We start from the raw sequence: 55512 nt of genomic DNA, 5'->3' as shown, positions 1-55512 counted from the left end.
TCCGCGAACAGCTCCTCGACCGCTCGGCGCATCGTCAGGTTCCACTCGATCGTGTCCGACCCAGGCGTGCGGTAGACGTCCATGTACGGGTTATGGGCCTGGTACGTCTGGAACCGCGGGAACGTCGTGGTCACCGACACCAGCCGCTTCAGGTTCTCCACGGCCTCCTCGATCGGGTCCAGGCCCACGATGTAGGTGAAGTCCGTGGTGATGCCCCGCTCCTTCGCAGCCCCGAGCGTCTCGACCATCTGGTCCACCGTCAGCGCGGCCTTGGACTGCTTGAGGATGTTCGCCCGGTTGGTGAAGCACTCCACCGTCAGTGTCAGGTGGAACGGGCCGAGCTCGGCGGCCCGGTCCAGGCCCTCCTCACTGGTGAGGACCGACGACAGGAAGTGCAGGGTCCCCTCGCAGCCGGTGCTGCGCATCGCGGCGCGCACGCCCTCCAAGTGCTCCAGGGCCAGGTGCTCGTAGAGGAAGCAGCCGGTGCACACCGTGACGGTCTCGACCCCCGACAGATCCGCCATGCCGGAGTTCGCCGCGAGGGTGGCGAAGTAGCCGGGCAGGTCGAGTTCGCGGATCGCCGGGTCCGAGGCGCCCTCCAGCGTGTTCGGGCAGAAGGTGCACCCGGTGCACTGGGAGCGCTGGTTCGAGTTGAGGGTGAGCATCTTGGTGCCGTTGCGCCAGTAGCCCAGGACGGCGTCGTCGTCCTCGATGCCGGCGACCGTGCCGACCCGCTCGCCGTGCAGGCGCAGCTCGTGCTCGTCGATCTCGAAGGGCGAGTCCTCGCGGCCCAGGGAGAGGATCAGGTACGACGGGTCGGCCGGCCGCGAGTCCAGTTCCAGCCGAAACCGCATCCGCGGCTTGTCCAGCGGCGAGCGCGCCCCGCAGCTGTTCAGCGCGAGAAGCAGGACGTCCTCGCGGTTGATCTTCCACTCACGGGCCACCTCTTCCAGGTGGCTGACGGATTCGAGCATCGGCTTCCCTCTCTGATGTCTGGTGTCTTGTGCTGCGGGCCCACCCGCAGTGACGGGCGTCATGCCACGACCTCCGGCGTCACCGCATGCCGCAGCTGACCGCGGAGGAAGATCTGCAGGAGGAGGCGGCGCTCGTCCTCGGGTACGTCCTCCTGGCCGCCGCCGAGGGCCTCGCGGCCGTGGCAGCACAGGTGCTGGTTGGCGATGAGCAGGTCGCCTCGCCCGAGCAGGAACCGGCGCTGCCCGACAATCAGTTCGCGCTCCAGCGCCCGAGCCGCCTTGACGTACGGGTCGACGGGATCGGCGTCCGCGAGCATCGTGGTCGTGAACCGGACGAAGCCCTCCGACGGCGGCAGGCCGTCGAGGATCGGGAAAGGCTGCCACTCCTCCCCCACGCCCGCGAGCTCGAAGAACGACCCGTCGACGTACCGCGGGTGGGCCAGCAGCTCGGCGTCGGCGTAGCCGAGCCGGTCCACGGCGCGGCGGATCTGCGAGACCAGGCTGTGGCCCTGGCCTCGGGGGTCGGGGTGGACGCACAGCTGGGCGATGTAGTCCGGCGGGAGCGTGGAGTTCACGACGTCGATATGCATCGGGTCGACGGCGAGGTTGGTGCTCAGCGGCTGCCACAGCGGCCCGCGGTCGAAGGCCCGCAGCGGCGTCGCGATCAAGGAGAGCAGCGCGGTCACTGCCCGCAGGCCCGCCTCCTCGGAGTCGGCCGCGTCGAGCAGCCCGGCCAGCTCGACGACCGCAAAGCCCTCGCCCGCGGGGGCGCCGAGCAGCTGGTGGCAGGTCGTGGTGAACTCGGCGAGGCGGGGCATGCCGGCCAGCACTCCGTGGTATCGCGCGGCAGTCTCGGGCGAGAGCATGCCGTCGTTGCCGAGCCGCCACTCGGGGAGGCCGGCGGCCTGCCGGGCGAGGTCGGCGACAAGCTCCTTCGGCAGGGTCACCCGGTACTCGGGCACGGAACGGGAAGTCATGAAGCACTCCTCGTGGGAATCAGCGGATGGGATACGGATACGGGAGGTCGGCGCGGGCGACGGTGACCCAGATGATCAGCAGGACCGGTATGAGAAGGACCGCGAACTGGAACCAGCCGAAGCCGTAGCGCCGAAGCAGCCGGACGGGGTGGCGGAGGGCCCAGCGCGACCGGGCGAACCGACGCCGGGGGATCGTGGCTCTGGGCGCCGAGGTCATCGGGGCCTGCGCTTCGATCCCGCCGCGGGCTGAGGGCCGGCCACCGTTTCTTCGGGAGCCGTCGTGCTTTCGGGTGAGGAACCGTCCGAGCGGTGCCGTCGCAGATCGGCGAGGGAGCCGGGCGTCGAGACGAACGCGCCGGTCCTCTCCAGCCAGCCCATGAACGAGTCGTGTTCCTCCGGGTAGAACCAGAGCGTCACCATCGACGGTGCGACGATCCCGTCGGCCTGTCCGTCCTCGATCGTGGCGAGTGCCTTCGGCCACTCGGGGCGGTCCGCCCGGCTGGAAAGCACGGCGGCCCGGTCGACGTAGGTCGCCGCCACGGTCCAGCCGCGCGTCTTCACGTACCGGAGCACGTGCCGTAGCGCCCGCTGGGGCTGTGCCTTCGGGGCGGCGGCTCCAGGGGAGAGACACGCGTACACGACGACCGGGGCGCCGGGCGGGACTCGCCACGGCGGGGCCTTGACCGCCTGGCTCATGCCGCCCGGCCCCGGTTCGTCGGAGAGGGCTCCCGCATGACCGGGAAAACGCACCACGCGACCGTGCCGTCGTCGGTGAAACCCCAGCTGCCGCCGAGCTCCGTCACGAGCGCGTCCACCAGCCACAGGCCGCGCCCCTGCTCCGCCTCGGCCCCGGCCCGCCTGGGTCTCGGTACCTCGGACGGCGAACCGTCGTCGACCTCCAGGCGGACCTCGTCGCCCACGCGCCGCATGCGCAGGCCCACGGAATCGCTCGTCCCGTGGACGATCGCGTTGCCGACGAGCTCCGAGATCACCACCTCGGCGGAGTCGACCCGCACCTCGTGCACCCGGCACGCGTTGCGCAGCCAGGCCGTCCCGATCCGCCGCGCCTGAGAGACCCGCGAGGCGTCGCGGACGAAGGAAACGTCTACGGGTGACGGCCCGATACGCCCGCCAGTCGCGACGACGGCGCGGAAGCCCGCGGTTCTCGAGGGATCGGGAGCAGGAACGGGAACGGTCGGGATCGGAATCGAGGACACCATGGCCCAGTCCTTCCGGAGGCAGGTGAGGAGGCCCGACGGCGCTGATGTGCGCTCTCTCGTGACTCAACAACCGTGCCGCGTGAAAGAGTTGCTTCGCAACGAAAGCTCTGTAGAAATTTCTCCGCGAACGAAACTGGCACATGACACCGCAAACACATGGCCTGTTGCGGCGCGCACATCGCATGTCAGACTGCGCGCATCGCGGATTCGACGAACGCATGCGATGGAGAGGCGAGCACATGGCTGCCAAGCCCAGGCCGACGGTGCGACGTATCGAACTCGGCTACGAACTCCGCCAGTTGCGTGAGCGGGCCGGGATGACACTGGAGGACGTAGCGGGAAGCGGCACCGTCAACGGGCTGTACGTGACCAAGCTGCACCGTGTCGAGAAGGGCCTCCAGGACCTTCGCAGCGCCGGAGACCTGCGCGCGCTGCTGGAGCTGTACGGGGTGACCGACGACCGCGATGTGGACCAGCTGCTGGGCATCCAGCGGGACGGCGCGAGCCAGGACTGGTGGACTCCGTTCCGGTCCACCATGCCCTCGGGTATGCCCCGCTTCGTCGGCATCGAGACCGCGGCACGCGAGACCTGGGCCTTCCACCCGGCCCTCGTCCTCGGACTGCTGCAGACGGAGGCGTACGCACGCGCCCTGTACGAGCTCGCGAAGCCGATCGAGGAGACCACGAGCGAGTTCATCGACAAGAACGTCCAGGTCCGCATCAGGCGCAAGGACTCCCTCACCAGGGACGAGGAGCCGCTGCGGCTGCGGGCTGTGCTGTACGAGCCGGCCCTGCGCTACGCCGTCGGGGGCCCGGACGTGATGCGGGAGCAGTACGACGAGATCGCCCGGCTGGCCTCCCTCCCCAACGTGAGCGTTCAGGTACTCCCCCAGACCCTGAAGGGGTACCTGTCCGTGCACGACTTCACCGTCCTGCACCTGGACGACGGCATGCCGACCTCGGTGCAGGTGGACAACGCGTGGAGCGCCACGTCGGTCTCCGACAAGCCACGCGAGGTCGGACGGTTCACCCGGAAGTTCAACGCCCTCACGGCATCGGCGCTGCCGCCGGAGGACACGCCCGCGTTCCTGCAAGAACTCACGCGAGAGATCATCAAATGACCCAGACCCGTACCCCTATGGCACCCGAACTCACCGACGCCGGCGCGCACTGGTTCAAGTCGTCGTACTCGGACGGCGCCGGCAACAACTGCGTCGAGGTCGCCGACCTTACCGCCACGGCCTACGCCGGGATCGCGATCCGCGACAGCAAGGACCCGCAGGGGGCGGCGCTGCTCATCGCGCCGAGCTCGTTCGCGGCGATCGTCGAGGGCGTGCGCAGTGGACGACTCGGCTCGTGAGACGGCGCATACCATTTACGTAGGACCAGGTCTGAGCAGCTCATGACGCACGTGGCTCTCCTCCCATCCGGAGAGCCACGTGCGTCGTTCCCTCGTACTCCGCACACGGCGGCCGATACCGACCCCCGGTGTCGGGCACCGGGACGTCAGGCCGCGTCGCGAGCCACGACTTCGAAACCGAGGTCGCCCAACAGCTTGGCGGCGTGGTTCTTGCCGCCGGAGAACTCGTCACTCCCCAAAGGCTCGAGGCCGGGGAGGTAGCCGTGCGCCGCCCCCACGATGGCCTTGGAGTCGTACTCCTTGCCATCGATCAAGAGCACGTAGCTGCGAGCGGGGCCGAATCGGTACTTCTCCAGGAACGCATCCCGGCCCCGCTGGTCGTACTCCTCGACAGCCTGCAGAACCGCGGATCGGGTGATGTCATTCAGCGCCATGTCGCGAAATCTAGACGAAGCCTCTGACAGTCGCCAGACACCGCCGCCCGGCGCCCTCAGCGGGGATGTCGCGGGTCGTGCGTCTGGTGATCACGGCGAGCTCGGCCTCGTAGTGCAGGGCGCACGCAGGTGCGCCCAGGCTTGGTCGGCTACGAGACCCCTCAGGCGGGGCATCCCTTCCGTTCTCCCGCAGACCCGGCCAGATGACACTACGATTCGAGGGGTTGCGAGCACTGTGATCCGATCTGGAGAAGTTCGATGGTCCTTCCGCTAGTTCCGCTTGTCTTGATCGGCGTCGGGGTTGTCAGCGGCGCGAGCGGTGCGGCCCTCGGGCTTAAGGGCGGCTATGACATCAAGCAGGCCAACGGCCGTATCCGGAAGGCTGGAGAGCGCTACGACGAGGAACGTCGCAAGCTTGAGGCGCACGAGCTGGTCACGAACGAGAAGCTGAAGGCACTCGGCACCCGCCAGGAGCAGGCTATTCACCTGGTCGTTGAGCGTATGGCTGACTTCCTGCGACGCCACGAGAAGCAGGTGTCCGAGAGCGAGAAGCTCTTGGTGGATGGACTTGACTCGACGACTGGACAGGTCAAGCTCGATCGGAGTCTTGGGCAGGACACCGTCTCCTGGATGCGCGGGATCGTAGGGGCGGCGGTGACGGGGGTCGGGATCAACACCGGGATCACCACCGCGGTCACCACGCTCGCCACCGCGAGTACCGGTACCGCCATCTCGACTCTGTCCGGAGCGGCCATGACGAACGCGACTCTGGCCGCACTCGGTGGTGGCAGCCTTGCGTCGGGTGGCGGCGGAATGGCAGTCGGAGCCGCTGCCCTCAACTTCGTCACGGTAGGGCCCGCGATCCTCGTGAGCGGCCTCGTGGTCGCCGGGCAGGGTGAGAAGGCGAAGACCAAAGCTCGCGAGAACGAGGCCGAGGTCAATGTCGCGATCGCCAAGATGCAGGCGAAAAAGGTGAAGTTCGACGCGATCATCGCACGGGCTGAGGAACTGGAGACGGTGCTTGACCAGCTTGTCGTGCGAGCGACATCCGCCCTCGACCTGCTCGAGTCCAAGCCGTTCGACCCCGCGAACCACGCCGCTCCGTTCCGGCAGGCGCTGACGCTGACAATGGCAGTTCGCGACGTTGCGTCGACCCAAGTCGTCGACGAATCCGGAGAACTGAACCAGGAGACGGCCGGCTTCAAGATGAGGTACCGAACCCTGATCAAGGAGACTGCGGATGTCTGACACGGTACACATCGGCAAGGTCCTGCGATCGAAGTCCTCACCGATTCCCACCGCTGATGCGTTCGCCGCCCTCAACGAGATTGTGGCGGCTGCCCGCGAGTACGGCAGGATTCGGCAGCAGGAGCAGACGAAGCGCGCTGCCATCGCAGCGGCGGAGCATGTCCAGGTCGATCGCATCCACGCGGCCGAGAAGAGCCTGAAGCTCTACTTCGAGCGGGTCTTCGCGGAGCGCGCGCACACCAGTGATGAGATGTTCGTCCGCCTTGACCAGGCGATGGACTCAGGGGACCCGCAGATGGTTCACGCCGTTGTCCGGGGCATCGTCGATCTCGCCCAGTCTTCGCCGCTCGCCGGCCTTGACGATTTTGGCAAGTTCTGGGCCGAACTCGGTACAGACGACAGCCCGGTTGAACTCTGACGCCTTGGGAGAGGCATCTCGCTGCGGCAGGTTGCCTGAGAGGGATCCGAGTAGGAGTTCCACCCTGATGACGAGCACCGGTCCGTCCGCAGTCGACCCGGCGCCCAGGCCGAAGCGCCGCACGTTCAGCCCCGAGTGCAAGCTGCAGATCGTCGCCGAGTACGAGGGCGAGAAGGGTGCGATCCTGCGCCGTGAGCGATGCCGCTGCCACTCCCACGTCACCGAGTGGCGGGCCTGTCAACGGCCCTGAAGCTCGGTACTGATCCAGCCACCGTGGAGCGATGACGAGGTCGTCGTGGCCGCCGAGGCTGTGATCTTCTCGGCCAGGAGCTCGACCGGACAGGCGGCCTGCCCCGGGGTGCGTGTAGGCCCGCATTCGGAATGTCCTGTTCCGGCGCGGCGACCTGGGCTCTTCCGGATTTCTCATTCGAGGGACACGGCACTTCTGTCTCACGATCTTGTCCCGTGGCGCTCGGTCGGGGCCGCCTGTCCTCACGTTGCTGATCCCGTGTGGATCGGCCCAGTCGTCTTACAGTAGCTCGGACACGAGGGAGCAAGTAACCCGCTGGTACTGGTCAGGGTCGTAGCGCTCCGCACCTACGATCGACCTCACCCGGAAGGTGAGGAGAAGACGAATGAGCCCGATCGCGCGGAGCCCGTTTGGTCCTGCGGCTCAGCAGCACTGCAACATCAAGGCCCATGCCGAGCTGCTGTTGCTCGACGAGAATGCCAGGAAGCTGTCCAAGACGCTCGTGGAGGAATACAAGAAGGAGTCCGCGAAGTATCAGCAACTTGCGGAGGTGGAAAGGGACGCGCGCCGCGAGGCCGAGGCACGGGTAAGGTCCTACGCTAAATTGATCAGCCAGCATGGTGATCTCGAGTCGAAACTCGAATCAATGATCCCTGACCTGGTGCAGGAAGTGCAGAAGCTTCCCAAGGAACCCGCGGTAGCTGAGCTGGAAGCCCGGTTCGAGGCGGCGGAGAGGGAGCGGGGCAGCCTCGCCGAGTTGCTTCGAGCTGCCGAGGAGGAGCGAGACGCAGCCCTGCGCGCCCGTGACGCTGCGATCGCACGCCTGCAACCCCGGCAAGACGACGGGATTGTCGTGGGAGACGCGGAAGCTCTCCAGGTGAGGCTCGATGCCCCTACGCTTCGCGGCGTCCTCGAACAAGCGAAGCTGTATTGCTCGCTACTCGTCATCACCGCTGACCCCGACGAAGCCGAACGGCTTGAGCACCATCAAAAGGCATCGCTCTGGAGAGAGCGCCTTGCAGGCACCCTCGCAATGATCCAGACGTACGCCGAGAACAAGAACCTGACCAGGGCGCACGGCCGCGGAGCGGGCCCTGACCTCGCCAACCTGAAGGCGTACTGCGGCAGCAGTTCATCCGCCTTGCTCTCGCCGGCCAAGGTGATTCTGAGTGAGGGGAAGTTCGCCAGCAGCAGCCCTCGCGGCAAGGCTGACAGGACGCTCCCGGTCCCCAAGGACATCGACCCGTCGGGATACGCGGTGATGCTGCAACACATCCGCATCGGCGACGGAGCTCCTCCGGCACCGCGCCTGCACTACTTCGATGATACGGATCAAAGCGGACTGATCATCGTGGGATTCTTTGGTGAACACCTGCACAACGCCAGCACCAACTGACGGCGAAGACCAGGGGAATAGGCCTTGGGCGCCCTCTGCTCCCAGCCGTGCGGTAGCAATCAGGGCTCGTTGACCGGGGACTTCGCCTTCGGCTGGCGGGCAACACTCCTGTGTGTCTTGTCAAGGTGCCCGTACACCGTGGCGCACGGTACGCCGAACCTACACCGCCCGATGATGATGCTCCTATTGATCGTCAAGCCTTGCGGCTTGGATGCGCCGTATTGTGGCCGGGTGCGGTACTTGGTGGAGTCGTTCAGTCTTGGGGCCTTGCGGCGGGGCCGTTCGGTCGAGCAGTTCCTTGGGCCGTGCGGCTCGGTAGAGCGTCCTGGTGTGCGCTATGTCGAGGTTCGTGCGACGAAGGGGCCGTTTGAGGTCTATCTCCACATGGTCGAGGACGTCGGCAGCGAGAGCTTCTTGGACCTGGGCACGTTCCCGCCGTTCGACGAGGCCAGCGAGTTCGGGCTGCTCTTGGGCGTGGCTGAGGACCCGCTGGCCGCGCTGCAGGTTGCCGAGCAGCGCGCTGGAGCCGAGCGGGGTCGTTGGGTCAACGAGGGCGTCGTCCAGGACGAGTACGGCGACTTCGTTCGTGCCGGTCGGCCGGCGGGCATCTCCGCCGATGGCCGGCGGTGGCCGAACATGCCGGACGCGGTGTGACCTCGCGTGTGATCAAGCGGCGTTGAGCCAGTCCCGGTAGGCGCTGGCGAGCTCGTCGTCGCGGCGAAGGCCGCGTTCGAGGTTGGAGATGGCGGTCGGCCAGAGTCCGAAGTGGCGGGCGACAGCGGTGAGCGTGATGTTCTTGGACTGCCGTAGAGGCCGCAGGTCCGCGATGGCAGGGACGGTGACCGTGGTGGTCAGGCAGCGGAAATCTCCCGGACGATGGCCCGCTTCAGGAGCCGGATGATCTCCTTCTTCGTCCGGCCGGCGGCAGTCTGACGAGCGACGTACTCGCGGGTGCGGGAGTCGCCGGCCATACGGACCAGGGCGATGCGGTAGAGGGCCGCGTTGGCACCCCGGTCACCGCCGCGCGAGAGGCGGTGCCGGTTGGTTCTGCCGCTGGAGGCGGGAACCGGTGCGGCTCCGCACAGAGCGGCGAAGGAAGCCTCCGTCCGCATCCGCTCGGGATTGCCGCCCGCCGTGACCAGCAGCTGGGCGGCAGTGTCGGGGCCGACCTCGTAGGCAGCCCGCAGGCCGGGGTTATGAGCGGTGACCTCACGGTCCAGGGCCCGGGTCAGCTCTTCGTGCTCGGTGGTCAGTTCCTTGACGCGCCGGGCGAGGCTCTTCAGCGAGGTGAGGACGGCGACGTGGACCGCGTCCCCGGCCGGCCGCAGGAGGGCCAGGGCATCGGTGCGGTCCTTCCCTGTGAGGTGTCTGAACTTGGCACGGATGGTCTCAGGTGCGGTGAAGAGAATGTGGGTGATCTGGTTCAGGGCGGCGGTGCGTGCCTTGGCGGCGGAGCGGGCGCGGGATCCATGACTCCAGCCGCTCGGAGTTCGTCGCCCTTCTCCTTCAGTAGGATGCCGCGGGTGGCCGGGTCGAGGCTCTGCCACCAGGCGGGGATGTCCTTGCGGTCCTTGGGCATGTTGGCGGCCTTGCCGGCCTCCTCCAGGGACGGGTAGGGGCTGTCCTGGGGGTTCCGGTTGAAGCCGTTGAAGGTGCCGTCCATGGGGTCGGAGTCGAGGACGACGGCATCGAGGGCCACGCGGATGCCGTCGTCGGCGTCGGTGACCGCCTTGACCGCTTGGACGAGCTTTTCGGCCCACTCGTTCGCCTGGGTACGGGCGGTCTGCTGGAAGTCGGGGTCGTGAGCGAACACCGTACGTTCGGCCTGCGTGAGCCCCAGGTTTTCCGCGTACGAGCTCATCTGCAGAGCCCCGTACAAGCTGCAGTGCAGAGGTCGGCATCACTCGTTCGGGGGCGTCCGATAGCCAGCCGCTCGTCCGCCCGGACGACGGGGACTGCGTCGAGGATGGCGTCCCGTTCGCTCGCGACGAGCTCCGCCGGCGCAAGGACTCCGGGAGTCTCGATGATCTCGACGACGAGCGTTGCGGTCTGCCGCATCGGTACATTCCCGCCGAGCTCTCGCATGCCGCGCGCTGAGGCCAGAGGAACCTGATTACCCCAGGTCGGAGGTGTCCTCCGCGCCTCCGCGCCAGGGACTTTTCAGGGACTTTCAGTGCTGTCCGAGGGACTTCCGAGGGACTTTCCGCCGCCTAACGCGGCGAGCCCCCGAAAGACCGGAAAGGGCCTCCGACGCAGGTCAGAGGCCCTTTCCGAGGCAAAGCCCCAGGTGGGGGCAGACGAGTCGGGCTGTACGCCGGGTTCTGTCGCCCGACCAAGGACAAGGGAACCAGCCAATCTTGGCCGATCAGGTCGCGCGATTCACCGCTTGAGCTTCCAGCCATGCCTCTACCTCCGGCCAGCGGTAGCGCAAATAGCGGCCGACCTTGTGGGCTCGCGGCCCCTGGTGTCGGTGATTCCATATGTAGACCGTATTCAGAGGTATGCCCAGGAAGTCGGCCAGCTCCTCCGCGCTCATCAAGGGACAACGGTCCCCCGCGCCACTAGCGGCTTCTTCCGCACGGGCAGTGGTTCGACGCATGGGCACTCCAGAACGGTTCGAAGCGGGCAGGAAAGAACCACGTGAGCGGCATTCCGCCGTGGTGGCGCACGGAACGTTTGCACTAAATTCCGGCCGGACCAAACGGAGGGCCTTTCGACGAAATGCCTACGACTCTTGCGAACTCTCGAAGGACACAGGCGAATCTTCGCTGAGGGTTCGGCGAGCCCTCGTCGAACCCTCAGCGAGCGTTCGTCTAGGTGAAATCTTCCCTACCACTCTGCACCCTTTGTCGCGAAGACCCCAAGAATGCATTTGACATCTTCAGCTCACCTGGATCAACATCCAATTCACTCAGGGCGCGATGAACGGGCACACAGTTTCGCCGTCGACGATGACCCTGATTCAAGAGAGTCTACAAATAGACTCAAAGGCCCGTCGAGAACCAGGAGTTGAGTCGATGCCGTACGACCGCTGGCACAAGTCGCGCCCGAAAGACGGGGAGTCAACCTGCAAGGAACACGGCAAAGTTCCGACGCGGGATCACGGAACGGGGAAGCGGTGGCAGGCCCGATGGCGCAACCGGGAAGATGTCCAGCAGACGGAGCTGTTCCGCACCGAGGTCGAAGCCCGCAGGCATGAGATCAAGATGCGGTCCGGAGTGGACGACGGTTCATATATCAACCCTCGCGCCGGAGAGGTCAGGGTCGGTGAACTCGCCCTTACGTGGCTCAAGGGGCACGAACACAAGAATCCACGGACTTACCGACGCCACAAGGAGCGGATTCTCCTGCATGTCGTTCCTACCGCAGTTGGGAAGATGCGCGTAAAGGACGTGAACGCCTCATCTTTGCTGGACTGGTTGCACGACCGTCGCAGGCTACTCGAAAGTTCCACACTGCGCCTGGTCTTCGACAATCTTCGGGCTGTCTTTGACCTGGCCGTGGACGACAGCCTGATACACAAAAATCCGTGCCTCGCCAAATCGGTGCAGGACGCCAAGCCGAAGCGAGGAGGTGGCGGCCGGGCCAATTTGACCCTCGCCTGGGAGGACACCGAGAGGATCCGTGCCGAATTGCCAGACCGTTACAAAGCACTCGTCGACTGCGGTCGCGGCCTGGGTCTTCGGCAAGGAGAAATATTCGGCCTGTCACCAGAAGATATCGACTGGGCACATCCGGACGGCGCCATGGTGCACGTGCAACGGCAAGTAGTCCACGACGGCTCGTTCCTCGTATACGACCTCCCCAAGGGCGGAGACGACGAGGACCCGAAGGACCGGTGGGTCGAGCTGACCGACGACGTGGCCATCCCCCTGCGCGAGCATATGGAGAAGTACCCGCCGGTCAAGGTGACCCGACCGTGGGGCAGCAAAGGCGGCGACCCGGTCACGGTGCGGCTGATCTTCTACACCCGGGAGAAGACCGCCATTCAGTCGAATTGGTTCAACTCCTACCGCTGGAAGCCCGCCCTGGCGTCGGCCGGCCTCATCAAGCCCCTGGAGCCCGACGCGAAGGGACGACGCTGGGAGAAGTCCCGCGACGTGATGATGCACGCGCTCCGACACCTGTACGCGTCGATGATGATCAACGGCGGGGTAGACGTGTACACGCTCGCGGACCGACTCGGACACGCCGATCCCGCGTTTACCCTGCGTAAATACGTGCACCGGGTCGTGGGAGCCGGTTCCAAGGTCCGCATCGCGGTCCGGAGCGCCTACACCAGGGCCGCGTGACTCCTGCACCGTTCGGCTTGTGCAACAACCGTGCAAGATGATCTTCGGGAGGGAGCGTTTGCACAGGTCAGAAGCTTTGTCTATGAGTTCCGCGACATCTAGTGCTGTGGCCGCCTGAGCCCCCGCCACTCTTCACGGAGAGTGGCGGGGGCTTGGCGTTTTACCCGGACCCGCCCTGGCCGGGGCTCCGAGATCTGTGGTTGGTACAAATGACCTTGAGGACACAGGAGGGATCGCCCATGCCGCTGTACCCGTCCGGCTTCCGGTAGTGCACCCCAGGAAGGCCCTGGGGTGCCGCTGGAGGCTCCCGATGTCCCGCACCGCCCATCACACCCCCGACAAGCACACCCCGTACGGCAAGCGGCGCCGCCAGGAGCGCGACACGCTCCCCCGGCATGAGACCGGGTACACCGGTCCCTGGCGTCGAGCCGACGTCCGCAGCCTGCGGTACTCCGCCACTGAGCTTCGCGCTGCCCAGAAGCAAGGCAGGCGCCCGCAACCGCAGGAAGTCCGGCGCGCCTTCGACATCTGGCAGTACTGCTGCGCCTTCGCGGGATCCCTTTCCGAGGCCGCCGGCCTCGAGGAGCGCGCCGCCCGTGCACGGGCCCGTGCGGCCTGCCGCGCCGCGCTCCACGACGCCGAGACCGTCATCGAGCCCTACCGCACCCGCCACCAGGCCCACTGGCACGCTTGGTAGCCGACACGACGAGTACCGAGACGGCAGCGGGGGCCGCTGCCGTCTCGGCGTGAGCCACCGTGCCACCGTGCCACCGTCGGAATTCGGCCTGATGGCCTGGGGATCCTCGTCAGGAGCGGGCGGGGACCGGCAGAATCGGGCCGTCGGTACGGAACTGGGGGGACGGCCATGGCGGTTGGAACGAACGAGGTTCACGGTGCGGGAGTTCCCGCGTTGGCGGGGGCGCCGCTGCTGGGATCGCTCTTCGACTTGAAGTCCGACTCCCTCGGAACCTATCTGCGTGCCCAGCACCGGCACGGGGACGTCGTGAAGATCACCGTCGGACCGCCCGGGCTGCGGGCCGAGCTGTACTGCGTCTTCTCCGCGGAGGGGGCCCAGCAGGTGCTCGCCTCGGAGTCGGCCAACTTCCGCAAGGACAACAACTTCTACCAGGAGATCCGCGACGCCTTCGGCAACGGCCTGCTGACCAGCCAGGACGAGGACTACCTGCGCCAGCGCCGGCTGGTCCAGCCGCTGTTCACCCGGCGCCGGGTGGACGGCTACGCGGGAGCCGTCGCCGCCGAGACCGAGGCGGTCCTCGCCACCTGGCAGGAGGCGCCCGACGGCATCGTCGACGTCTCCGGCCAGATGATGCACCTGGCCCTGCGCGCGGTCGCCCGGATCCTCTTCGGCACCGACGTGGAGGCCACCGTCGACGTCGTGGACCGGTGTTTTCCGGTCATCACCGAGTACGTGCTGCGCCGCGGCTACTCCCCCGCCAAGATCCCGCGCAGCTGGCCGACACCGTCCAACAAGCGGGCAGCCGCCGCGCTCGACGAGCTCTACGCGGTCTGCGACAAGATAATCGGCGAGCGGCGCACCGACCCCGCGGACGGCCCCGGCGAGGACCTGCTCACGCTGCTCGCCGCCGCCAAGAGTTCCGACGACGGGGAGTTCGACGCCTCCGAACTCCGCGACCAGGTGCTGATCTTCCTGCTCGCCGGGCACGAGACGACCGCCACCTCCCTCTCCTTCGCCCTGCACCTGCTGGCCCGCCACCCCGAGGTGCAGGAACGGGCGCGCGAGGAGATCGGCCGGGTGCTGGGCGACCGGACGCCCGGGGCCGCCGACCTCGACCGGCTCCCGTACCTCACCCAGGTCCTCAAGGAGGCGATGCGGCTCTACCCGGCCGCCCCGGTCATCGGCCGCAACGCCGTCGCCGCCACCGAGGTCGGCGGGTACGCCGTCCCCGCGGGCGCGAACGTGATCCTGGCGCCGTGGGTGACGCACCGCCATCCCCGCTACTGGCCGGACCCCGACCGCTTCGACCCCGACCGCTTCACCCCGGAGGCGGAGGCCGGCCGGCCGCGCTACGCCTGGTTCCCGTTCGGCGGCGGCCCGCGCGCCTGCATCGGGCAGCACTTCTCGATGCTGGAGTCGGTGATCGCGCTGGCGATGATCCTGCGCGCCTACGAGTTCGAGGCCGTGGACACCGACATTCCGGTCAGCGCCGGAATCACCCTGCGGACGGACGGTCCGGCACGCTGCCGGGTCCGTCGCCCGGGCGGCCGGGGCCCGTCGGCCTAGGGTCCGTCGGCCTGGCGTCCGGGGGCCGTCGGCCTAAGGTCCGTCGGCCTGGCGTCCGTCGGGCCTGGGGTCTGCGGGCGTACGGTCCGCGGGCGGCGGGTCCGTGAGCGCACGGTCCGCGGGCGGCCGGTCCGTGAGCGCACGGTCCGCGGGCGGCGGGTCTACGGGCGTACGGTCCGCCGGCCGGGTGCCCTCCGCCTTCGCCGGCGTGTGGTTTCCCTGGAGCCGTGCGAGGTCCGAGGGCCGGACCTGGATGACGATCAGCGCGATCAGCGCACCCACCAGGGTGAACACGGCCGCCACGACGAAGGCCGCGCTGATGCCCGAGGTCAGCACCTGGTCGCTCCACGGCTTCGGGAACTGTCCGGTGCGCTGGAAGAAGGCCTTCTGTACGGGCGTGGCCGCGCGCAGGAAGTCCGGTGCCTGGTCCTTGGCCGCGTTGCGGCTGGCGGTGCCGAAGACGGTCACCAGGATCGACAGGCCGAGCGAACCGCCGACCTGCTGCATGGTGTTGAGCAGACCGGACGCCGCTCCCGACTCCCGGTCGCGGACGTTGGACAGGGCCATCAGTGTGAGCGAGACGAACTGCAGGCCCATGCCGAGGCCGAAGAGGAGCATCGGGCCGAGGATGCTCCCCACGTACGTCGAGTGGACGTCGGTCTGCGTCAGCCAGGCCAGGCCTGCCGCCGAGGACAGGGCACCGGTCACCATGAAGGGTTTCGGTCCGAACTTGGGCAGCAGTTGCGAGGCGGTGCCGGCGCCCACGGCGACCACCACGCTCACCGGCAGGAAGGCCAGGCCGGCCTGCAGTGGGCTGAAGCCCAGCACGATCTGCACGAAGAGCGTCAGGAAGAAGAACATGCCGAAGATCGCGCAGGCGAGCATGAGCATGATCCCGTAGGTACCGGCCCGGTTGCGGTCGGCGAACATGTGCAGTGGGGTGATCGGCTGCGGCGAGCGCCGCTCGTTGAGGATGAACAGAGTCAGCAGGACCACGGCGGCGCCGAAGGCGGCGAGCGTGTAGGGGTCGGTCCAGCCCTCCTGGGCGGCGCGGATGAATCCGTAGACGAGCGAGACCATGCCGGCGGTGGACAGCAGCGCGCCCGCGAGGTCGAAGTGTCCGGGATGGCGTTCGGACTCGCGGATGACCCTCGCGGCCATGACGGCGATGACGACGGCGATCGGGACGTTGACGAAGAGCACCCAGCGCCAGCTGAGCCATTCGACGAGGATGCCTCCGGCGAGCAGCCCGATCGCGCCGCCGCCGGCCGAGACGGCGGCGAACACGCCGAACGCCCGGTTACGGGCCGGGCCTTCGCGGAAGGTGGTGGTGATCAGTGCGAGGGCGGTCGGCGAGGCGACGGCGCCGCCGACGCCCTGGAGGGCTCGGGCCGCCATCAACTGGCCCTCGTTCTGGGCGAGTCCGCCGAGCAGGGAGGCGAGCCCGAAGAGCAGGATCCCGAAGATGAAGACGCGCTTGCGGCCGAGGATGTCGCCCGTGCGGCCACCGAGGAGCAGCAGGCCGCCGAAGGCGAGGGTGTAGGCGTTCACGACCCAGGAGAGACTCTCGGTGGAGAAGCCGAGGGCGGTCTGGATGTGCGGCAGCGCGATGTTCACGATGGTGATGTCGAGGACCACCATGAGCTGGCAGGAGGCGATGACGAACAGGGCGAGCCCGTTCCCGCTCCCTCGGACCTTGCCGTCGGTCCCGGTGCTGGTCGGCGATGCATTCGGGTCCACCCTGTCGACGCTATGCCCGCACCCCTGGCGTCACCACTCGAACGGCCTAGGCGATGTGACATTGCACATGTCACACTAAGATCATGGATGACTTCCTCAGGCTCTCCGCGAGCACGGCCCGGTTCACCCACGGCGCCCCGCGCGCCTTCGCCTTCGGGGACGAAGGACGCCTCCTGTGGTACCTGCGCTCCACCGGTCCCACCGACGCCTTCGACAGCCTCTGGGTCCTCGACACGGCCACCGGCACCGAGACCCGGCTTGCCGATCCCCGCGAGCTGTGCCCCGAGCCGGGCGAGCTCCCGGCCGTGGAGCGCCGGCTGCGCGAGCGGATCCGCCTCGTCGCCGCCGGGATCGGCTCGTACGCGCTCTCCGGCGACGGCAGGCGCGCCGTCTTCCCGCTCTACGGACGGCTCTACTCGGTCGCCGCGGACACCGCCGCCCGGCCGCAGGAGATACCGGCCGCCGGACCCGCCCTGGACCCCCGTCCCAACTCCGACGGCTCGCGCACCGCGTACGTCAGCGACGACGTCCTGTACGTCGCCCCCGGAGGGCGGGTCAGCCCGGCCGACGGGGCCCGCTGGGGCGTCGCCGAATTCGCCGCCGCCGAGGAGCTCGGCCGCTCCCGTGGCCACTGGTGGTCCCCGGACGGGGTCACCCTGCTCGCCGCCCGCGTCGACGAGTCCGCCCTCCAGCGCCGGTACTTCGCCGACCCCGCCCGCCCCGAGGTCCCGGCCGAGGACTTCGCCTACCCCGAGGCGGGCGGGCCCAACGCCGGGGTCCAGCTCTGGGTGCTCGGCCCGGAGGGGGACCGGACCCGGCTCGACTGGGACGCGGAGGTCTACCCGTACGTGTCCGACGCGCAATGGGAGTCGGCCGGTGAGATCCTGCTGACCGTCCAGGACCGGCTCCAGCAAAGCGTCCTGCTGCTCTCCGCCGACCCGGCCACCGGCCGCACCCGGGAACTGTCCCGCACCACGCACCCGCAGTGGGTGGACCCGCTGGTCCCGGGCACCCCGGCGCGCCTGCCCGACGGGCGGATGCTGACCGCGGCCGATACCGCGGGCGGGGCCGCCCGCGCCCTCGCGGTGGACGGCGAGCTGCTGACCGGCGAGGGGGTCCAGGTCCGCGGCGTCGCCGGGTTCCACGAAGGCCGGCTGCTGATCGAGGCCGGCCTGCGCGACCCCGCCGAGCAGCAGGTGCTGCTGCTGGACCCCGCGACCGGGGAGCTGACCCCGGTCGCCGACGGCCCCGGGGTGCACAGCGTGTCCGCCTCGGCCGGCTCCCTGCTGCTGACCTCCGCCGACGCCGACGGGATCCGCCGCACGGTACGCACCGCGGACGGGCGGGAGTTCACCCCCGCCGACCTGTCCCAGCCACTGCCGTACCGGGTGGTCCCGGTCCTGGAAAGGGTCACCGAGCACGGCGTCCCCACCGCCCTGGTCCTCCCCCGCGACCACGTCCCCGGCCGGCGGCTGCCGGTCCTCGTCGACGCGTACGGCGGCCCGGGCTACCAGGACGTCAGTGCCGAGCCCCGCCGCTGGCAGGCCAAGCAGTGGTGGGCCGACCAGGGCTTCGCGGTGGTCACCGTCGACAACCGCGGCACCCCGTACGTCTCGCCCGCCTTCACGCACGCCATGTACCGCGGCTTCTCCGAGGTCACCCTGGAGGACCAGGTCGCGGCGCTCCAGGCGCTCGGCGCCCGCCACGGCGACCTCGACCTCGGCCGGGTCGGCGTACGCGGCTGGTCCTACGGCGGCTACCTGTCCGCCCTGGCGGTGCTGCGCCGCCCGGACGTCTTCCACGCGGCGGCCGCCGGGGCCGCGCCGACCGACTTCCGGTACTACGACACGGCGTACACCGAGCGGTACCTGGGCCTCCCGCAGGAGCACCCGCAGCCCGGCGACGTGTACGAGCGGGACTCGCTGATCCCCGACGCCCCGAAGCTGACCAGGCCGCTGCTGCTGACCACCGGCCTGGCCGACGACAACGTCCACCCCTCCCACACCCTGCGCCTGTCCCGGGCCCTGACGGACGCGGGCCGCCCGCACCAGTTGCTCGCCCTTCCCGGTGTCACGCACATGACCCCCGGCGGAACGAGGGAGAAGATCATGGCCCTGGAGCTGGAGTTCTTCCGCAGGGAACTGGGCTGATCACCCACGTGCGGGGCCCCGCGGACGCCGTTGGCCGCGGGGCCCCGCCTTCTTCCCGTGGATCCCCGTCAGTCTCCAGGGAAGTGACATGCCACCTCGCGGGAGGCGGCGAGCTGCAACAGCGGACGCTCGGTGCGGCAGATCTCCCGCGCCTTGGAGCAGCGCGGGTGGAAGGTGCAGCCCGGGGGCGGGGCGGCCGGGCTCGGCGGGTCGCCGAGCAGCACGATGCGCTCCCGCCGCCGCTCCGCCGCCGGGTCGGGCAGCGGTACGGCGGACAACAGCGCCCTGGTGTAAGGGTGCTGCGGGTTCTCGTAGAGGGACTTCTTGTCCCCGATCTCGACGATCCGGCCGAGGTACATGACGGCGACCCGGTCGCTGACCCGTTTGACCACCGACAGGTCGTGCGCGATGAACACGTAGGCGAGGCCCAGCTCTCCGCGCAGCCGCTCCATCAGGTTGACGATCTGGGCCTGTACCGAGACGTCGAGGGCGGAGACCGGTTCGTCGGCGACGATCAGCCGGGGGTTGGTGGACAGGGACCGGGCGATGCCGATGCGCTGGGCCTGGCCGCCGGAGAACTCGTGCGGGTAGCGGTCGATGTGCTCGGGGATCAGGCCGACCAGTGCCATCAGCTCGGCGGCGCGCCGGCGGGCGTCGGCGGCGCTCCAGCCCTGTACCAGCAGCGGGTCGGAGATGATCCGGGCCACGGTCTGGCGGGGGTTGAGGGAGGAGTGCGGGTCCTGGAAGACCATCTGGATGTTCTTGCGCAGCGGCCGCATCGCGCTCTGGGACAGCCGGCTGATGTCCTTGCCCTCGAAGGCCACCTCGCCCGAGGTGGGCTCCAGCAGCCTGACCAGCATCCGGCCCGTGGTGGACTTCCCGCAGCCCGACTCCCCGACCAGGCCCAGGGTCTGGCCGGCCGCCAGGTCGAAGGAGACCCCGTCCACGGCGCGCACGGGCGCCCCCCGGCGCCCGGTCGCGGACCGCTTCCCCGGAAAGGTCATGGTGAGGTCCCGTACGGACAGCAGGGGTTGGGTGGTCGGCCTCATCGCGTCGCCTCCTCGGCGGTGCGGTCCCCGGCGAAGTGGCAGGCCACCGTCCGCTCCGGCGCGTCGGCGTACGTCCGCAGTTCCGGGCGTACGTCGGTGCAGCGCGCGGCGGCGCGCGGACAGCGCGGGGCGAAGGCGCAGCCCGGGGCCGGTGCGAGCAGGGACGGCGGGGAGCCGGGGATGAAGGGAAGCGGTTCGTCGTCGGTGGGGGTACCCCCGGCGGTGGCCGGGGGAGTGTCGAGGCGCGGCAGCGAGTCGAGCAGGCCCCGGGTGTAGGGGTGGGCGGGGTCGGCGAACAGCTCGTCGACCGGTGCCTGTTCGGCGGCCCGGCCGCCGTACATGACCAGCACCTCGTGGGCGACGCGGGCCACGACCCCCAGGTCATGGGTGATCATGACGACGCCCAGTCCGCGCTCCTGCTGGATCCGCGCGATCAGCTCCAGGATCTGTGCCTGCACGGTGACGTCCAGGGCGGTGGTGGGTTCGTCGGCGATCAGCAGATCGGGCTCGCAGGCCAGGGCCATGGCGATCATGGCGCGCTGGCGCATGCCGCCGGAGAACTGGTGCGGGTACTCCCCCGCGCGGCGGGCCGGCTCCGGGATGCCGACCTCGCCGAGCATGTCGACGGCCCGCTTGCGCGCGGCGGCCCGCCGGGCCTTGAAGTGCACCCGGAAGTGCTCGGCGATCTGCTCGCCGACCGTGTAGTAGGGGTGGAGGCTGGAGAGCGGGTCCTGGAAGATCATGGCCATCCTGCGGCCGCGGACCTTGGCCAGCTCGCGCTCGGAGAGACCGGTCAGCTCCCGTCCGGCGAGGGCCACGGAGCCGCTGACCTCGACCGCGCCCCGGTGCAGGCCCATGACGGCCAGCGAGGTGACCGACTTGCCGGAGCCGGACTCGCCGACGATGCCCAGGGTGCGGCCGGCCTCGACGGTGAAGCCGAGGGATTCCACGGCCCGTACGGCGCCGTGCGGGGTGGTGAAGGTGACGCGCAGATCGCGTACCTCAAGAAGTGCGGCCATCAGTACCTCACCCTCGGGTCGATGACGGCGTACAGGAGGTCGACGGCGAGGTTGGCGACGACGATGAAGAAGGCGGCGAGCAGGGTGACCCCGAGGACCACCGGCTGGTCCGAGCTGACGAGCGCCCCGTAGAACAGCCGCCCGATGCCGGGGAGTCCGAAGATGGACTCGGTGATCACGGCTCCGGCGAGGAGCCCGCCGAGGTCCATGCCGAAGATGGTGAGGATGGGGGTCATCCCGGAGCGCAGGCCGTGCTTGACGACGACCGTGCGCTCGGGCATGCCCTTGGCGCGGGCGGTACGGATGTACGGCTCGGCCATCGCCTCGATCATCGAACCGCGGCTCTGACGGGCGTACATGGCGGCGTACAGCAGGGCGAGCGCCGTCCACGGCAGCAGCAGGTTGGAGGCCCAGGCGAGCGGGTCGTCGCTGAAGGCCTGGTAGGTGGGGTAGGGCAGGAGGCCCGCGATGCGGATGACCCCGTAGATCAGCATCACCGAGGTGAAGTAGACGGGCAGGGAGGCCGCTGCGACGGCCCCGACCATGAGGGCCTTGTCGGTGGCGGTGTCCTTGCGCAGGGCCGCGGTGACCCCGGCGCCGAGGCCGAGGAGCAGCCACAGCACGGCGGCGCCGACGGCGAGGGAGGCCGAAACCGGCAGCCGGTCCATGAGCAGGTCCCACACCGGCAGCGAGTTCTCGTAGCTGTAGCCCAGGCAGGGGAAGTCGCACTGGACGGCGTACTGGCCGGTGCCGAGGGTGCGGCCGGTGAAGATGCCGGTGAGGAAGTCGGTGAACTGGCGCCACAGGGGCTGGTCGAGGCCCAGGTACGCCCGTACGTCGGCCAGCCGCTCGGCGCTGCAGGTCTTGCCGCAGGCGGCCGCGGCCGGGTCGGAGGGCAGGACGTAGAAGATGAGGAAGGTGACGGCGGCTATGGCGAGGAGCACGCCGGCGAGGGCGAGCAGCCGGCGGGCGAGGTAGGGGATCAACTGCGGCCGCCCCTCGGGTCGAGGATGTCGCGCAGGGCGTCGCCGAGCAGGGTGAAGGCGAGCACGGCGAGGAAGAGGAAGGCGCTGGGGATGACGAAGTACATGGGGTCGGTCTCGTAGAAGGCGACGGACTCGGCGATCATCTGGCCCCAGGACGGGGTCGGCGGGCGGACGCCCACGCCGAGGTAGCTCAGTGCCGCCTCGGTGCTGATCATGCCGGGGATGAGCAGGGTGGTGTAGGCGATGACGGGGCCCGAGACGCCGGGGAGGATGTCGCGGGTCAGGATCCGCCAGGAGCTCGCGCCGCCCACGCGTGCGGCGTCCACGTACTCGCGGTGTTTGAGGGACAGGGTCTGGCCGCGGACGACGCGGGCGACGCCGGGCCAGCCGAAGACCCCGATGACAACGGTCATGAGGACGATCCGGTTGACGTCCTTGGCCACGGACAGCATCGCGATCATGAAGATCAGCGAGGGGAAGGACATGGTCAGGTCCATGAGCCGGGACAGGACCGCGTCGGTGCGGCCGCCGAAGTATCCGGCGGCGATCCCGGCGGCCGTGCCGGCGACGACCACGATGGCGGTGGCGGCGAAGGCGATGAGGAGGGAGACCTGGGCGCCGTGGACCACGCGGGCGAACAGGTCGCGGCCGGTGACGGGTTCGACGCCGAGCCAGTGCTCGGGGCTGATCCCGCCGAGGGAGCCGAGCGGCTGGCCGCCGAGGTAGGGGTCGATGGCGGTCTTGTCGAACTCCTCGGGGGACCAGCCGCCGAGCGCGCCCAGCCAGGGGGCGGTGGCGGCCATGAGGACGAAGAGGAGGACGACGCAGAGGCTGACGCGGACGGCGGGGCGGTGGCGGAGTTCCCGCCGGGCGAGCTGCCAGGGGCTGCTGCCGGGCGGGGCCTCCTTCACCTCCGGATCGCCGGCGGCGGGTGCGGTGGTGGTCATGGCGCTGTCGTGTCCGGTCCTCAGCCCTGGCTCTTCGACGGGTCCTTGAGGCCGACCGTGCCGTAGTCGATGGTGCCGGTCCACACGGGGTGGCCGAAGGCGCCCGCGATGTTCGGGCCGACGAGGAGCGGCTTGCGCTCCAGCAGGACCGGGACGGCCGGGGACTTCTTCATGATCTCCGCGTCCAGGTCGATCCAGGCCTGGTTGGCCTGCTTGGCGTCGGCCATGGCGTTGATCTCGTCGATCCGCTTCGTCGTCGCCTCGTCGCGGAACTGGCTGTAATTGCCCTGGTTGCCCTTGTCCTTGATGGTGCGTCCGTCGAAGACGAAGGGGATCCAGGTGGAGCCTGAGGGGTAGTCGGGGCACCAGCCGGCGAGCGTCATGTCGGGGGTGGTGGACAGGTCGCCGATGACGTCGTAGTAGGCACCCGGGTCGACGGTGTCGATGACGACTTCGATGCCGGCGCGGGACAGTCCCTGCTGGATGGCTTCGGCCTTGCCCTTGTCTCCGGTGGAGACGGCGAGGGAGACCTTCAGGGTCTCCTTGCCGGCGGCCCCCAGGAGTTCCTTGGCCTTGGCGGGGTCGCCGGCCGGGGCGATCTTCAGGGTGTCGGCCTGCTTGCCGCCGGAGAGGGCCGGGGGCAGGTAGGCGGTGGCGACCTCGTTGAGGGCCGGGCCGCCGCCCGCGGTGACCACCGCCTCCTTGTCGAGCGCGTACTGCATGGCCTCGCGGACCTTGGGGTCGTTGAAGGGGGCGCGGGAGTTGTTCAGGTGGAGCATCTCCGTACAGCCCTGGGACTCGGCGAGCAGGCGCGCCTTGACGTCGGCCTTGGGCAGCACCTTGGGGGCGCTCTCGGGGCGCATGTCCTGGTACTGGACGGTGGAGGCGTCCGCGGCCTCACCGGCGATGACGCGGTCGTCGATCTGGCCGGCCTTGAGGCCCATGACCACGACGAACCTGTCCGGGTAGGCCTTGCGGACGGTGTCGGTCTTCGGGTCCCAGTGCTCGTTGCGGACGAGGACGAGCTTCTTGTCCCGGTCGTACGACTCGATCTTGTACGGGCCGGAGGAGAACGGGCGGGCGTCGTACTGGGTGCCCTTCTCCTGGGACTGGGGCACGGGCGCGAAGGTCGGCAGGGTCGTGGTCGCGGCGAACTCGGCGACGGGCCTCTTCAGTTCGAAGACGATGGTGCGGTCGTCGGGGGTCTTCACCGAGTCGAGGTGCTGCCCCTGGAGCGGGCCCTTGTAGCCCTCGGTGCCGGCCAGGTACTGGGCCGCGTAGTCGGGGCCGCCGGTGAGGTCGGGGGCGAAGGAGCGCTCGACGTTGTACTTGACGTCCTGGGCCTTGACGGGCGAGCCGTCCTCGTACTTCAGGCCCTCCTTGAGGGTGAAGGTCCAGGTGCGGCCGCCGTTGGAGGAGGTGCCCAGGTCGGTGGCGAGGTCGGGGACGAGTTCGCTGCCGCCCTTGCCCGGTTCGGCCTTGAAGGTCACGAGGGTGCGGTAGAGCAGCCGGGTCCCGAAGTCCATCGTCGGCATGACCCAGTTGCGGGCGGGGTCGAGGTGGGCGAAGTCCTGGTTGGACAGGACGGTGAGGGTGCCGCCCTTGACCGGAGTGCCGCCGAGCATCTTGCCGTCGTTCGCGGCGGCGGGGTTCTCGGCGGAGGCGCCGCCCTTGCCCTTCTTCACGGTGCCGGAGCAGCCCGAGGCGCCGAGTGCGAGAGCGGCCACCAGGGCGGTGGCGAGGGCGAGTTGGGTGCGCTTGGTCATGGGTCACTCCAGTGAAGGGCCGCGCTCTATGATGTGACCGGTAACATAGTAATGTGAAATTGCACTGACAAGGGGTTGGGCTCCCCCGTTATCCAGCCGTTTCCGAATCCGTTCACTCGCAGTCGAGTTGAGGCTGCCGGGCGGCCCGAGAGCGGCGGGGGCCGACGACGCGCAGCGCCAGGCGGTCGAGGGTCGGTATCCCGTCACCACCTGGCGCTGCGCGTCACGACGAACGGCCGGAGCGGCACCGCTCCGGCCGGGATCGGATCAATGCGGCGAACCGGCCGGTTCCCTGTGCTTGACGCGGCCCGGACGGAAGTTGCTGTTCGTCACACAGCCGAGGTTCCGGTAGATCCTGTCGTTCGTCTGCGGGTCCAGGCCGACGTAGTGGTACTGGCAGGCCCCCTCGATGAACCTGCCCTCGATGCCGCCGGGGAAGTCGATCTCCTTGTTCCACAGGAACGGCGACTGGATGCCGGTCTGCCGCGCGGTGGCGTTGACGTCGATCCCGCCGGGAGCCTGGATCGCGTAGACCCAGCCGTCGTTCCCGCCCCCCGTGGCGAATTCCTGCGCCACCCACCGCTCACAACTGGTGCTCACGTGCGCGGCGTTCTGCTGCCCGGCGCCCCCGATGATCCACTGGGCCAGCGGGGTGAGGTCCGTGCCCCGCGGGGTGAAGCCGCTGGCGAAGATCGCGGTGGGGTCCGGCCGCGTGTCGCCCCGCCACAGCGTGTTCCGGTCGTGCCGCCAGTACCAGCCCTCGCGCACCGCGGCGAGGTCCACCTCCGCCCGGATCCCGGGTTCCGTCGTGGTCCGCTCCCACTCCGCCGCGCGGTAGCCGCCGGTAGGGCCGCAGGGGCCGGTGTCACGGATCTGCTGCGGGGTGCCGGGGTACGGATCCGCCGCGGCGCCGGCTGGTGAGCCGAACGCCAGCGAGACGGTGACCAGGGCGGTGGCGGAGGCGATCCGAAATGCAGTCTTCAACACAGTCGGGACAACCCATCACTCGGGGCACAAGACTCTGTGTGGGTAGACGGATTCCGGGCGGAATCAACCCCCGTTCGCCGCCGTCACCCGCAGGCGTCACGAGGTCCACCCGCCCGGCGCAGGCCCCGCCTGCGAGCCGCCCGCACGGCGGTCCGACCGAGCCCGACCCGGCCCCGGGCGTCACGGGACCCGGGAACGGGACGTGCGGGGGGGGTGCACCGGGTGACGGGGCGTCCGTCACGCGAAGCGACGTCGGCCCGGCGAACCCTGCCGGTCACAGCGCCAGTGCCGTGCCGGGGGCCGCGACCCGGTGAACCCTTCCGGTCACAGCGCTAGACGCCGGAGCCGAGGCCTCCCGGGGTGCGGCCGACCGGCTCGTCGCGGCCCTGGGCCCAGAGGGAGCGGACGTGGCCGAGGTGGCGGACCATGCAGGCCTCTGCCGCCTCGGCGTCCCCGCTGATCATCAGGTCGAGCAGCTCGATGTGCTCCTCCGCCGAGGACACCAGCTTGCCGGCCTCGTCCAGACCGGTCAGCCCGTACAGCCGGGACCTCTTGCGCAGGTCGCCGACCGTCTCGACGAGGCGGTCGTTGCCGGCGAGCCCGAGCAGCGTGAGGTGGAAGCGGCGGTCCGCCTCCAGGTAGCCGATGAGGTTGTGCTCGCGGGCGCTCGTGACGATCTCCTGGGCGACCGGCCGGAGCGCCTCCAGCTGCTCGGTCGTGGCGATCTTCGTGATCCGGCCGACGGTCGGCACCTCGATCATCGTGCGCAGCTCGGTGTACTGGTCCAGGTCGCGCTCGCTGACCTCGGTGATCCGGAAACCCTTGTTGCGGACCGGTTCCACGAGGCCTTCCCGGGCCAGGTCGAGCATGGCCTCGCGCACGGGCGTGGCCGAGACACCGAGTTCGGCTGCGAGACCGGGGGCCGAATAGACGCTCCCCGGGCGCAGTTCACCCGCTATCAGGGCTGCTCGGAGGGCGTGGCCGACCTGGTCGCGGAGCCGTTCCTGGGCCTTGATGAGACTGTGCTGCTTCAGGTCACCCATTGCATTTCCTCCGAGCCATGGCAGAGGAACAGCGTACAATGTCACGTTTCGCTGCTCACACCCCGGCGGCCTCGAACAACGCGACCGCCACGACGAGATCTTCCCAGGCCATGCCCACGCTCTTGAAGAGCTGTGGACAACTCTGCGGCCCGCCCGCCGGCATCCGTCCGGCGACGAGGTCGGCGAGCGTGCCGGTGATGTGGCCGGGCCCGATCGCCCCCTCGGCCTCCGGGACCAGCAGGTCGCCCGCCTCCCGCAGGGCCGCCGCACGCGACTCCACGTACACGGCCGCCCGCCGCACCAAGGCCGTGTCGGTCTCCCGGGCGGTCGGCTCGTGCGAGCCGACGGCGACGACGGTGGCCTCCGGGCCGACGAGGCGCCCGTCGAAGAGCGGTTCCCGGGCCGTGGTGCAGCAGATGACCAGATCGGCGCCGGCCACGTCCTCGGGGGTGCCGGTCCGGGCGGTCGGGCCCAGGGCGCGGGCGTGCGCGGCGAGCCGCTCAGCGCCCTCCCGGTTGCGGCCGACCACCACGACCTCGTCCAACTCCCGCACGGACAAGGCGGCTTCCAGGTGCCCGTACGCCTGCGGGCCGGAGCCGAACAGCACCAGCCGCAGCGGGCGCCCGGCCGGAGCCAGGTGGCGCAGCGCGAGGGCGGAGACCGCCGGGGTGCGCAGGGCGGTCAGGGCCGCGCCGTCGAGCAGGGCCAGCGGGCGCAGGGTGGGCCCGTCCAGCAGGAGGTAGGAGCCGGTGATCCGGGGCAGCCCGCGGGCCGGGTTCCCGGGCGCGACCCCGGCGATCTTCACCCCGGCGTACCCCCCGGAGGCGGCGGGCATCAGCAGCAGCTCCCCGTCGGGGATGCGGAGGTTGGTCCGCTGCGGGCAGCTCTCCGGATCGAGGCCGCCGAGCAGGGCCGCGGCCAGGGCGTCGGTGGCCGCGGCCGGGGCCAGGAGCCCGGCCGTGTCGTCGGCGCTCAGCCGCCTCACAGCTGGAAGCCCGTCCCGAGCGCGTCGTGCGGGTCGGCCGTGAAGGTGTGCTCACCGGTGCGGTACGCGGTGCCCGTGATCTCGGTGACGCCCCCCTGGAGGATCCGGCCGGTGAACACCGTGCCGGTGACCGACTCGTTGACCAGGTCCTCCCCCGCCGCGAGCCGCCCGTCCTCCGTCAGCAGCGCGAGCCGCGTCGAGGTCCCGGAGCCGCAGGGCGAGCGGTCGATCTGGCCGTCGGCGAAGACGGTGACGTTGCGCTGATGGGGCCCGAAGGGAGTATCGGGGAGTTCCTCGTAGAGGATCACCCCGTAGACCCCGGAGAGCAGCGGCCCGCCGGGATGCCAGGTGGCCGGGTGGGTGGCCAGCGCGGCGCGGATCTCCCGGCCGGCCCGCACCAGGTCGGGCAGCGAGCTCCGGGACACGTCCAGGCCGAGGTCGCGGGCGGCGACGGAGGCGTAACAGGCCCCGGCGTGCGCGATGTCCACCTCGGCGAGCCCCAGCGTGGTGGCGACCGGCACCTTGCGGGCGCTCACCCGGGCCGGGACGTTGCGGAAGGTGACCCCGGTGGTGCGGCCGCCGCCCCGGTGCACCGTGGCGGTGACCCGCCCGGACGGCACGTCGATGCGCACGGCTGCGTCCCCGTCGTCCGGGGCGGCGACCCGGCCGGTGTCGACGGCCCAGACCCCGAGCGCCATGGTGCCGTGGCCGCAGGCGGTGGAGTAGCCGTCCTTGTGCCAGAACAGCACGCCGAAGTGGGCGCCGTCGTCGTCGGGCGGAACGACGAACCCGCCGTACATTCCGGCGTGCCCGCGCGGCTCCTGCACGAGCAGGCGGCGTACGTCGTCCAGCGCGCCCCGGCGCGGGGCCGTCCCCGATCCCCCGGGGCCGATGGCGGTGGCGCAGCGCTCGGCGACGGTGTCCCCGGGGACGGGCGGGAAGCCCCCGTGCGCGGCGGCGGCCGTGTCGACGACGCGGAAGGGCTCGCCGGCGGTGTGATAGTCGACCGTTCGGACGGTGATCAAAGGAGGAAGCCTCCGGGGAAGGGGTCGGTCGGGTCGAGGAAGTACTGGGCGGTTCCGGTGATCCAGGCCCGGCCGGTGACGGTGGGGACGACGGCCGGGAGCCCGTCGACGGTGGTCTCCCCGACCAGTCGGCCGGTGAACTCGGTGCCGATGAACGACTCGTTCACGAAGTCCGCGCCGAGCTCCAGGAGTCCGCGGGCGTGCAGCTGGGCCATGCGCGCGCTGGTGCCCGTACCGCAGGGCGAGCGGTCGAACCAGCCGGGGTGGATGGCCATGGCGTGGCGGGACCGGCGGGCGTCGGAGCCGGGGGCGGCGAGGTAGACGTGCTTGACCCCGGCGATGGAGGGGTTCTCGGGGTGGACGGGCCGGTCACCGGAACCGTTGACCGCGTCCATGATCGCGAGGCCCGCGGTGATCAGGTCGTCCTTGCGGGCGCGCTCGAAGGGGAGGCCGAGCGCGTCGAGTTCGACGAACGCGTAGAAGTTGCCGCCGTAGGCGAGGTCGTAGGTGACCGTGCCGTAACCGGGGACGTCCGCCTTCAGGTCGAGCCCGGCGCAGTAGGAGGCGACGTTGGTCAGGGTGACCGCGGTGGCCGCCCCGTCCTCGACCCGGACGTCCACGCTCACCAGCCCGGCCGGGGTGTCCAGCCGGACCGTGGTGACCGGCTCCACGACGGGCACCATCCCGGTCTCGACCAGGACGGTGGCGACCCCGATGGTGCCGTGCCCGCACATGGGCAGCAGGCCGGACACCTCGATGTAGAGGACGCCGAAGTCGGCGTCCGGGCGGGTGGGGGGCTGCAGGATGGCACCGCTCATCGCGGCGTGACCGCGCGGCTCGTACATGAGCAGGGTCCGGATGTGGTCCAGGTGCTCGATGAAGTGGAGCCGCTTGTCGGCCATGGTGGCACCGGGGATCACCCCGACTCCCCCGGTGATCACCCGGGTCGGCATGCCCTCGGTGTGCGAGTCCACGGCGTGGTAGATGTTGCGCGTGCGCATCAGGCGCCCCCTCTGTCGGGTCGGTTCAGCCCGGCTGGTTAGTTGAGGCCCTCGGCGAGGGCCTTTTCGGTGGCGGCACGGACGGCGGCCTCGGTCTCGCCGGTGAGCGGGAAGCGCGGCGGGCGGGTGGCGCCGCCGGGGCGGCCGGCCAGGTCCATGGAGAGCTTGATGGCCTGGACGAACTCGGTCTTGGAGTCCCAGCGCAGCAGGGAGTGCAGCGACTTGTAGAGCGGCAGCGCGGTGGCGAGGTCGCCCGCGACGGCGGCCCGGTACAGGGTGGCGCAGGACTGCGGGAGCGCGTTGGGGTAGCCGGCGATCCAGCCGACGGCGCCGGCGAGGGCGAGTTCGAGGAGCACGTCGTCGGCGCCGATGAGCAGGTCGAGGCCCGGGGCGAGTTCGGCGATCTCGTACGCGCGGCGCACGTCACCGCTGAACTCCTTCACGGCGACGACGGAGCCGTCGGCGTGCAGCCGGGCGAGCAGGGCCGGGGTCAGGTCCACCTTGGTGTCGATGGGGTTGTTGTACGCGACGACGGGCAGCCCGGCGCGGGCGACCTCGGCGTAGTGGGCGCGTACGGCTTCCCCGTCGGCCCGGTAGGCGTTGGGGGGCAGCAGGAGTACGGCGCCGGCGCCCGCCTCCGCCGCCTGGTCGGCCCAGCGGCGGGCCTCGGCGCTGCCGTAGGCGGCGACACCGGGCATGACGCGGGCGCCGTCACCGGCCGCCTCGACGGCGGTGCGCACGACGCGCGCCCGCTCCTCGTCGGTCAGGGTCTGGTACTCCCCGAGGGAGCCGTTGGGGACCACGCCGTCGCAGCCGCTCTCGATCAGCCAGGCCACGTGCTCGGCGTAGGCGTCGTAGTCGACGGTGAGGTCCTCGCGCAGGGGCAGCGCGGTGGCGACCATGATTCCGTGCCAGGGGCGGGTGCGGGTGTCCGTGCGGGGCGCGGGGGTGGGCGCGTGGTTCATGAGATGACTCCCTATTGTGGTGTGTGACATTTTACTAGTGGGTGCAAGGCGGCCACAAGGGGCCGGGCGGACCGGATCAGCCGTCCGAGCCCGGAAGTTCGGCGGGAAGTCCGGCGAGGTGGCGCAGCGGGACCGGACAGGACAGCGGACGCCGGTCGGGCGCCGCGTCCGCCGACGGACCGGACGGACCGGACGGACCGGCGAGGGCGGCGACGGCCGGGCCGCACATCCGGCCCTGGCACCAGCCCATGCCCGCCCGGGTGAGCAGTTTGACGGTACGGGCGTCCCGCGCGCCGACTTCGGCGGCCTCGCGGATCCGGCCGGCCGGCACCTCCTCGCACCGGCACACGACGGCGTCGTCCCGCAGCCAGCCGGTCCAGCCGGGCCCCGGGCGGTGCGCGGCGGCCATCGCGTCGGCGAAGGCGCGCAGCCGCGAGCGGCGGCGGACCAGGGAGGCGGGCACGGGCCGTCCGGCGATCGCGCGGGCGGCGATCTCCCCCTCGGTGATCGCGAGCCCCGCGCCTCCGATGCCGCCGGTCTCGCCCGCGGACCAGACACCGGGGACGGAGGTGCGGCCGTCGGCGCCGAGGTCCAGGGCGACGGTGCCGTCCGGGCCGAGCCGGGTCGCACAGCCGAGGCCGGTGGCGAGTTCCAGCTGCGGTACGAGACCGTGGCCCACGGCGAGGGCGTCGCAGGGGATCCGGCGGGCGGTGCCGGGCAGCGGGCACCAGTCGCGGTCGAGCCGGGCCACGGTGACGGCCTCGACCCGGTCGGTGCCGTGCGCCTCCGTCACGGCGTGCCGGGCGAGGAGGCGGATGCGGTGCCTGAGCAACGCGCCTCCGTACGTCGCGCCTTCGGCGAGTTTGGCGGGGTTGCGGAGCAGGGCCGCGGCCCCGCCCGCGTACGCGGTGTACGCCGACGCCTCCACCACGGCGGGGACGGTGGCTCCGGCGGCGGCCAGGGAGCCGGCGACGGCGAGCAGCAGCGGGCCGCTGCCGGCCACGACGATCCGCTTGCCGGGCAGGACGAGGCCCGCCTTGAGCATGGCCTGGGCGCCGCCGGCGCCGATCACGCCGGGCAGGGTCCAGCCGGGGAAGGGGAGCTGGCGTTCGTACGCGCCGGTGGCGAGGAGGACGGCCCCGGCCGTGACGGTGGCGGCGGCGCCCTCGTCCCCGGCCACGGCGTGCAGGGTCCACGCCCCCTGCCGCGCCACCACCGTCCACACGTGGTGGCCCGGGAGGTACGTGACGCGGCCCGTCGACACGTGGGCGCGCAGGGCGGCTTCGCGCACGGCGAAGTCGGGCCAGGCGTGGTGGAGGGCCTCGGGGCGGGCCGCGCCCAGGCCCGGGGCGGGGTGGCGGTAGAACTGGCCGCCGGGGCGGTCGCCCGCGTCGAGGAGGGTGACGCGCAGGCCGAGGCCGGCGGCGGTGACGGCGGCGGCGAGGCCGGCCGGACCCGCGCCGACGACGGCCAGGTCGGCCACGTCGGCCGGATCGGCCGGGCCTGACGGATCGGCCGGGCCGGCCACCGGCCGGTCAGACGGCGAGCTCGGCATGGCCGGTTCCCTCCTGGGTGGTCACGGTGTCGCCCTCCCGGGCGGGGACGAGGCAGGCGCGCTGGTTGGGGCGGCCGTTGACGGTGACGAGGCAGTCGTAGCAGCTGCCGATCCCGCAGAAGGCGCCGCGCGGGGCGCCGCCCTCGCGGGTGGTGCGCCAGGCGAGGATCCCGGCGGACCAGAGGACGGCGGCGACGGACTGTCCCTCCTGCGCGGGAAGTGCGCGGCCGTCGAAATCGACCGTGAACCGTGACGCGGGGCTGCCGCCGACCAGTGAGCGGGGGCTACGCATCCGTGGTTCCTCCTCGGGGCTGGTGCGGGCCGGGGACGGGGCCGGCGTCGGGTGACTCGCCGAAGCGTTCGGGGCGGAAGGGGCCCGGCGGGAGCGGGGGTTCGGTTCCGGTCAGGGCGGCGGCGATCAGCGCGCCCGTCGCCGGGGCCAGGCCGATGCCCGCGCCCTCGTGGCCGCAGGCGTGCAGCAGGCCGGGGCGGCGGGGGTCGGGGCCGATCGCCGGGAGGTGGTCCGGGAGGTAGGGGCGGAAGCCGTGGTAGGTGCGCAGGACCCGGACGTCGGCGAGGACGGGGAAGAGGGCCGCCGCCTGCGTGGCGAGGCGGCGCAGGGCCTCGGTGGACAGGGTGCGGTCGAAGCCGACGCGTTCGCGGGTGGCGCCGATCAGGACCGGGCCCGACGGGGTGCCCTCGACCACCGCCGAGGACTGCAGGGCCGCGGAGCCGCTGGCGACGTCCGCGATGTAGTCGGCCGCGTAGACCTTGTGGCGGACCACGCGGGGCAGCGGTTCGGTGACCAGGACGAAGCCGCGGCGCGGAAGGACGGGCAGGCTCACGCCCGCGAGGTCCGCGACCCGGCCGCCCCAGGTCCCCGCCGCGTTCACCACGGCCGGAGCCAGGAGTTCGCGGCGGGTGGTGCGGACGCCGCGGACCGCCCCGCCCGAGCGCAGGATCCCGGTCACCTCCTCGCCGAGGTGGACCTCGGCGCCCGACGCGGCCAGCAGGCGGGCCGCCGCCTGGGCCGGCTGGACCTGGGCGTCCTGCGGGTACAGGAATCCTCCCGCGGGGCCCCTGGCCAGATGGGGCTCCAGCGTGCGCAGGTCGTCGGCCCCCGCCTCGACCGCCTCGACCCCGGCCTTGCGCTGGCCTTCCGCGAAGCTCCGAAGGGCCTCCAGCGCGGCCTGGTCCGGGGCGACGACGAGGCCGCCCTTGGCCTCGTACTCGATCTCCTGCGGGAGGACGCCGGCCAGTTCGGTCCACAGGCCGGCGGACAGCAGGGCGAGGTCGAGCTCCGGTCCCGCCTCCTTGTCGGAGACGAGCAGGTTGCCTTCGCCGGCGCCCGTGGTGCCGCCCGCGACGGGGCCGCGGTCGACCACGGCCACGGAGAGTCCGGCGCGGGACGCGTAGTACGCGCACGCCGCTCCGACGACGCCGGCGCCGATGATCACGGCGTCCAGGGAGTGTCTCTTGAGCACGGCAGTAATATGTCACATTCCTTAGTGGCTGCCCAGACCGGTCCCGCGGGGTGCGGGACCGGTCCGGTACGGGTCAGCTGCGGAGCGGGCCCTCGCAGCTGTAACTCGACGTCGCCGCGACCTTGTTGCTCCAGATCTCCATCGGGCCGAAGGAGCAGTTCATGTCGGCGAGGTTGTTGGAGGCCGCGCCGGCGCGGTCGAGGATGAAGTAGTCGACCGTCTCGGACATGTCTTTGAAGTTCTGGTCGTCGCTGCGCCAGTTCTTCAGGTTCGCGGTGATCCGGCCGGTACAGGTGAAGCGGCGCTTGCCCGGGTCGCCGTTCTCCACGCAGTCCGGGGTGTTGTACGTGGCCGTGGCGAAGGCCGACTTCACCGAGGCCAGCGCCGAGTCGCGCAGCTGGTCGTTCGGGGTGAAGGAGGTGTTCGGCACGAAGAGCTGGTCCACCTTGGCGATCTGCGCGTCCAGGAAGCGGTCGTAGTCGCGCTGGAGGTAGGTGTCGGCGCCCATCCGGTGGCGCCAGGCGTCGTACGCGGCCACGTCGTTGTTGCGGAGGTGGGTGTACATCTCGCGCAGCAGGCTCGGCTTCTCGGTCCACAGGAACTCGAAGAAGGTGCCGGCGTAGCTGTAGAAGCGGAAGCCGTCGCCGTCGTAGGTGGCGTTCAGCAGCTGCTCGACGCTCATGCGCGGGCCGCCGCCGGACGTGTCGCTGATGATGCTCTTGACCAGGGACTTGCGGACGGCGATGCCGTTGTCGCGGGTGGCACCGTCGAAGAACTCGGCCGTGCCCTCGTCCATGGCGGTCGTACGGTCGCCCTCGTACCAGGGGCCCTCGCCGAAGAAGCCGGGCACGGCGAAGCGGCCGTTGAGGTAGTGCGTGTACTCGTGGCGGAACAGCTCTTCGAGGGTGAGGGAGGAGTCCTGGGGGACGCGGCGCTGGTACGTGTAGAAGGTGGCGCCGTTCTCGATGTAGATGCCGCCGTTGTTGGTGCCGTAGCCGGTCAGGATCGGGTGGTAGTTCTCGTAGTCCGCGCGGGAGGCGTAGAGCACGATGTTCAGCGTGGTGTTGGGGTCGCCGGCGAGGGGCTGGTCGGTACCCAGGACCCGGTGGTACTGGGTCTTGACCTGCTTGCTCGCGTAGTAGAGCTGGTCGACGGTGGCCCGGTCGAGGGCGGTACGGACCTTGATGCTGCCGTTGTCGTAGCTGTAGGTGTACGGGAAGATCTGCTTCTCGATGTCCTCCTTGCAGACCGCGTACTGCTTGCACGCCTGGTAGTAGTTGAGCCAGGAGACGAGCTTGGCCCACGGCTCGCTGCCGAAGGCGGACTTCACCGGACCCAGCAGGGCGCCGAGGTCGGCGACGATCTGGTCCTTGAGTGCCGGGATCTGGCCGAAGCGGCCGTACTCGCCGAGCGCGTCGCGCACCACCCAGGCGTTGCCCGTGCCCTTGAGGTGGGTGTAGCCCGAGAAGGCCTTGAAGGCCGCGCGGTACGAGGGGTCGGCCGCCACCGCCGCCTGGAACGCGGTGTCGCGGTTGCCGTCGTAGACGCCGAGGTAGTTGACGGAGAGGGCGGCGAGCGCCGCGCCCGCCCAGCCGGCGTCCAGGTGGGTGGCCGGGTGGGCCGGGTCCATGGTGGCGAGGACCTTCGTGATGAGCCCCAGCTGGTGCTGGCGCAGGCCCGGCGCGCTGCCGGCGTAGAGGGCCTCGCGCAGGGTCCGGGCGTTGGAGGCCGTGACGTCGAAGGTGCGGGCGGCGTTGCCGAAGTCGGCGATGGCCTGGCGCATGGCGTTCACGGTCGGCGCGTCGGTCACGTCGATCTCGGAGCGCGAGTAGTCGTGGTAGGCGACCGCGTGCAGGTAGGTGAACATCTCCTCCAGGTGGGAGGAGTTGCGGCCGTCGTGGGCGGCGGCCAGGCCGGATATCCGGCGCGAGACGGCCTGGACGTGCGCGTCGGACATGACGGGGGCCAGGCGGGCGTCCCACGTCCAGATGAGGCCGCGCAGACAGCCGTCGGCGAGGACGGCCTGGTCACCGAGGAAGTCGGCGAACTGCTCCGGGGTGAGGCCGGTGATCCCGTCGAGGGTGCAGGGGACGCCCGCGGCGACGCTCCGCGCCGTGGGGGCCTGGGTGGCCGCCTTGCCGCTCTTCTCGACCCGCTCGGTCCGGTCGGCGGCCGTGGCGGTGGCAGCCGTCGCGGAGCCGGGAACCTGCCCGGTGAGGGTCTGCCCGCCCGGGGCCGGGGCGGGCGCGGGGTCGGTCTTGGGTGCGTTGGCGAGGTGGTCGACCTCGTCGAACGGGTTCGCGGCGGGGCCGGGGGCCGGGGTGGCGGACCGGGCGCCGGTGAACGCGGCCGGGGCTGCGGACTCCGCGGCCTGCGTGGTGGCCTGGCCCGCGGTGGCGAGGAGGGTGACCGCGACGGCGGAGGCGAGGAGGGAGGAACGCACAGCTCTGTGCTTGAGCACCGAGGACTCCTGATTGGAGAGGGAGAGGTGGGGGGTGGTGCGTGTGAACTGCCCTGAGCGACTTCAACTGCTCTGTGTCACGCGGCGTTTGACGGGGATTAACGTGCCGCGGTGTGAGCTGTAACATAGTAATGTGAAATTGCACTGGCAAGACCTGTGCGTCCATCAGTTCGCATCTTCTTGAGGGAGACCCCGTGAACGACACCCCCTCCCGCCTCAACACCGGCAGCCACGACCTGCCGGTATCAGATGAGTTGTCCCGGTTCATGGCGGGCAACTGGGCCTCTTCCCCCCTGCCCGACTCCGCCCGCGTCCCCGGCCACGCCGTCACCCCCGCCCGCCGGGCGCGGCTCTCGGCGCGCTTCCCGGGCGAGCGGCTGATCATCCCGGCCGGCGGACTGAAGGTCCGCTCCAACGACTGCGACTACCGCTTCCGCCCGCACAGCGCGTACGCCTGGCTGACCGCCCTGACGGGCGAGGACCAGGCGGGCCACGTGCTGGTCATGGAGCCCTCGGGCCCGCACGCGCACGAGGCGGTGCTGTACCTGCGGCCGCGCTCGGCCCGGGCGGACGGCAGCGGGGAGTTCTACCGCGACCGCCGGTACGGGGAGTTCTGGGTGGGCCGCCGGCCGGACCTGGCCGAGGCGGAACGCCTCACCGGCATCCGCTGCGCCCACCTGGACCAGCTCGGGTCACCGGCGGGCCGCGACGCGTCCACCGACGCGGAACTGGCCGCCGCGCTCTCGGAGTTGCGCCTGGTCAAGGACGCGTGGGAGGTGGAGCAGCTCCAGCTGGCGGTCGACCACACGACGGCGGGCTTCGAGGACGTCGCACGGGCGCTGCCGCGCGCGCTGGCACATCCGCGCGGGGAGCGGTGGATCGAGGGGGTCTTCGGCCTGCGCGCGCGGGCCGAGGGCAACGGCACCGGGTACGAGACGATCGCGGCGGCGGGCGCGCACGCGTGCGCCCTGCACTGGATCCGCAACGACGGCCGGCTGACCGGGGACGAACTGCTGCTCCTGGACGCGGGCGTGGAGACGGACACCCTGTACACGGCGGACATCACGCGCACCCTCCCGCTGTCGGGCCGCTTCTCCCCCGTGCAGCGGCAGGTGTACGAACTGGTCCTGGCCGCCCAGGAGGCGGGCATGGCGGCCCTGCGGCCGGGGGCGAGCTTCGGGGACTTCCACCGGGCCGGGATGCGGGTGATCGCGGAGGGCCTGGCGGAGTGGGGCGTCCTGAAGAACGCGGAGGGCGACCTGCACCGGCGGTACACGCTGTGCAGCAGCGGTCACATGCTGGGCCTGGACGTCCACGACTGCGCGAAGGCGCGGGCGGAGACCTATCTGGAGGGGGTCCTGGAGGAGGGCCAGGTCCTGACGGTGGAACCGGGCCTGTACCTCCAGCCGGACGACGAGACCCTGCCGCCGGAGCTGCGCGGCATCGGGGTCCGCATCGAGGACGACCTGATCGTCACGGCGGACGGCGCACGCCTCATGTCGGGCGCCCTGCCCCGCACGGTGGCGGGCATCGAGGAGTGGATGGGCCGCCTGCTGGAGGGCTGACCCGAGGACGGGCCGGCCACCGCACCGGTGCTGTGGCCGGCCCGGCTTGCCGGCCACGGCACTAGCCGCTCACGGGGGCGGTGAGGCGGCTGGTGAGTTCCTCGACGAAGGCGTCCACGTGGGGCGGGCGCGGGCCGGGGCGGGTGGCGCAGAACCAGGTGCGGGTCAGCGGCCGTGCGCCGATGCGGACCAGTGCCAGGCCGTGCGAGGAGGCGTACGGGGCGGCCACCCAGTTGGGCAGCACCGTCACGCCCTGGCCGCCCGCCACCATCTCGACCACCAGGTCAGTCACCACCGGCATGGTGGTGATCCTGGCCGGGCGGGCTCCGGTGGGGATCGGCAGCGGCAGCGACGGGATGCGCTTTTGGTCGTAGAAGTCGTAGAGGACGAGGTCGGCGCCGTCGAAGTCACGGGCGGTCAGGTGCGGGCGGGAGGCCCACGGGTGCCCGGCGGGAACCACGGCCACCATCTCGTCCTCGAACAGCCGGGTCAGGGAGACCCGGTCCATCTGCAGGTCCGGTTTGGTGACCAGCGCGACGTCGACCAGGTCGGCGAGCAGCGCCGGAACCGGCGCGTCGTCGGCGACGGTCTCGATGCGCACGTCGATGTCCGGTTCGCGCTCGCGGAAGGCGCGCAGGACGGGCGGCAGCCACGGGAAGGTGGTGCTGCACTGCGCGGTGAAACGGACCCGCCGGTCGCGGCCGTCGCGCAGTTCGCGCAGGTCGCGGGAGGCCGACTCCAGTTCACCGAGGACGTGGCGGGCGGCCACCAGCAGCCGGCGGCCGGCGGCGTTGGCGATCAGACGGCGGCCCTTGCGGTCGAAGAGGGGCATGCCGAGGCGGGCCTCCAGCCGGGTGAGCCGCTGGCTGAGGGCCGGCTGGCTGACGTAGAGCCGCTCGGCGGCGGCGGTCAGCGAGCCGGCCTCGGCGGTGGCGGCGAGGAGCTCCAGGTCACGCAGGTCCACATCCATAACCTGGGATTATTACATGCTCCAATCTACGTCGTGGTGTTATGCGTTGAGGGTTCGTACGTTTCTGGTGTCACCGACGGACCCACCGCCGCGAAAGGCGCATGAACCATGAACACCAGCACCGCACTGATCACCGGCTCCTCCAGCGGCATCGGCCTCGACATCGCCCGCGCCTTCCTGGCGAGCGGCGCCAACGTCGTCCTGAACGGCCGGGACCCGGAGCGCCTCGCGAAGGCGGCGGCCGGCCTCGGCCGTCCGGAGCGGACCGCCTGGGTCGCGGGCGCCATCGCCGATCCGAAGACCGGCGAGTCGATGGTCCGCACCGCACAGGAGCGCTTCGGCCGGATCGACGTCCTGGTCAACAACGCCGGCACCTTCGCCCCCAAGCCCTTCACCGAGGTCACCGAGGACGAGCTCGACGGCTTCCTGACCGGCAATCTCAAGGGCACCTACCTCACCACCCAGGCCGTGGTGCGGGCGCTGCGCGCCCAGGGCGAGGGCGGCAGCATCGTCAACATCGGCACCGTCCTCGTGGACCACGGGCTGGCCGGCTTCCCGGCCTCCGCGCCGGTGGTGAGCAAGGCCGGTGTGCACGGGCTGACCACGAGCCTGTCCGCCGAGCTCGCGGCCGACGGGATCCGCGTCAACCTCGTCGCGGCCGGGATCGTCCGCACGCCGCTGCACGCGGGCTCCGACGTGGACTCCTTCGCCGGTCTCGCCCTGCTGAACCGGGTCGGCGAGGTCTCCGACATCTCCGAGGCGGTGCTCTACCTCGCGGGCGCCACGTTCGTCACCGGCCACGCGTTGCGCGTGGACGGCGGCCACGTCACCGGCCGCGCCTGATCCGCCCCTCCCCCCGCCGACCAGGAAGGACCTGCCACCGTGCCGTACGTCAACGTCAAGATCACCCGTGAGGGTGCCACCGCGGCCCAGAAGGCCGAGATCATCGCCGGCGTCACCGACCTGCTGGTCCGGGTCCTCGACAAGGACCCGGCCACCACCTTCGTCCTCATCGACGAAGTCGCCCTGGAGGACTGGGGCGTGGGCGGCGTCCGCACGGACGAGTACCGCCGCCGCATGCGCGGATAGCACGCCGGGGCCGTACCGCTGCGCCGGGCTTTCCCCGGCGCAGCCCCGCCCCGCGATTCGACCGCCGCAGGCGCCGGGTCCACCACGGACCCGGCGCCTGCGGCACGGGTGCGCCCTCGAACGCCGGGCGGACGGCACCAGCCGGGTCCGGCCCCGCCGGCGACGGGGGCGCGGGTCCGGGGCGGAGCCCCCGGCAGCGGCGCCGCACCGTCCGGTCCCGCCAGGGGCACCTCCCGAGCGGCGCCGGCCGTTGCGGGCCGGCCGCCGGGGCTACGGCAGGACCGCGACGCCGTCGAGTTCGACCATCGCCTGGTCGTCCCAGAGGCGGACCACGCCGATGACGGCCATCGCCGGGTAGTCGCGGCCCGCCAGCCGCCGCCAGATCCGCCCGAGTTCGGCGGCGCAGTCCCGGTACGCCGGCACGTCCACCGCGTAGACGGTCACACGCGCCAGGTCGGCCGGCGCGCCGCCGGCCGCCGCGAGGGCGGTCAGGAGGTTGACGAGGGCCCGCTCGAACTGCTCGGGCAGGGTCTCGCCCACCACTGTGCCTTCGGAGTCCAGCGCGGTCTGGCCCGCCAGGAACACCAGCCGGGAGCCGGCCGCCGCCACCGCGTGCGAGAAGCCCTTCGGCGGGGACAGCTCGGCCGGGTTGATCCGCTCCGGACTCATCGCGGCGCCACCGCCCGGTACATCTCCTTCGCGATGATGGTGCGCTGGACCTCGCTCGCGCCCTCGTAGATCCGCGGGGCCCGCACCTCCCGGTAGAGGTGTTCGAGCAGATGGCCCCGGCGCAGGGCGACGGCTCCGTGGAGCTGGACCGCGTGGTCCACGACGTACTGGGCCGTCTCCGTGGCGAGGAGCTTCGCCATGGCCGCGCGGCGTGGCACGTCCGGCGAGCCGCTGTCGTACGCTCCGGCCGCCGCGTAGACGAGGAGCCGGGCGGCCTCGGTCCGGGTGGCCATCTCCGCCACTCGGTGGGCCACCGCCTGCAGGTCGCCCAGGACCCCGCCGAAGGCGGTCCGGGCCGCCGTGTGCGCGAGCGTCGCGTCGAGCGCGGCCCGGGCCATGCCCACCGCGAACGCCCCGACGCTCGGCCGGAAGAGGTTCAGCGTGTCCATCGCGACCCGGAATCCGCGACCGGGCTCACCGAGCAGGTCCTCGGGGCCGACGGGGACGCCGTCGAAGGCCAGGGAGCCGATGGGGTGCGGGGACAGCATGTCGAGCGGCTCACCGGTGAGCCCCGGCCGGTCCGCCGGCACCAGGAAGGCCGACACCCCCTTGGCGCCCGGCCCTTCACCCGTCCGGGCGAACACCGTGTAGAAATCCGCCTCCGGGGCGTTGGAGATCCAGCACTTCTCCCCGCTGAGCCGCCACCCGCCCCGGCCCCCGTCCGCGCCCCCGGAATCGGGGGCCGCCTCCAGCGCCAGCGCCGCCGCGTCCGAGCCCGCCCCCGGCTCGCTGAGCGCGAAGGCGGCCACCGCCCGCCCGGCGCGCACTCCGGGCAGCCAGCGCGCGCGCTGCGCCTCGCTGCCCGCCCGCAGGACCGGGTACGCGCCCAGCCCCTGCAGTGCGAGCGCCGTCTCGGCCTCCGTGCAGCCGTACGCGAGGGATTCGCGCAGCAGGCACAGCTCCAGCGCGCCAGAGGCGAACACCCGCTCCAGCAGGCCCAGTTCACCCAGCTCCGCGAGCAGCGGCCGATTGATCCGCCCCGGCTCGCCCTTCTCGGCCAGCGGCCTCAGCCGGTCGGCCGACAGCGCGCGCAAGTGCGCGCACCACTCCTCCTGGTCCACCCCGAGCGCGAATCCGGTCATCCGAACATCCCCGCTTCTATCGCGTCCTGTTGACTGTCGTCACCATCACGATACGCTCGTGTGGTACCGCACGGCCGGCTCCACCCACAATCCGGACGTTGCAAGGGGGCGTACCCGCCTTGGAGCTCAAGCCTTCCGCTCACGCCGACACCTTCGCCCGCGACCATCTGCCGCCCGCCGACACGTGGCCGGAACTCCTCTTCGAGTTGCCCGACCTGGCCTACCCGGACCGCCTGAACTGCGCGGCCGAGCTGCTCGACGCCACCATCGCCCGGTTCGGGCCGGGCGGCGCCGCCCGGCCCGCCTTCCGCAGCGGCGCGGGCGAGGTGTGGACGTACGGCGGCCTGCGCGAGCGCGTGGACCGCCTCGCCCACGTGCTCACCGCCGATCTCGGCGTCGTCCCCGGCAACCGGGTGCTCCTGCGCGGGCCCACCGGCCCCTGGCTCGCCGCCTGCTGGCTCGCCGTGGTCAAGGCGGGCGCGGTGGCCGTGACCGTACTGCCCCAGCAGCGCGCCCAGGAGCTGGCCACCGTCTGCGCGATGGCCCGGGTGGGTCACGCCCTGTGCCACGCGGAAGTGCTGGACGACCTGGTCAAGGCCGAGGTGCCGGGGCTGCGGATCACCGCGTACGGCGGCGGGGCGCCGGGCGATCTGCTGCACCTGGCCGAGCGGCACGCGGGCCGGCCGTTCACCGCCGCCCCGACCTCCTGCGACGACGTCGCCCTGATCGCCTTCACCTCCGGCACCACCGGGCGGCCGAAGGGCTGCATGCACTTCCACCGCGACGTGCTCGCCGTCGCCGACACCTTCTCGCGCCGCGTTCTGCGTCCCCGCCCCGACGACGTCTTCGCGGGCAGCCCGCCGCTCGGGTTCACCTTCGGCCTCGGCGGGCTGGTCGTCTTCCCGCTGCGGGCCGGGGCGTCCGCGCTGCTGCTGGAGGAGGCCGGTCCGCGCCACCTGCTGCCCGCGCTCGCCGAGCACCGTGTGACGGTGCTGTTCACGGCGCCGACCGCGTACCGGGCGATGCTGGACGCGCTGGGCCCGCACGACGTGGGCGCGTACGACCTCTCCGCGCTGCGGCGCTGCGTCTCCGCCGGGGAGAACCTGCCCGCCGCGACCTGGCAGGCCTGGTACGAGCGCACCGGTCTGAGGATCATCAACGGCATCGGGGCGACCGAACTGCTGCACATCTTCATCTCCGCCGCCGACGAGGACATCCGGCCGGGTACGACCGGCCGGGTGGTCCCGGGCTGGCAGGCGCGCGTGGTGGACCCGTACGGCCGGCCGGTCGCGGACGACGAGCCGGGGCTGCTGGCCGTGCGGGGCCCCGTGGGCTGCCGCTACCTGGCCGATCCCCGGCAGGGGGAGTACGTGCAGGGCGGCTGGAACCTGACGGGCGACACCTACGTCCGCGACCCGGAGGGGTACTTCCGCTACGTCGCCCGCGCCGACGACATGATCGTCTCGGCCGGCTACAACATCGCGGGCCCGGAGGTGGAGGAGGCCCTGCTGCGTCACCCCGACGTGCTGGAGGCGGCGGTGGTGGGCCGCCCGGACGAGCGACGCGGGCAGGTCGTGGTGGCGTACACCGTCACGCGTGACGGTGTGGTGCTCACGGAGGAGGACCTGCGCACCTTCATGCGGGCCGAGCTGGCCCCCCACAAGTGCCCGCGCTCCTTCGTCTTCCTCCCCGCCCTCCCCCGCACGGCGACGGGCAAACTGCAACGCTTCCGCCTGCGGGATCCGGGACACCCCCTAGAGTGAAGCCGTGGCCGAGCAGCACACTCCGCGATCTCTGATCGTCACGTTCTACGGCGCCTACGGGCGGGCCTTCGAGGGACCGGTCCCGGTGTCCGAGCTGATCCGCCTGCTGGGCGCGGCCGGCGTGGACGCCCCTTCGGTCCGCTCGTCGGTGTCCCGGCTGAAGCGGCGCGGCTTCCTGCTGCCCGCGCGCGCCGCGGACGGCTCGGCGGCGTACGAGCTCTCCGAGGAGGCCCGCCAGCTCCTGGACGACGGCGACCGGCGGATCTACGGCAGCCCGCAGCTGTCGGACGAGTGGCTGGTGGTGGTGTTCTCCGTCCCGGAGCAGGAGCGGCACAAGCGGCACCTGCTGCGCTCCCGGCTGGCCCGGCTCGGCTTCGGCGCGGTGGCGCCGGGCGTGTGGATCGCCCCGGCCGGGCTGGCCGAGGAGACCGGGCACACCCTGGAACGGCTGCACCTGACGCCGTACGTGGAACTGTTCCGCGGCGCCCACCTCGGCTTCGCGCCGACCGCGGAGGCCGTGGCCCGCTGGTGGGACCTGACGTCCCTGGCCAAGCAGCACGAGGAATTCCTCGATCAGCACGAACCCGCCCTGCGCGCCCTCCAGTCGGGCCCGGACCCGACCCCGGAGGAGGCCTACCGCGGCTACCTCCTCGCCCTGGACAGCTGGCGCCGCCTGCCGTACGCCGACCCGGGCCTGCCGCGCGGTCTGCTCCCCTCGGACTGGCCGGGCGACCGCGCCGCGGCCGTGTTCACCGAGCTCCACGCGCGGCTGCGGGACGCGGGAGCGCGCTTCGCGCAGCCCTGACCGGCCGCAAGGCGCCTGACCAGCCGGCCGCCCGGCGGGCCCGAAACTCGGGTGCGCGGGGGTCCGGGCCCGCGCCAGGATGGGCCATGACCTGGACCTTCACTTCGGACCTGGCGGCCTATCTGGCCGCGGCGGGCCCTGCCGTGGCCGCGGATCCCGTCGCCAACACCGTTCTGCTGACCGTGGCCGACGGGCTGGAGCGGCGCGGGAGCGCCGCATACGGGTCCGGCGAGCCCTTCTTCGGCTGGTGGACCGGCGCCGGCGGAACGGTTGCCGGGGGCCTGCTGTGCACCCCGCCGTTCCCGCTGCTGCTCAGCTCGGTGCCCGAGGAGGCGGTCCGGGTACTCGGGGCCGCTCTCGCCACCGAGCCGCTGCTCGCCGGACTCCACGGGATCAACGCTCGCCGCCCGGACGCGCAGGCGCTGGCCGAGGCCTGGGGACGGCCCACCCGGATCGCCGAGGAGATCCGCCTGTACCGGCTGGACGGGCTGGTCGCCCCGGATCCCGCGCCGGCCGGGCGCGCCCGGCTCGCCGCCGAGGCGGACCTGCCGCTGCTGATGGAGTGGATCGAGCGTTTCAACGCCGAGGCCGGGGTCCCGGGCTCCGCCTCGGAGGCGGTCCTGCGCGACCGGCTCTCGTACGGAGGCATCCTGCTCTGGGAGCACGAGGGCGCCCCGGTCTCGCTGGCCTCCTTCAACCGCCCGATCGGCTCGGCCGCCCGCGTCGGCCCCGTCTACACCCCGCCCGGGGCCCGCGGCCGCGGATACGCCGCCGGGGTCACGCACGCGGCGAGCGAGGCGGCGTACGCGGCGGGTGCCTCCGAGGTGCTGCTCTTCACCGACCTGGCCAACCCGACCAGCAACGGCGTCTACCTGCGCCTGGGCTACACCCCGGTCGAGGACCGTGCCGAGATCGTGCCCGCCTGAGCCCCGCGAACCGCCTGACCCGACCGACCCGTCCGACCCCGTCCGACCCGTCTGACCCGTCTGACCCGACCGACCCGACTGGTGCGCCGCCCCCGCCGGGGCCTCAGCCGCGGCCCGTCGGAGGCTTGCGGCTGCCCGCCCGGTAGGGCAGGGGCCAGGGCGCGGCCGGACCCTCGTAGGACTGGTCGGCGGCCGCGTGCAGGGTCCACTGGGGGTCGTACAGGTGGGGACGGCCGAGGGCGCAGAGGTCCGCGCGCCCGGCCAGCAGCAGCGAGTTGACGTCGTCCCACGACGAGATGGCGCCGACGGCGATGACGGGGACGCCGAGCGCGTTGCGGATCCGGTCGGCGTACGGGGTCTGGTACGAACGCCCGTACTCCGGGGCCTCGTCCGCCACGACCTGGCCGGTCGAGACGTCGACGGCGTCCGCGCCGTGGGCGGCGAAGGCGGCCGCGGTGTCCACCGCCTCCTGCGGGGAGGTGCCGCCCGGCGCCCAGTCGGTGGCCGAGAGGCGGACGGTCATCGGGCGGTCCTCGGGCCACACGGCGCGGACCGCGTCGAAGACCTCCAGCGGGAAGCGCAGGCGGTTCTCCAGGGGACCGCCGTAGGCGTCGTCACGCCGGTTGGTCAGCGGCGAGAGGAACCCGGAGAGCAGGTAGCCGTGGGCGCAGTGCAGTTCGAGCAGGTCGAAGCCGCAGTCGGCGGCGCGGACGGCGGCGGCCGCGAAGTCCGAGCGGACGGCCGCCATGTCGCGCTGCGTGAGGGCGCGGGGGACGGCCGAGACACCCGGCCGGTAGGGCAGCTCCGAGGCGGCCGCCAGCGGCCAGCCGCCCTCCGGGAGGGGGTCGTCCATGCCCTCCCACATCACGCGCGTGGCCCCCTTGCGCCCCGAGTGCCCGAGCTGGACGCCGAGCGCGGTACCGGGCGCGGAGGTGTGCACGAAGTCGGTGATCCGCTGCCAGGCGGCCGCCTGCTCCTGGGTGTACAGGCCGGTGCAGCCGGGGGTGATCCGGCCTTCGGCGCTGGCGCAGACCATCTCCGTCATGACCAGGCCGGCCCCGCCGAGGGCCCGCGCGCCCAGGTGCACGAGGTGGAAGTCGCCGGGGACGCCCTCCTCGGCCGAGTACATGTCCATCGGTGAGACCACCACCCGGTTGCGCAGGGTCAGCCCGCGCAGGGTGAACGGGGTGAACATGGGTGCAGTCCGCTCGTCCGGGCAGCCGAAGTCCCGTTCCACGGCCCGGGTGAACCGGTCGTCGCGCAGCCGCAGGTTGTCGTGGGTGACCCGGCGGCTGCGCGTGAGCAGGTTGAAGGCGAACTGCCGGGCGGGCTGGCCGACGTATCCGGCGGCCTCCTCGAACCAGCGCATGCTGGCGGCCGCGGCCCGCTGGGTGCTGGCCACGGCGGGCCGCCGCGCGGTCTCGTACGCCGCGAGCGCAGTGGGCACGTCGGGCTCGGTGCGGACTGCTTCGGCGAGCGCGAGGGCGTCCTCGACGGCGAGCTTGGTGCCGGACCCGATGGAGAAGTGGGCGGTGTGCGCGGCGTCGCCGAGCAAGGCCACGTTCCCGTGCGACCAGCGTTCGTTGACCACGGTGCGGAACCGGGTCCAGGCCGAGCGGTTGCCGTGCAGGGGGCGGCCGCGCAGGGCCTCGCTGAAGATCTTGGCGCAGCGGGCCGCCGACTCGTCCTCGTCGCACAGGTCGAGGCCCGCCGCCCGCCACACCTCCTCGCGCATCTCCACGATCACCGTGGAGGCGTCCGCGGAGTAGGGGTAGGCGTGCAGCTGCATCACCCCGTGCCCGGTCTCCGCGATCTCGAAGCGGAAGGCGTCGAAGGCGAAGTCGGCGGCGAGCCAGATGTACCGGCAGCGGCCGCCCGTCACGGTCGGCCCGAAGTGCGCGGCGCCGGCCTCGCGGGTCGCGCTGTGCACTCCGTCGGCCGCGACCACCAGGTCGTGGGAGGCCGCGAGCGCCGCGGCGTCCGCTTCCCCGGTACCGAAGCGGAGCCGGACGCCGAGCCCGGCGCAGCGCCCGTGCAGGATCTCCAGCAGCCGGCGCCGCCCGAGGGCGGCGAATCCGTGGCCGCCGGAGGTCAGCAGCCGGCCCCGGTGGACGATGTCCACGTCGTCCCAGCGCACGAACTCCGCGCTCAGGGCCTCGTAGACCACGGTGTCCGCCTGCTCGATGCCGCCGAGGGTCTCGTCGGAGAGGACCACGCCGAAGCCGAAGGTGTCGTCCGGCGCGCCCCGTTCCCAGACCTCCACGGTGTGGCCCTGGCGGGCCAGCAGTGCGGCGGCGTACAGCCCGCCCGGTCCCCCGCCGACGACGGCGACCCGCATGGCACCGTTGGGCATGCGGCTACCTGCCCTTCCAGGCGGGCGGCCGTTTCCCGGTGAAGGCCGCGTGGAACTCCGCGTAGTCCTGGCCGTTCATCAGCAGGGCCTGGGTGTTGGCGTCCAGCTCCACGGACGCGGCCAGGGGCATGTCGAGCTCGGCCGTGAGGAGCGCCTTGGTCTGCGCGTAGGCGAGGGCGGGGCCGGCGGCCAGGTGCGCGGCGAGTTCACCGGCCCGTACGTGGGCCTTGCCCTCCTCGGTGAGCTCGCTGAGCAGACCGATCCGTTCGGCCTCGGCGGCGCGGACGGGCTCTCCGAGCATCAGCAGCCGGGTGGCGTGGCCGAGGCCGACGACGCGGGGCAGCAGGTAGGCGGCGCCCATGTCGCCGCCGGAGAGGCCGACGCGGGTGAAGAGGAACGCGAAGCGGGCGCTGGGGTCGGCGATGCGGAAGTCGGCGGCGAGCGCGAGGACGGCCCCGGCTCCGGCGGCGACGCCGTGCACGGCGGCGATGACCGGGAAGGGGCATTCGCGGAGGGCGCGGACGACCTGGCCGGTCATCCGGTTGAAGTCGAGGAGCTGGGCGGTGTCCATGGCGAGGGTGGCGCCGATGATCTCGTCCACGTCCCCGCCGGAGCAGAAGCCGCGGCCCTCGCCGCCCAGCACGAGGGCGCGCACGGACCGTTCACGGGACAGTTCTGCCAGCAGGTCGCGCAGGTCGGCGTAGGCGCCGAAGGTGAGCGCGTTCAGCTTGTCGGGGCGGTCGAAGGTGACGGTGGCCACGCCGTCCTGCCGGGTCACCCGGAGGTGGCGCCACCGTTCGGTCGCTTCTGTGGAACCGGTGAAGGGGCTCACACGATCGACGGTATCACCAGATCGTGACTGCCGTCACAGAAACGCGACACCGGGAACCACCGACCGGACAGACCCCACCGGCACGGAGGGACCCGCCGGACCCCACGCCGCTGCCGACGGCCGCACCGCGCGGCAGCCGCCGCCCCGCCCGCCCGCGCCCCGCTCCGACCGCTCCGGCGGACGGCGGGACGCCCGTCCGGACGAGGAGCACGGCGGAGGACATCAGGACATCGCGGAGGACATCGCGGACGCACGACGGAGGGGCATCGCGGACGCACGACGGACGCACGACGGACGCACGACGGAGGCACGGCGGAGGGCACGGCGCGGTGTGACTCACCCCGCCGGCCCGCGCATGACTATGCGGGGGCCGGGCGCGGGTCCATGAGCGCGCCTACGCGCGGGGCTTCCCGAGCGTGGCGACCAGCACGGCCTTGATGGTGTGCAGCCGGTTCTCGGCCTCGTCGAAGACGATGGAGTGCGCGGACTCGAACACCTCGTCCGTCACCTCCAGCGAGTCCAGCCCGTGCCGCTCGTGGATCTCCCGCGCCACCTCGGTGCCGAGGTCGTGGAAGGCCGGCAGGCAGTGCATGAACTTCACGTCCGGGTTGCCGGTGGCGCGCAGCACGTCCATGGTCACCGCGTACGGGGACAGGGCCGCGATCCGCTCGTCCCAGACCTCCTTGGGCTCGCCCATGGACACCCAGATGTCGGTCAGGACGAAGTCGGCCCCCGTCACGCCCTCGGCGATCTCCTCGGTCAGCGTGATCCGGGCGCCGCTGCGCTCCGCGAGTGCGCGCGCCGCCGCCACGACGGGCTCGGCCGGCCAGTAGGCCTCGGGCGCGACGATCCGCACGTCCATGCCCAGCAGCGCACCGGTCACGAGGTAGGAGTTGCCCATGTTGAAGCGGGCGTCGCCGAGGTAGGCGAAGGAGATCCGCTCCAGCGGCTTGGCCGTGTGCTCGGTCATGGTGAGCACGTCGGCCAGCATCTGGGTGGGGTGCCAGTCGTCGGTGAGGCCGTTGAAGACGGGCACGCCCGCGTGAGCGGCCAGCGCCTCGACGGTCTCCTGGCTGTCACCCCGGTACTCGATCCCGTCGAACATCCGGCCGAGTACCCGCGCCGTGTCCTTGACCGACTCCTTGTGTCCCATCTGGGAACCCGCGGGGTCGAGGTAGGTGGTGCGGGCACCCTGGTCCGCGGCGGCGACCTCGAAGGCGCAGCGGGTGCGCGTCGAGGTCTTCTCGAAGATCAGCGCGATGTTCCTGCCCTGGAGCGCGGGCTGCTCGGTCCCGGCCTTCTTGGCCGCCTTGAGGCCCGCGGCGAGCTCGATCAGACCGCGGAACTCGGCGGCGGTGAAGTCGAGCTCCTTGAGAAAACTGCGGCCGGCGAGGTCGGTGGCCATGGGGTCGCTCCAGCGTCACGGTGACAGGGGATGTTGGAAGTCTATACGATCCTCTGCATTGATATACAGCACCGTCTCGGTATGTGACGCAGCCTTCAGACCGCGTCCCGCTCGACCGGGCAGCTCATGCAGCGCGGCCCGCCGCGGCCCCGTCCCAGCTCGCTGCCCGGAATCTCGATGACCTCGATGCCCTCCTTGCGCAGATGGGTGTTGGTCGTCACGTTCCGCTCGTAGGCGACCACCACGCCCGGCTCCACGGCCAGCACGTTGCACCCGTCGTCCCACTGCTCGCGCTCCGCCGAGTGCACGTCCTGCGTCGCGGTCAGCACCCGGATCGAGTCCAGCCCGAGCGCCGCCGCGATGGCCCGGTGCATGTGCTCCGGCGGGTGGTCGGTCACCTTCAGCTCGCCCGGACCGTTGCCCGGCTCGATCGTGTAGGAGCGGAGCATGCCGAGTCCGGCGTACTGGGTGAACGTATCTCCGTCGACCATCGTCATCACCGTGTCCAGGTGCATGAAGGCCCGCCGCTTCGGCATGTCCAGGGCCACGATGGCGGTCGCCGACCCGGCGGCGAACAGCCCCCGCGCCAGCATCTCCACCGCCTGCGGGGTGGTCCGCTCGCTCATCCCGATGAGCACCGCGCCGTTCCCGATGACCAGCACGTCACCGCCTTCGATGGTCGAGGGGTAGTCGACCTGTCCCTGCGACCAGTAGTGGAAGGCGCCGGAGGAGGTGAAGAGCGGATGGTGCTTGTAGATCGCTTCGAAGTGGACGGTCTCGCGCTGCCGCGCGGGCCAGCGCATCGCGTTGACGGACACCCCGTCGTAGATCCAGGCGGAGGTGTCCCGGGTGAACAGGTGGTTGGGCAGCGGGCCCAGCAGGAAGTCGTCCAGTTCCAGGGCGTGGAAGCGGACCGACACCGGCTCGGTGTGCCGGTCGAGGAACTCCCGCTTGGTCATCCCGCCGACCAGCGCCTCGGCCAGGGCAGCGGAACCCAGCCCGTCGAAGGCCGCCCGGAGGTGGTCGGTGGCGAGCGGCCCGTACTCCTTCTCGTCGAACACCCGGTCCAGTACGAGGTGTCTCGCCTCCGGGATGTCGAGGGCCTCGCACAGCAGGTCGCCGAAGAGGTGCACCTCCACGCCCCGGTCGCGCAGCACGTCCGCGAAGCCGTCGTGCTCCTGGCGGGCCCGGCGCACCCACAGCACGTCGTCGAAGAGGAGCGCGTCCTTGTTGCTCGGTGTGAGCCGCTTCAGCTCCAGGTCGGGCCGGTGGAGGATGACGCGGCGAAGCCGCCCGGTCTCGGAGTCGACATGGAATCCCATGCCGTACACGTTCGCAGACCGGGCGGCTCTTTGACGGGGCGTCCGCTCAGCGGGGGGTGCCGAGGCCGAGAAGCGCCGTCGGGGCGCCGATGAGTTCCGGGGTGGTCAGGCCCAGTTCGGGCAACGCCACGTTCGGCACACCGGAGTTGGAGGCGTCCGGCATCGTCAGCAGACCGCCGGCGACCACGCCGGGGGTCCGGGCGACCAGATCGGTGGCCGGCGACTCCAGCGAGCCCTCGCCGTCCGTCTCCGGCCGGCCCAGCAGGTTCGGCACCGGTGAGGTGACGAGGGTGCTGCCGAGCTCGGTGCCGATCGGGACCACCGGGAGCAGTGGGGACGGGAGCATGTTCCCCTTGTGGAAGCGGGGCGCCTCGGGTGCTCCCACGGTCGGCATTGGTACCGCGGTCGCCACTCGCGGGGTGTCCACGCCCAGCGTGGTCTTCACAGCGTCCAGCGGGACACCGACCGGCACCGAGTCGGCCACGGCCGGGGTGGCCGCGGCGGCCGCGGCCATACAGGTCATGAGTGCCGCAATGCTTCCGCGCGCGGTCATCTTCATAGGTGACGTTCCGTCCTTCCAGGGTCGCGGACATTCCGCTGCCCTGGATGAACGATCCCGCCGGCGGGTTTCCCGGAGTTCTCCGCGAAAGTTCCCCCATACGACCTAATTCGAGGCCGTACGGGGGTACCGGCTTTACGCCCGCGTTTCACGGCACGGTGCACGGCACGGTGCCGTGCACCGTGCACGCCCGGGGGATCTCACAGCCGGGGGTCGACCGGCTCCGACTCCAGCGCGAGCACCGCGAAGACGGCCTCGTGCACCCGCCACAGCGGCTCCTGGGCCGCCAGCCGGTCCAGCGCCTCCAGCCCGAGCGCGTACTCGCGCAGGGCGAGCGAGCGCTTGTGGCCGAGGAACCGCTCGCGCAGCCGCTCCAGGTGGTCGGGGCGCGTGTACTCCGGACCGTAGATGATCCGCAGGTACTCGCGCCCGCGCACCTTGACCCCGGGCTGGACCAGGCGGCCCTTCCCGTCGCGTGCGTACGCCTGGAGCGGCTTGACGACCATGCCCTCACCGCCCGCCGCCGTCAGCTCCAGCCACCAGTCGGTGCCCGCCCGTACGGACTCCTCGTCCGCGGTGTCCACCAGGATCCGGGCGGTGCGGCGCAGCAGCCCGGTGCCCGCCGCCCCGTCGGCGGCGACGAGGCGGTCCAGCCAGAACAGCTGCTCGTCGTGGGGCACCGCGGCCAGCGACCGCCCGGCCGCCGCCAGCAGCTGGAACGGCGCGAAACGTACGCCTTCCAGCCCGTCGGTGGTCCAGCAGTAGCGCCGGTAGGCGTCGGTGAAGGCGGCCGCGTCGTCTGCCCGGCCGCGCTGGCGCGCCAGCAGCCCGCCGGTGTCGACGCCCCGGGCGGCGGCCGCCTCCAGGGCGGCGATCGCGTCCGGGAAGACGGCGCCCGAGGCCGCGCCCACGGCCGCGTACTGATTGCGCAGCAGGCCGGCCGACTTCAGGGACCAGGGCAGCAGTTCGCCGTCGAGCAGCAGCCAGTCCGTGCCGAGCTCCTCCCAGAGTCCGGCGTCGGTGACGGCCGAGCGGAGCCGGGTGAGGATCTCCTCGGTGACCTCGGGGTCCTTGAAGAAGGGCCGCCCGGTGCGGGTGTAGACGGACCCGGTCGGGCCCTCCACGCCGAAGCGCTCGCGTGCCGCACCGGCGTCCTTGCAGACCAGGACGGTGGCCCGGGAGCCCATGTGCTTCTCCTCGCACACCACCTGGGCGATGCCGTCCTTGCGGTACTGGGCGAAGGCCTCGGCCGGGTGCTCCAGGTAGCCGTCCTCCCGCGAGGTGGCGGTCGGCGCCATGGTGGGCGGCAGGTACGGGACGAGCCGCGGGTCGACCGCGAAGCGGCTCATGACCTCCAGGGCCGCGGCCGCGTTCTCCTCGCGCACGTTGACGTTGCCCAGGTGCCGGGTCTCGACGATCCGGCGCCCGTGCACGTCGGCCAGGTCGAGCGGGCGCCCGTCATGGCCGCCCGGCGCCTCCGCGGCGAGCGGACGCGTGGGCTCGTACCAGACCTTCTCGGCCGGCACGTCGACCAGTTCGCGCTCGGGCCAGCGCAGTGCGGTCATCTTCCCGCCGAAGACGGCGCCGGTGTCGAGGCAGATGGTGTTGTTGATCCAGGCGGTGTTCGGGACCGGGGTGTGGCCGTAGACCACGACGGCCTTGCCGCGGTAGTCCTCGGCCCACGGGTAGCGCACGGGCAGGCCGAACTCGTCCGTCTCGCCGGTGGTGTCCCCGTACAGGGCGTGCGAGCGGACCCGGCCGGAGGTGCGGCCGTGGTACTTCTCGGGCAGGCCGGCGTGGCAGACCACGAGCTTGCCGCCGTCGAGGACGTAGTGGCTGACGAGGCCGCGGATGAACTGCCGCACCTCCTCGACGAACTCCTCCGGCTCGTGGGACAGCTGCTCGATGGTCTCGGCCAGTCCGTGGGTCTGCTGGACCTTGGAGCCCTTCAGATAACGGCCGAGCTTGTTCTCGTGGTTCCCGGGCACGCACAGGGCGTTGCCGGACTTGACCATGCCCATGACGCGCCGCAGCACGCCGGGACTGTCCGGCCCCCGGTCGACGAGGTCGCCGACGAAGACCGCGGTGCGCCCTTCGGGGTGCACGCCGTCCTCGTAGCCGAGTGTGGCGAGCAGGGTCTCCAGCTCGGAGGCGCAGCCGTGGATGTCACCCACGATGTCGAAGGGGCCGGTGAGGTGGGTGAGGTCGTTGAACCGCTTCTCCAGGACCACCTCCGCCGTCTCGGCCTCCTCGAGCGTGCGCAGCACGTGCACCTTGCGGAAACCCTCGCGCTCCAGGCCGCGCAGCGAGCGCCGCAGGTCCCGGCGGTGGCGCTGGATGACGGCGCGGGGCAGGCCGGACCGGTCGGGTCGGGCGGCGTTGCGCTCGGCGCACACCTCCTCCGGCATGTCGAGGACGACGGCGATGGGCAGCACGTCGTGCGCGCGGGCGAGCTGGACCAGTTGCCGGCGGGCGTCGGCCTGGACGCTGGTGGCGTCGACGACGGTGAGGCGTCCGGCCGCGAGGCGCTTGCCGGCGATGTAGTGCAGGACGTCGAAGGCGTCCCGGCTCGCGCCCTGGTCGTTCTCGTCGTCGCTGACCAGGCCCCGGCAGTAGTCGGAGGAGATCACCTCGGTGGGCTTGAAGTGCTTGCGGGCGAAGGTGGACTTGCCCGATCCGGTGGCCCCGATCAGGACGACGAGGGACAGGTCGGTGACGGGAAGCACGCGGTGGGTCTCGGTGCCGGTCATGCTGCCTCGCCCTCCTTCGGGGTGTGGCCGGTGCGGTCGGGGTGGTCGCTGGGCTTTGGGTGGTCGCTGTGGTCGGGGTGGTCGGCGGTGGTGAAGACGGCCATCTGGGTGGGCGGTCCGACCTCGGGGTCGTCGTCCCCGACGGGAACGAACTCGACCGCGTACCCGTGGCGCCGCGCGACCTCGCCGGCCCAGGCGCGGAACTCCGCGCGGGTCCATTCGAAGCGGTGGTCGCCGTGGCGGGCGTGCCCGGCGGGCAGGGACTCCCAGCGGACGTTGTACTCGACGTTCGGGGTCGTGACGAGGACCGTGCGGGGGCGGGCCGAGCCGAACACCGCGTACTCCAGCGCGGGCAGCCGCTCCGGGTCGAGGTGCTCGATGACCTCGCTGAGCACGGCGGCGTCGTAGCCGGCGAGCCGCTTGTCGGTGTAGGCGAGCGAGCCCTGCAGCAGCCGGACGCGCGTGCTCTGCCGCTCCCCCATCCGCTCCAGCCGCAGCCGTTTGGCCGCCAGGTTCAGGGCTCGCACGGACACGTCCATGCCGACGATCTCGGTGTACGCCGGGTCCCCCAGCAGCGCCTGGACCAACTGCCCCTGCCCGCAGCCGAGGTCGAGGACGCGGGCGGCTCCGGCGGCGCGCAGGGCGGCGAGGATCGCGTCGCGCCGGTGCACGGCGAGCGGCACGGGGCGCTCCTCCGTGTCACGGTTCTCGTCCACGGCGTTGTCGAGCTCCTCGACCTCGCTGCCGTCGGCCTCGGCGAGGCGGACCAGTTCCAGCCGCTCCAGGGCGTCCTGGGTCAGCCGCTTGTGGCGGGCGAGGTAGCGCGAGCTGATCAGTCCGTTCTCGGGGTGGGCGGCGAGCCAGCCGTCTCCGGCGCGCAGCAGCTTGTCGACCTCGTCGGGGGCGATCCAGTAGTGCTTGGCGTCGTCGAGCACGGGCAGCAGGACGTACAGCTGGCGCAGGGCGTCGGCGAGCTTCAGCTCGCCCTCCAGCACGAGCCGCACGTAGCGGGAGTCCCCCCACTCGGGGAACCGCTCGTCGAGCGGTACGGGCTCGGCCCGTACGAGGTCCCACCCGAGCGGGTCGAACAGCCGGTGCACGAGCTCCGGCCCGCCGCGCGCGGGCAGCGCCGGGATCTCGACGCGCAGCGGCCGGGCCTGCTCGGGGAGCTCCGGCCGGGCGGCGCACTTGCCCCCCAGCGCGCTGCGGAACACCCCGCTGAGCGCGACGGCGAGCAGCGAGGACGCCGCGTACGGGCGGTCGTTGACGTACTGCGCGAGCGCGGCGTCGGGCGCCCCGCCCCGGCCCTTGCCCTGGCCGCGCCGCACGAGCGCGACGGGATCCACCTCCAGGAGCAGGGCCGCCGT

At 71.6% G+C, this 55512-nt stretch carries 53 protein-coding genes (2 of these 53 running past the window's edge); 17 read left to right on the top strand and 36 right to left on the bottom strand.

The window, feature by feature from the left end; genetic code table 11:
* The 5 genes in view from ACFCZ1_RS06200 to ACFCZ1_RS06180 are tightly spaced (at most 59 nt apart) and all read right to left on the bottom strand, a layout consistent with a single transcriptional unit that may run on beyond the window.
* Nucleotides 1–974 carry the 5' portion of a radical SAM protein gene (locus tag ACFCZ1_RS06200; RefSeq protein WP_376677191.1) on the bottom strand. 91 nt of this gene lie to the left of the window's left edge, so 974 of the gene's 1065 nt are visible here — the first part of the coding sequence; the start codon lies at nt 972–974; its stop codon lies beyond the left edge, outside the window.
* A gap of 59 nt (nt 975–1033) precedes the next feature.
* Entirely contained in the window at nt 1034–1951 is a 918-nt protein-coding gene (locus ACFCZ1_RS06195) for a hypothetical protein (protein WP_376677190.1), read from the bottom strand.
* A 19-nt stretch (nt 1952–1970) separates the two neighbouring features.
* Complete coding sequence (locus tag ACFCZ1_RS06190; protein WP_376677189.1) at nt 1971–2168, bottom strand: hypothetical protein; 198 nt, start codon at nt 2166–2168, stop codon at nt 1971–1973.
* On the bottom strand, nt 2165–2647 hold the full coding sequence (locus ACFCZ1_RS06185; RefSeq protein WP_376677188.1) for a hypothetical protein: 483 nt from the start codon (nt 2645–2647) through the stop codon (nt 2165–2167). The genes ACFCZ1_RS06190 and ACFCZ1_RS06185 overlap by 4 nt, the downstream gene beginning before the upstream one ends.
* Nucleotides 2644–3171 (bottom strand): ATP-binding protein, encoded by a 528-nt coding sequence (locus tag ACFCZ1_RS06180; protein ID WP_376677187.1) that lies wholly within the window; start codon nt 3169–3171, stop codon nt 2644–2646. Before ACFCZ1_RS06180 ends, ACFCZ1_RS06185 begins: the two co-directional genes overlap by 4 nt.
* A 239-nt stretch (nt 3172–3410) precedes the next feature.
* Here ACFCZ1_RS06180 and ACFCZ1_RS06175 point away from each other — a divergent pair, with 239 nt between their 5' ends.
* Nucleotides 3411–4292 carry a helix-turn-helix domain-containing protein gene (locus ACFCZ1_RS06175; RefSeq protein WP_376677186.1) on the top strand — a complete coding sequence of 294 codons (882 nt, stop codon included), beginning with the start codon at nt 3411–3413 and terminating at the stop codon, nt 4290–4292.
* Complete coding sequence (locus ACFCZ1_RS06170) at nt 4289–4531, top strand: DUF397 domain-containing protein (protein WP_376677185.1); 243 nt, start codon at nt 4289–4291, stop codon at nt 4529–4531. Before ACFCZ1_RS06175 ends, ACFCZ1_RS06170 begins: the two co-directional genes overlap by 4 nt.
* Nucleotides 4532–4677: 146 nt before the next feature.
* On the opposite strand, the gene ACFCZ1_RS06165 is transcribed toward ACFCZ1_RS06170, so the two are convergent.
* Complete coding sequence (locus ACFCZ1_RS06165) at nt 4678–4965, bottom strand: hypothetical protein (protein ID WP_376677184.1); 288 nt, start codon at nt 4963–4965, stop codon at nt 4678–4680.
* Between the two features lie 285 nt (nt 4966–5250).
* Between ACFCZ1_RS06165 and ACFCZ1_RS06160 the strand changes: the two genes are divergently transcribed.
* The 5 genes from ACFCZ1_RS06160 (at nt 5251) to ACFCZ1_RS06140 (ending at nt 8931) form a co-directional block, all read left to right on the top strand.
* The gene (locus ACFCZ1_RS06160; RefSeq protein ID WP_376677183.1) at nt 5251–6213 is read left to right on the top strand and encodes a hypothetical protein; all 963 of its coding nucleotides are present in this window, start codon (nt 5251–5253) and stop codon (nt 6211–6213) included.
* The gene (locus ACFCZ1_RS06155; protein ID WP_376677182.1) at nt 6206–6631 is read left to right on the top strand and encodes a hypothetical protein; all 426 of its coding nucleotides are present in this window, start codon (nt 6206–6208) and stop codon (nt 6629–6631) included. The genes ACFCZ1_RS06160 and ACFCZ1_RS06155 overlap by 8 nt, the downstream gene beginning before the upstream one ends.
* Nucleotides 6632–6698: 67 nt before the next feature.
* Nucleotides 6699–6881, top strand: a complete 183-nt coding sequence (locus tag ACFCZ1_RS06150) for a hypothetical protein (protein WP_376677181.1) — start codon at nt 6699–6701, stop codon at nt 6879–6881.
* 385 nt (nt 6882–7266) lie between these two features.
* Nucleotides 7267–8277 carry a hypothetical protein gene (locus ACFCZ1_RS06145; RefSeq protein ID WP_376677180.1) on the top strand — a complete coding sequence of 337 codons (1011 nt, stop codon included), beginning with the start codon at nt 7267–7269 and terminating at the stop codon, nt 8275–8277.
* A 330-nt stretch (nt 8278–8607) separates the two neighbouring features.
* Nucleotides 8608–8931, top strand: a complete 324-nt coding sequence (locus tag ACFCZ1_RS06140) for a hypothetical protein (protein ID WP_376677179.1) — start codon at nt 8608–8610, stop codon at nt 8929–8931.
* A 197-nt stretch (nt 8932–9128) separates the two neighbouring features.
* Here ACFCZ1_RS06140 and ACFCZ1_RS06135 read toward each other — a convergent pair whose 3' ends face one another.
* The 4 genes from ACFCZ1_RS06135 to ACFCZ1_RS06120 all read right to left on the bottom strand — a co-directional run bounded on the left by ACFCZ1_RS06135 (nt 9129) and on the right by ACFCZ1_RS06120 (nt 10813).
* Nucleotides 9129–9464, bottom strand: a complete 336-nt coding sequence (locus tag ACFCZ1_RS06135) for a transposase (RefSeq protein WP_376677396.1) — start codon at nt 9462–9464, stop codon at nt 9129–9131.
* A gap of 236 nt (nt 9465–9700) precedes the next feature.
* Nucleotides 9701–10138: a hypothetical protein gene (locus tag ACFCZ1_RS06130; RefSeq protein ID WP_376677178.1), complete on the bottom strand. Its 438-nt coding sequence runs from the start codon at nt 10136–10138 to the stop codon at nt 9701–9703.
* Complete coding sequence (locus ACFCZ1_RS06125; protein ID WP_376677177.1) at nt 10135–10335, bottom strand: hypothetical protein; 201 nt, start codon at nt 10333–10335, stop codon at nt 10135–10137. Before ACFCZ1_RS06125 ends, ACFCZ1_RS06130 begins: the two co-directional genes overlap by 4 nt.
* A 307-nt stretch (nt 10336–10642) precedes the next feature.
* Nucleotides 10643–10813 carry a helix-turn-helix transcriptional regulator gene (locus ACFCZ1_RS06120; RefSeq protein WP_376677176.1) on the bottom strand — a complete coding sequence of 57 codons (171 nt, stop codon included), beginning with the start codon at nt 10811–10813 and terminating at the stop codon, nt 10643–10645.
* A gap of 481 nt (nt 10814–11294) precedes the next feature.
* On the opposite strand from ACFCZ1_RS06120, the gene ACFCZ1_RS06115 reads away from it, so the two are divergent.
* The 3 genes from ACFCZ1_RS06115 to ACFCZ1_RS06105 all read left to right on the top strand — a co-directional run bounded on the left by ACFCZ1_RS06115 (nt 11295) and on the right by ACFCZ1_RS06105 (nt 14832).
* Nucleotides 11295–12569 carry a tyrosine-type recombinase/integrase gene (locus ACFCZ1_RS06115; protein WP_376677175.1) on the top strand — a complete coding sequence of 425 codons (1275 nt, stop codon included), beginning with the start codon at nt 11295–11297 and terminating at the stop codon, nt 12567–12569.
* Nucleotides 12570–12879: 310 nt separating this feature from the next.
* A complete protein-coding gene (locus ACFCZ1_RS06110) occupies nt 12880–13266 on the top strand; it encodes a hypothetical protein (RefSeq protein WP_376677174.1) in 387 nt (128 codons plus the stop codon).
* 168 nt (nt 13267–13434) lie between these two features.
* On the top strand, nt 13435–14832 hold the full coding sequence (locus tag ACFCZ1_RS06105) for a cytochrome P450 (RefSeq protein WP_376677173.1): 1398 nt from the start codon (nt 13435–13437) through the stop codon (nt 14830–14832).
* A gap of 33 nt (nt 14833–14865) precedes the next feature.
* Here the strand turns inward: ACFCZ1_RS06105 and ACFCZ1_RS06100 are convergent, their stop codons facing one another.
* The gene (locus ACFCZ1_RS06100) at nt 14866–16473 is read right to left on the bottom strand and encodes a DHA2 family efflux MFS transporter permease subunit (protein WP_376677395.1); all 1608 of its coding nucleotides are present in this window, start codon (nt 16471–16473) and stop codon (nt 14866–14868) included.
* A gap of 182 nt (nt 16474–16655) precedes the next feature.
* On the opposite strand from ACFCZ1_RS06100, the gene ACFCZ1_RS06095 reads away from it, so the two are divergent.
* On the top strand, nt 16656–18722 hold the full coding sequence (locus tag ACFCZ1_RS06095; RefSeq protein WP_376677172.1) for a prolyl oligopeptidase family serine peptidase: 2067 nt from the start codon (nt 16656–16658) through the stop codon (nt 18720–18722).
* A 68-nt stretch (nt 18723–18790) separates the two neighbouring features.
* Here ACFCZ1_RS06095 and ACFCZ1_RS06090 read toward each other — a convergent pair whose 3' ends face one another.
* The 15 genes from ACFCZ1_RS06090 to ACFCZ1_RS06020 form a co-directional block, all read right to left on the bottom strand.
* Nucleotides 18791–19771, bottom strand: a complete 981-nt coding sequence (locus ACFCZ1_RS06090; RefSeq protein ID WP_376677171.1) for an ABC transporter ATP-binding protein — start codon at nt 19769–19771, stop codon at nt 18791–18793.
* A complete protein-coding gene (locus tag ACFCZ1_RS06085; RefSeq protein WP_376677170.1) occupies nt 19768–20790 on the bottom strand; it encodes an ABC transporter ATP-binding protein in 1023 nt (340 codons plus the stop codon). Before ACFCZ1_RS06085 ends, ACFCZ1_RS06090 begins: the two co-directional genes overlap by 4 nt.
* Nucleotides 20790–21776, bottom strand: coding sequence for an ABC transporter permease (locus ACFCZ1_RS06080; RefSeq protein ID WP_376677169.1), 987 nt, complete (start codon nt 21774–21776; stop codon nt 20790–20792). The genes ACFCZ1_RS06085 and ACFCZ1_RS06080 overlap by 1 nt, the downstream gene beginning before the upstream one ends.
* Nucleotides 21773–22723, bottom strand: a complete 951-nt coding sequence (locus ACFCZ1_RS06075) for an ABC transporter permease (RefSeq protein WP_376677168.1) — start codon at nt 22721–22723, stop codon at nt 21773–21775. The genes ACFCZ1_RS06080 and ACFCZ1_RS06075 overlap by 4 nt, the downstream gene beginning before the upstream one ends.
* A gap of 20 nt (nt 22724–22743) precedes the next feature.
* Nucleotides 22744–24489: an ABC transporter substrate-binding protein gene (locus ACFCZ1_RS06070; RefSeq protein WP_376677167.1), complete on the bottom strand. Its 1746-nt coding sequence runs from the start codon at nt 24487–24489 to the stop codon at nt 22744–22746.
* 267 nt (nt 24490–24756) lie between these two features.
* The gene (locus ACFCZ1_RS06065; protein ID WP_376677166.1) at nt 24757–25476 is read right to left on the bottom strand and encodes a hypothetical protein; all 720 of its coding nucleotides are present in this window, start codon (nt 25474–25476) and stop codon (nt 24757–24759) included.
* A 332-nt stretch (nt 25477–25808) separates the two neighbouring features.
* Entirely contained in the window at nt 25809–26519 is a 711-nt protein-coding gene (locus tag ACFCZ1_RS06060; RefSeq protein WP_376677165.1) for a GntR family transcriptional regulator, read from the bottom strand.
* 55 nt (nt 26520–26574) lie between these two features.
* On the bottom strand, nt 26575–27495 hold the full coding sequence (locus ACFCZ1_RS06055; RefSeq protein WP_376677394.1) for an ornithine cyclodeaminase family protein: 921 nt from the start codon (nt 27493–27495) through the stop codon (nt 26575–26577).
* Between the two features lie 5 nt (nt 27496–27500).
* The gene (locus ACFCZ1_RS06050; RefSeq protein WP_376677164.1) at nt 27501–28529 is read right to left on the bottom strand and encodes a proline racemase family protein; all 1029 of its coding nucleotides are present in this window, start codon (nt 28527–28529) and stop codon (nt 27501–27503) included.
* Nucleotides 28526–29530, bottom strand: a complete 1005-nt coding sequence (locus tag ACFCZ1_RS06045) for a proline racemase family protein (RefSeq protein WP_376677163.1) — start codon at nt 29528–29530, stop codon at nt 28526–28528. Before ACFCZ1_RS06045 ends, ACFCZ1_RS06050 begins: the two co-directional genes overlap by 4 nt.
* A 38-nt stretch (nt 29531–29568) precedes the next feature.
* Nucleotides 29569–30495, bottom strand: a complete 927-nt coding sequence (locus ACFCZ1_RS06040; RefSeq protein WP_376677162.1) for a dihydrodipicolinate synthase family protein — start codon at nt 30493–30495, stop codon at nt 29569–29571.
* Between the two features lie 76 nt (nt 30496–30571).
* Nucleotides 30572–32050: an NAD(P)/FAD-dependent oxidoreductase gene (locus tag ACFCZ1_RS06035; protein ID WP_376677161.1), complete on the bottom strand. Its 1479-nt coding sequence runs from the start codon at nt 32048–32050 to the stop codon at nt 30572–30574.
* Entirely contained in the window at nt 32031–32342 is a 312-nt protein-coding gene (locus ACFCZ1_RS06030) for a (2Fe-2S)-binding protein (protein WP_376677160.1), read from the bottom strand. Before ACFCZ1_RS06030 ends, ACFCZ1_RS06035 begins: the two co-directional genes overlap by 20 nt.
* Nucleotides 32335–33534, bottom strand: coding sequence for an NAD(P)/FAD-dependent oxidoreductase (locus ACFCZ1_RS06025; protein ID WP_376677159.1), 1200 nt, complete (start codon nt 33532–33534; stop codon nt 32335–32337). Before ACFCZ1_RS06025 ends, ACFCZ1_RS06030 begins: the two co-directional genes overlap by 8 nt.
* A gap of 73 nt (nt 33535–33607) precedes the next feature.
* Nucleotides 33608–35995 carry a collagenase gene (locus tag ACFCZ1_RS06020; protein WP_376677158.1) on the bottom strand — a complete coding sequence of 796 codons (2388 nt, stop codon included), beginning with the start codon at nt 35993–35995 and terminating at the stop codon, nt 33608–33610.
* Between the two features lie 194 nt (nt 35996–36189).
* Here ACFCZ1_RS06020 and ACFCZ1_RS06015 point away from each other — a divergent pair, with 194 nt between their 5' ends.
* A complete protein-coding gene (locus ACFCZ1_RS06015) occupies nt 36190–37560 on the top strand; it encodes an aminopeptidase P family protein (protein WP_376677157.1) in 1371 nt (456 codons plus the stop codon).
* Between the two features lie 61 nt (nt 37561–37621).
* On the opposite strand, the gene ACFCZ1_RS06010 is transcribed toward ACFCZ1_RS06015, so the two are convergent.
* Entirely contained in the window at nt 37622–38530 is a 909-nt protein-coding gene (locus tag ACFCZ1_RS06010; protein ID WP_376677156.1) for a LysR family transcriptional regulator, read from the bottom strand.
* Between the two features lie 108 nt (nt 38531–38638).
* Between ACFCZ1_RS06010 and ACFCZ1_RS06005 the strand changes: the two genes are divergently transcribed.
* Both ACFCZ1_RS06005 and ACFCZ1_RS06000 read left to right on the top strand, forming a co-directional pair.
* A complete protein-coding gene (locus ACFCZ1_RS06005) occupies nt 38639–39373 on the top strand; it encodes an SDR family NAD(P)-dependent oxidoreductase (protein ID WP_376677155.1) in 735 nt (244 codons plus the stop codon).
* A gap of 39 nt (nt 39374–39412) precedes the next feature.
* Nucleotides 39413–39619, top strand: a complete 207-nt coding sequence (locus ACFCZ1_RS06000) for a 4-oxalocrotonate tautomerase family protein (RefSeq protein WP_376677154.1) — start codon at nt 39413–39415, stop codon at nt 39617–39619.
* Nucleotides 39620–39889: 270 nt separating this feature from the next.
* On the opposite strand, the gene ACFCZ1_RS05995 is transcribed toward ACFCZ1_RS06000, so the two are convergent.
* Both ACFCZ1_RS05995 and ACFCZ1_RS05990 read right to left on the bottom strand, forming a co-directional pair.
* The gene (locus ACFCZ1_RS05995; RefSeq protein ID WP_376677153.1) at nt 39890–40288 is read right to left on the bottom strand and encodes a RidA family protein; all 399 of its coding nucleotides are present in this window, start codon (nt 40286–40288) and stop codon (nt 39890–39892) included.
* A complete protein-coding gene (locus ACFCZ1_RS05990) occupies nt 40285–41430 on the bottom strand; it encodes an acyl-CoA dehydrogenase family protein (RefSeq protein WP_376677152.1) in 1146 nt (381 codons plus the stop codon). Before ACFCZ1_RS05990 ends, ACFCZ1_RS05995 begins: the two co-directional genes overlap by 4 nt.
* Nucleotides 41431–41549: 119 nt before the next feature.
* On the opposite strand from ACFCZ1_RS05990, the gene ACFCZ1_RS05985 reads away from it, so the two are divergent.
* From ACFCZ1_RS05985 to ACFCZ1_RS05975, 3 genes are all read left to right on the top strand, one after another.
* Nucleotides 41550–43193 (top strand): AMP-binding protein, encoded by a 1644-nt coding sequence (locus ACFCZ1_RS05985; RefSeq protein WP_376677151.1) that lies wholly within the window; start codon nt 41550–41552, stop codon nt 43191–43193.
* 4 nt (nt 43194–43197) lie between these two features.
* Nucleotides 43198–43998 (top strand): PaaX family transcriptional regulator C-terminal domain-containing protein, encoded by an 801-nt coding sequence (locus tag ACFCZ1_RS05980; RefSeq protein ID WP_376677150.1) that lies wholly within the window; start codon nt 43198–43200, stop codon nt 43996–43998.
* A gap of 86 nt (nt 43999–44084) precedes the next feature.
* Nucleotides 44085–44924, top strand: coding sequence for a GNAT family N-acetyltransferase (locus ACFCZ1_RS05975; protein ID WP_376677149.1), 840 nt, complete (start codon nt 44085–44087; stop codon nt 44922–44924).
* 103 nt (nt 44925–45027) lie between these two features.
* On the opposite strand, the gene ACFCZ1_RS05970 is transcribed toward ACFCZ1_RS05975, so the two are convergent.
* The 7 genes from ACFCZ1_RS05970 to ACFCZ1_RS05940 form a co-directional block, all read right to left on the bottom strand.
* On the bottom strand, nt 45028–47277 hold the full coding sequence (locus ACFCZ1_RS05970) for a bifunctional salicylyl-CoA 5-hydroxylase/oxidoreductase (protein ID WP_376677148.1): 2250 nt from the start codon (nt 47275–47277) through the stop codon (nt 45028–45030).
* 4 nt (nt 47278–47281) lie between these two features.
* Nucleotides 47282–48109, bottom strand: a complete 828-nt coding sequence (locus tag ACFCZ1_RS05965; protein WP_376677147.1) for an enoyl-CoA hydratase family protein — start codon at nt 48107–48109, stop codon at nt 47282–47284.
* Between the two features lie 394 nt (nt 48110–48503).
* The gene (gene argF, locus ACFCZ1_RS05960) at nt 48504–49514 is read right to left on the bottom strand and encodes an ornithine carbamoyltransferase (protein ID WP_376677146.1); all 1011 of its coding nucleotides are present in this window, start codon (nt 49512–49514) and stop codon (nt 48504–48506) included.
* Between the two features lie 95 nt (nt 49515–49609).
* Nucleotides 49610–50836, bottom strand: a complete 1227-nt coding sequence (locus tag ACFCZ1_RS05955; protein ID WP_376677145.1) for an arginine deiminase — start codon at nt 50834–50836, stop codon at nt 49610–49612.
* A gap of 46 nt (nt 50837–50882) precedes the next feature.
* Nucleotides 50883–51359 (bottom strand): hypothetical protein, encoded by a 477-nt coding sequence (locus tag ACFCZ1_RS05950; protein ID WP_376677144.1) that lies wholly within the window; start codon nt 51357–51359, stop codon nt 50883–50885.
* Nucleotides 51360–51595: 236 nt separating this feature from the next.
* Nucleotides 51596–54145: a polynucleotide kinase-phosphatase gene (locus ACFCZ1_RS05945; RefSeq protein WP_376677143.1), complete on the bottom strand. Its 2550-nt coding sequence runs from the start codon at nt 54143–54145 to the stop codon at nt 51596–51598.
* Nucleotides 54142–55512, bottom strand: the 3' portion of a protein-coding gene (locus tag ACFCZ1_RS05940) for a 3' terminal RNA ribose 2'-O-methyltransferase Hen1 (protein WP_376677142.1). It continues 153 nt past the right edge of the window; the window shows 1371 of its 1524 coding nt (coding positions 154–1524); the start codon falls outside the window, past its right edge; it ends in the stop codon at nt 54142–54144. The genes ACFCZ1_RS05945 and ACFCZ1_RS05940 overlap by 4 nt, the downstream gene beginning before the upstream one ends.

It is taken from the genome of Streptomyces sp. NPDC056224 (assembly GCF_042267665.1).
Taxonomy (GTDB): Bacteria; Actinomycetota; Actinomycetes; order Streptomycetales; family Streptomycetaceae; genus Streptomyces.
This window is presented reverse-complemented; position numbering and strand designations above follow the sequence as displayed.

Coding starts and splice junctions, on each gene's coding strand:
- ACFCZ1_RS06195 (WP_376677190.1), bottom strand. CDS start 1,951: ATGACTTCCCGTTCCGTGCCCGAGTACCGGGTGACCCTGCCGAAGGAG.
- ACFCZ1_RS06190 (WP_376677189.1), bottom strand. CDS start 2,168: ATGACCTCGGCGCCCAGAGCCACGATCCCCCGGCGTCGGTTCGCCCGG.
- ACFCZ1_RS06185 (WP_376677188.1), bottom strand. CDS start 2,647: ATGAGCCAGGCGGTCAAGGCCCCGCCGTGGCGAGTCCCGCCCGGCGCC.
- ACFCZ1_RS06180 (WP_376677187.1), bottom strand. CDS start 3,171: ATGGTGTCCTCGATTCCGATCCCGACCGTTCCCGTTCCTGCTCCCGAT.
- ACFCZ1_RS06175 (WP_376677186.1), top strand. CDS start 3,411: ATGGCTGCCAAGCCCAGGCCGACGGTGCGACGTATCGAACTCGGCTAC.
- ACFCZ1_RS06170 (WP_376677185.1), top strand. CDS start 4,289: ATGACCCAGACCCGTACCCCTATGGCACCCGAACTCACCGACGCCGGC.
- ACFCZ1_RS06165 (WP_376677184.1), bottom strand. CDS start 4,965: ATGGCGCTGAATGACATCACCCGATCCGCGGTTCTGCAGGCTGTCGAG.
- ACFCZ1_RS06155 (WP_376677182.1), top strand. CDS start 6,206: ATGTCTGACACGGTACACATCGGCAAGGTCCTGCGATCGAAGTCCTCA.
- ACFCZ1_RS06150 (WP_376677181.1), top strand. CDS start 6,699: ATGACGAGCACCGGTCCGTCCGCAGTCGACCCGGCGCCCAGGCCGAAG.
- ACFCZ1_RS06145 (WP_376677180.1), top strand. CDS start 7,267: ATGAGCCCGATCGCGCGGAGCCCGTTTGGTCCTGCGGCTCAGCAGCAC.
- ACFCZ1_RS06130 (WP_376677178.1), bottom strand. CDS start 10,138: ATGAGCTCGTACGCGGAAAACCTGGGGCTCACGCAGGCCGAACGTACG.
- ACFCZ1_RS06125 (WP_376677177.1), bottom strand. CDS start 10,335: ATGCGGCAGACCGCAACGCTCGTCGTCGAGATCATCGAGACTCCCGGA.
- ACFCZ1_RS06120 (WP_376677176.1), bottom strand. CDS start 10,813: ATGAGCGCGGAGGAGCTGGCCGACTTCCTGGGCATACCTCTGAATACG.
- ACFCZ1_RS06115 (WP_376677175.1), top strand. CDS start 11,295: ATGCCGTACGACCGCTGGCACAAGTCGCGCCCGAAAGACGGGGAGTCA.
- ACFCZ1_RS06110 (WP_376677174.1), top strand. CDS start 12,880: ATGTCCCGCACCGCCCATCACACCCCCGACAAGCACACCCCGTACGGC.
- ACFCZ1_RS06105 (WP_376677173.1), top strand. CDS start 13,435: ATGGCGGTTGGAACGAACGAGGTTCACGGTGCGGGAGTTCCCGCGTTG.
- ACFCZ1_RS06100 (WP_376677395.1), bottom strand. CDS start 16,473: ATGGTGGTCCTCGACATCACCATCGTGAACATCGCGCTGCCGCACATC.
- ACFCZ1_RS06095 (WP_376677172.1), top strand. CDS start 16,656: ATGGATGACTTCCTCAGGCTCTCCGCGAGCACGGCCCGGTTCACCCAC.
- ACFCZ1_RS06090 (WP_376677171.1), bottom strand. CDS start 19,771: ATGAGGCCGACCACCCAACCCCTGCTGTCCGTACGGGACCTCACCATG.
- ACFCZ1_RS06085 (WP_376677170.1), bottom strand. CDS start 20,790: ATGGCCGCACTTCTTGAGGTACGCGATCTGCGCGTCACCTTCACCACC.
- ACFCZ1_RS06075 (WP_376677168.1), bottom strand. CDS start 22,723: ATGACCACCACCGCACCCGCCGCCGGCGATCCGGAGGTGAAGGAGGCC.
- ACFCZ1_RS06070 (WP_376677167.1), bottom strand. CDS start 24,489: ATGACCAAGCGCACCCAACTCGCCCTCGCCACCGCCCTGGTGGCCGCT.
- ACFCZ1_RS06060 (WP_376677165.1), bottom strand. CDS start 26,519: ATGGGTGACCTGAAGCAGCACAGTCTCATCAAGGCCCAGGAACGGCTC.
- ACFCZ1_RS06045 (WP_376677163.1), bottom strand. CDS start 29,530: ATGCGCACGCGCAACATCTACCACGCCGTGGACTCGCACACCGAGGGC.
- ACFCZ1_RS06040 (WP_376677162.1), bottom strand. CDS start 30,495: ATGAACCACGCGCCCACCCCCGCGCCCCGCACGGACACCCGCACCCGC.
- ACFCZ1_RS06035 (WP_376677161.1), bottom strand. CDS start 32,050: ATGCCGAGCTCGCCGTCTGACCGGCCGGTGGCCGGCCCGGCCGATCCG.
- ACFCZ1_RS06030 (WP_376677160.1), bottom strand. CDS start 32,342: ATGCGTAGCCCCCGCTCACTGGTCGGCGGCAGCCCCGCGTCACGGTTC.
- ACFCZ1_RS06010 (WP_376677156.1), bottom strand. CDS start 38,530: ATGGATGTGGACCTGCGTGACCTGGAGCTCCTCGCCGCCACCGCCGAG.
- ACFCZ1_RS06005 (WP_376677155.1), top strand. CDS start 38,639: ATGAACACCAGCACCGCACTGATCACCGGCTCCTCCAGCGGCATCGGC.
- ACFCZ1_RS05995 (WP_376677153.1), bottom strand. CDS start 40,288: ATGAGTCCGGAGCGGATCAACCCGGCCGAGCTGTCCCCGCCGAAGGGC.
- ACFCZ1_RS05990 (WP_376677152.1), bottom strand. CDS start 41,430: ATGACCGGATTCGCGCTCGGGGTGGACCAGGAGGAGTGGTGCGCGCAC.
- ACFCZ1_RS05975 (WP_376677149.1), top strand. CDS start 44,085: ATGACCTGGACCTTCACTTCGGACCTGGCGGCCTATCTGGCCGCGGCG.
- ACFCZ1_RS05970 (WP_376677148.1), bottom strand. CDS start 47,277: ATGCCCAACGGTGCCATGCGGGTCGCCGTCGTCGGCGGGGGACCGGGC.
- argF (WP_376677146.1), bottom strand. CDS start 49,514: ATGGCCACCGACCTCGCCGGCCGCAGTTTTCTCAAGGAGCTCGACTTC.
- ACFCZ1_RS05955 (WP_376677145.1), bottom strand. CDS start 50,836: ATGGGATTCCATGTCGACTCCGAGACCGGGCGGCTTCGCCGCGTCATC.
- ACFCZ1_RS05950 (WP_376677144.1), bottom strand. CDS start 51,359: ATGACCTGTATGGCCGCGGCCGCCGCGGCCACCCCGGCCGTGGCCGAC.
- ACFCZ1_RS05945 (WP_376677143.1), bottom strand. CDS start 54,145: ATGACCGGCACCGAGACCCACCGCGTGCTTCCCGTCACCGACCTGTCC.